This window comes from Frigoribacterium sp. 9N, assembly GCF_902506305.1.
Classification (GTDB): Bacteria; Actinomycetota; Actinomycetes; order Actinomycetales; family Microbacteriaceae; genus Frigoribacterium.
The window spans coordinates 2,196,133-2,251,376 of sequence record NZ_LR733392.1; the positions used below are offsets into that span (position 1 = coordinate 2,196,133).

Annotated in this window: 54 protein-coding genes and 3 pseudogenes (1 of these 57 running past the window's edge); 22 read left to right on the plus strand and 35 right to left on the minus strand. The window is 73.6% G+C overall.

Going from position 1 to position 55,244, the window contains the following annotated elements; all coding sequences use genetic code 11:
• Positions 1–93 precede the first annotated feature (93 nt).
• Complete coding sequence (locus ARTHRO9V_RS13335; RefSeq protein ID WP_159827836.1) at positions 94–1,065, plus strand: hypothetical protein; 972 nt, start codon at positions 94–96, stop codon at positions 1,063–1,065.
• Between the two features lie 19 nt (positions 1,066–1,084).
• On the opposite strand, the gene ARTHRO9V_RS13340 is transcribed toward ARTHRO9V_RS13335, so the two are convergent.
• Positions 1,085–1,777, minus strand: coding sequence for an NTP transferase domain-containing protein (locus tag ARTHRO9V_RS13340; protein WP_159827838.1), 693 nt, complete (start codon positions 1,775–1,777; stop codon positions 1,085–1,087).
• 147 nt (positions 1,778–1,924) lie between these two features.
• On the opposite strand from ARTHRO9V_RS13340, the gene ARTHRO9V_RS13345 reads away from it, so the two are divergent.
• Positions 1,925–2,899, plus strand: coding sequence for an XdhC family protein (locus ARTHRO9V_RS13345; RefSeq protein WP_159827840.1), 975 nt, complete (start codon positions 1,925–1,927; stop codon positions 2,897–2,899).
• 75 nt (positions 2,900–2,974) lie between these two features.
• Here ARTHRO9V_RS13345 and ARTHRO9V_RS13350 read toward each other — a convergent pair whose 3' ends face one another.
• The 10 genes from ARTHRO9V_RS13350 to ARTHRO9V_RS13395 form a co-directional block, all read right to left on the minus strand.
• Entirely contained in the window at positions 2,975–3,220 is a 246-nt protein-coding gene (locus ARTHRO9V_RS13350; protein ID WP_159827843.1) for a hypothetical protein, read from the minus strand.
• Positions 3,221–3,260: 40 nt separating this feature from the next.
• The gene (locus ARTHRO9V_RS13355) at positions 3,261–3,560 is read right to left on the minus strand and encodes a DUF86 domain-containing protein (protein WP_236557050.1); all 300 of its coding nucleotides are present in this window, start codon (positions 3,558–3,560) and stop codon (positions 3,261–3,263) included.
• Between the two features lie 20 nt (positions 3,561–3,580).
• Positions 3,581–4,111, minus strand: coding sequence for a helix-turn-helix transcriptional regulator (locus ARTHRO9V_RS13360; RefSeq protein WP_159827849.1), 531 nt, complete (start codon positions 4,109–4,111; stop codon positions 3,581–3,583).
• A 111-nt stretch (positions 4,112–4,222) separates the two neighbouring features.
• A complete protein-coding gene (locus ARTHRO9V_RS13365; protein WP_159827852.1) occupies positions 4,223–6,319 on the minus strand; it encodes a hypothetical protein in 2,097 nt (698 codons plus the stop codon).
• 74 nt (positions 6,320–6,393) lie between these two features.
• On the minus strand, positions 6,394–7,449 hold the full coding sequence (locus ARTHRO9V_RS13370) for a glycosidase (RefSeq protein ID WP_159827855.1): 1,056 nt from the start codon (positions 7,447–7,449) through the stop codon (positions 6,394–6,396).
• Between the two features lie 188 nt (positions 7,450–7,637).
• Positions 7,638–8,393, minus strand: coding sequence for a carbohydrate ABC transporter permease (locus ARTHRO9V_RS13375; RefSeq protein WP_218141852.1), 756 nt, complete (start codon positions 8,391–8,393; stop codon positions 7,638–7,640).
• 136 nt (positions 8,394–8,529) lie between these two features.
• Complete coding sequence (locus ARTHRO9V_RS13380; protein ID WP_056044485.1) at positions 8,530–9,540, minus strand: carbohydrate ABC transporter permease; 1,011 nt, start codon at positions 9,538–9,540, stop codon at positions 8,530–8,532.
• Positions 9,541–9,551: 11 nt separating this feature from the next.
• Positions 9,552–10,856, minus strand: coding sequence for a sugar ABC transporter substrate-binding protein (locus tag ARTHRO9V_RS13385; protein WP_370516203.1), 1,305 nt, complete (start codon positions 10,854–10,856; stop codon positions 9,552–9,554).
• 36 nt (positions 10,857–10,892) lie between these two features.
• Positions 10,893–12,206 (minus strand): hypothetical protein, encoded by a 1,314-nt coding sequence (locus ARTHRO9V_RS13390; RefSeq protein ID WP_159827858.1) that lies wholly within the window; start codon positions 12,204–12,206, stop codon positions 10,893–10,895.
• A gap of 285 nt (positions 12,207–12,491) precedes the next feature.
• Positions 12,492–13,520, minus strand: a complete 1,029-nt coding sequence (locus ARTHRO9V_RS13395) for a LacI family DNA-binding transcriptional regulator (RefSeq protein ID WP_159827861.1) — start codon at positions 13,518–13,520, stop codon at positions 12,492–12,494.
• A 120-nt stretch (positions 13,521–13,640) separates the two neighbouring features.
• Here ARTHRO9V_RS13395 and ARTHRO9V_RS13400 point away from each other — a divergent pair, with 120 nt between their 5' ends.
• The 4 genes from ARTHRO9V_RS13400 to ARTHRO9V_RS13415 all read left to right on the plus strand — a co-directional run bounded on the left by ARTHRO9V_RS13400 (position 13,641) and on the right by ARTHRO9V_RS13415 (position 16,599).
• Positions 13,641–14,057, plus strand: a complete 417-nt coding sequence (locus tag ARTHRO9V_RS13400; RefSeq protein WP_159827864.1) for a DUF1304 domain-containing protein — start codon at positions 13,641–13,643, stop codon at positions 14,055–14,057.
• A 133-nt stretch (positions 14,058–14,190) separates the two neighbouring features.
• On the plus strand, positions 14,191–15,021 hold the full coding sequence (purU, locus tag ARTHRO9V_RS13405) for a formyltetrahydrofolate deformylase (RefSeq protein WP_056044492.1): 831 nt from the start codon (positions 14,191–14,193) through the stop codon (positions 15,019–15,021).
• Positions 15,022–15,055: 34 nt separating this feature from the next.
• Entirely contained in the window at positions 15,056–15,232 is a 177-nt protein-coding gene (locus ARTHRO9V_RS13410) for a hypothetical protein (RefSeq protein WP_159827867.1), read from the plus strand.
• On the plus strand, positions 15,229–16,599 hold the full coding sequence (locus ARTHRO9V_RS13415; RefSeq protein ID WP_236557051.1) for an N-acetylglucosamine-6-phosphate deacetylase: 1,371 nt from the start codon (positions 15,229–15,231) through the stop codon (positions 16,597–16,599). The genes ARTHRO9V_RS13410 and ARTHRO9V_RS13415 overlap by 4 nt, the downstream gene beginning before the upstream one ends.
• 154 nt (positions 16,600–16,753) lie before the next feature.
• On the opposite strand, the gene ARTHRO9V_RS13420 is transcribed toward ARTHRO9V_RS13415, so the two are convergent.
• Positions 16,754–18,499: an AMP-binding protein gene (locus tag ARTHRO9V_RS13420; protein ID WP_159827870.1), complete on the minus strand. Its 1,746-nt coding sequence runs from the start codon at positions 18,497–18,499 to the stop codon at positions 16,754–16,756.
• 72 nt (positions 18,500–18,571) lie between these two features.
• Here ARTHRO9V_RS13420 and ARTHRO9V_RS13425 point away from each other — a divergent pair, with 72 nt between their 5' ends.
• Together ARTHRO9V_RS13425 and ARTHRO9V_RS13430 are read left to right on the plus strand one after the other, a co-directional pair.
• Positions 18,572–19,537 carry a copper homeostasis protein CutC gene (locus tag ARTHRO9V_RS13425; protein WP_236557052.1) on the plus strand — a complete coding sequence of 322 codons (966 nt, stop codon included), beginning with the start codon at positions 18,572–18,574 and terminating at the stop codon, positions 19,535–19,537.
• Between the two features lie 142 nt (positions 19,538–19,679).
• Positions 19,680–20,660, plus strand: a complete 981-nt coding sequence (locus tag ARTHRO9V_RS13430; protein WP_056043339.1) for an NAD-dependent epimerase/dehydratase family protein — start codon at positions 19,680–19,682, stop codon at positions 20,658–20,660.
• Between the two features lie 180 nt (positions 20,661–20,840).
• Here the strand turns inward: ARTHRO9V_RS13430 and ARTHRO9V_RS13435 are convergent, their stop codons facing one another.
• Together ARTHRO9V_RS13435 and ARTHRO9V_RS13440 are read right to left on the minus strand one after the other, a co-directional pair.
• A complete protein-coding gene (locus ARTHRO9V_RS13435) occupies positions 20,841–22,550 on the minus strand; it encodes a HAMP domain-containing sensor histidine kinase (protein WP_236557053.1) in 1,710 nt (569 codons plus the stop codon).
• Positions 22,547–23,215: a response regulator transcription factor gene (locus tag ARTHRO9V_RS13440; protein ID WP_123571233.1), complete on the minus strand. Its 669-nt coding sequence runs from the start codon at positions 23,213–23,215 to the stop codon at positions 22,547–22,549. Before ARTHRO9V_RS13440 ends, ARTHRO9V_RS13435 begins: the two co-directional genes overlap by 4 nt.
• 131 nt (positions 23,216–23,346) lie before the next feature.
• On the opposite strand from ARTHRO9V_RS13440, the gene ARTHRO9V_RS13445 reads away from it, so the two are divergent.
• Entirely contained in the window at positions 23,347–24,288 is a 942-nt protein-coding gene (locus tag ARTHRO9V_RS13445; RefSeq protein ID WP_159827873.1) for a hypothetical protein, read from the plus strand.
• A gap of 69 nt (positions 24,289–24,357) precedes the next feature.
• Here ARTHRO9V_RS13445 and ARTHRO9V_RS13450 read toward each other — a convergent pair whose 3' ends face one another.
• Positions 24,358–24,888, minus strand: coding sequence for an SRPBCC family protein (locus ARTHRO9V_RS13450; RefSeq protein ID WP_159827876.1), 531 nt, complete (start codon positions 24,886–24,888; stop codon positions 24,358–24,360).
• A 105-nt stretch (positions 24,889–24,993) separates the two neighbouring features.
• Here ARTHRO9V_RS13450 and ARTHRO9V_RS15905 point away from each other — a divergent pair.
• Positions 24,994–25,074: pseudogene (locus tag ARTHRO9V_RS15905) on the plus strand (DivIVA domain-containing protein); the annotation flags it as partial.
• Positions 25,075–25,119: 45 nt separating this feature from the next.
• Positions 25,120–25,230: pseudogene (locus tag ARTHRO9V_RS15840) on the plus strand (DivIVA domain-containing protein); the annotation flags it as partial.
• 45 nt (positions 25,231–25,275) lie between these two features.
• Here ARTHRO9V_RS15840 and ARTHRO9V_RS13460 read toward each other — a convergent pair.
• On the minus strand, positions 25,276–25,524 hold the full coding sequence (locus ARTHRO9V_RS13460; RefSeq protein ID WP_159827878.1) for a DUF4287 domain-containing protein: 249 nt from the start codon (positions 25,522–25,524) through the stop codon (positions 25,276–25,278).
• Between the two features lie 1,092 nt (positions 25,525–26,616).
• Between ARTHRO9V_RS13460 and ARTHRO9V_RS13465 the strand changes: the two genes are divergently transcribed.
• From ARTHRO9V_RS13465 to ARTHRO9V_RS13475, 3 genes are all read left to right on the plus strand, one after another.
• Positions 26,617–27,240 carry a YitT family protein gene (locus ARTHRO9V_RS13465; RefSeq protein WP_370516210.1) on the plus strand — a complete coding sequence of 208 codons (624 nt, stop codon included), beginning with the start codon at positions 26,617–26,619 and terminating at the stop codon, positions 27,238–27,240.
• A 113-nt stretch (positions 27,241–27,353) separates the two neighbouring features.
• Entirely contained in the window at positions 27,354–27,623 is a 270-nt protein-coding gene (locus ARTHRO9V_RS13470) for a DUF4190 domain-containing protein (RefSeq protein ID WP_054146307.1), read from the plus strand.
• A 459-nt stretch (positions 27,624–28,082) separates the two neighbouring features.
• Complete coding sequence (locus tag ARTHRO9V_RS13475; RefSeq protein ID WP_201298946.1) at positions 28,083–29,453, plus strand: reverse transcriptase family protein; 1,371 nt, start codon at positions 28,083–28,085, stop codon at positions 29,451–29,453.
• A 142-nt stretch (positions 29,454–29,595) separates the two neighbouring features.
• Here ARTHRO9V_RS13475 and ARTHRO9V_RS13480 read toward each other — a convergent pair whose 3' ends face one another.
• The 12 genes from ARTHRO9V_RS13480 to ARTHRO9V_RS13535 form a co-directional block, all read right to left on the minus strand.
• Entirely contained in the window at positions 29,596–30,765 is a 1,170-nt protein-coding gene (locus ARTHRO9V_RS13480; RefSeq protein WP_056043669.1) for a flagellar hook protein FlgE, read from the minus strand.
• A 167-nt stretch (positions 30,766–30,932) separates the two neighbouring features.
• On the minus strand, positions 30,933–31,379 hold the full coding sequence (locus tag ARTHRO9V_RS13485) for a flagellar hook assembly protein FlgD (protein ID WP_052505459.1): 447 nt from the start codon (positions 31,377–31,379) through the stop codon (positions 30,933–30,935).
• Between the two features lie 12 nt (positions 31,380–31,391).
• Positions 31,392–33,158: a flagellar hook-length control protein FliK gene (locus tag ARTHRO9V_RS13490; RefSeq protein ID WP_159827880.1), complete on the minus strand. Its 1,767-nt coding sequence runs from the start codon at positions 33,156–33,158 to the stop codon at positions 31,392–31,394.
• Positions 33,155–33,934 (minus strand): C40 family peptidase, encoded by a 780-nt coding sequence (locus ARTHRO9V_RS13495; RefSeq protein WP_236557054.1) that lies wholly within the window; start codon positions 33,932–33,934, stop codon positions 33,155–33,157. Before ARTHRO9V_RS13495 ends, ARTHRO9V_RS13490 begins: the two co-directional genes overlap by 4 nt.
• A complete protein-coding gene (locus ARTHRO9V_RS13500; protein ID WP_201298947.1) occupies positions 33,931–34,389 on the minus strand; it encodes a hypothetical protein in 459 nt (152 codons plus the stop codon). Before ARTHRO9V_RS13500 ends, ARTHRO9V_RS13495 begins: the two co-directional genes overlap by 4 nt.
• On the minus strand, positions 34,389–35,747 hold the full coding sequence (locus ARTHRO9V_RS13505; RefSeq protein ID WP_123571488.1) for a FliI/YscN family ATPase: 1,359 nt from the start codon (positions 35,745–35,747) through the stop codon (positions 34,389–34,391). The genes ARTHRO9V_RS13500 and ARTHRO9V_RS13505 overlap by 1 nt, the downstream gene beginning before the upstream one ends.
• A gap of 62 nt (positions 35,748–35,809) precedes the next feature.
• Positions 35,810–36,559, minus strand: coding sequence for a FliH/SctL family protein (locus ARTHRO9V_RS13510; RefSeq protein ID WP_159827882.1), 750 nt, complete (start codon positions 36,557–36,559; stop codon positions 35,810–35,812).
• Positions 36,560–36,687: 128 nt separating this feature from the next.
• Positions 36,688–37,743, minus strand: coding sequence for a flagellar motor switch protein FliG (fliG, locus tag ARTHRO9V_RS13515; protein ID WP_159827884.1), 1,056 nt, complete (start codon positions 37,741–37,743; stop codon positions 36,688–36,690).
• The gene (fliF, locus tag ARTHRO9V_RS13520) at positions 37,740–39,431 is read right to left on the minus strand and encodes a flagellar basal-body MS-ring/collar protein FliF (RefSeq protein ID WP_159827886.1); all 1,692 of its coding nucleotides are present in this window, start codon (positions 39,429–39,431) and stop codon (positions 37,740–37,742) included. Before fliF ends, fliG begins: the two co-directional genes overlap by 4 nt.
• Positions 39,431–39,787 carry a flagellar hook-basal body complex protein FliE gene (gene fliE / locus ARTHRO9V_RS13525; RefSeq protein ID WP_123571316.1) on the minus strand — a complete coding sequence of 119 codons (357 nt, stop codon included), beginning with the start codon at positions 39,785–39,787 and terminating at the stop codon, positions 39,431–39,433. Before fliE ends, fliF begins: the two co-directional genes overlap by 1 nt.
• Entirely contained in the window at positions 39,787–40,182 is a 396-nt protein-coding gene (locus ARTHRO9V_RS13530) for a flagellar basal body rod protein FlgC (protein ID WP_043596823.1), read from the minus strand. Before ARTHRO9V_RS13530 ends, fliE begins: the two co-directional genes overlap by 1 nt.
• Positions 40,179–40,526: a flagellar basal body protein gene (locus ARTHRO9V_RS13535; RefSeq protein ID WP_055975153.1), complete on the minus strand. Its 348-nt coding sequence runs from the start codon at positions 40,524–40,526 to the stop codon at positions 40,179–40,181. The genes ARTHRO9V_RS13530 and ARTHRO9V_RS13535 overlap by 4 nt, the downstream gene beginning before the upstream one ends.
• Positions 40,527–40,718: 192 nt before the next feature.
• Here ARTHRO9V_RS13535 and ARTHRO9V_RS13540 point away from each other — a divergent pair, with 192 nt between their 5' ends.
• Together ARTHRO9V_RS13540 and ARTHRO9V_RS13545 are read left to right on the plus strand one after the other, a co-directional pair.
• A complete protein-coding gene (locus ARTHRO9V_RS13540) occupies positions 40,719–41,003 on the plus strand; it encodes a hypothetical protein (RefSeq protein WP_123571317.1) in 285 nt (94 codons plus the stop codon).
• On the plus strand, positions 40,996–41,961 hold the full coding sequence (locus ARTHRO9V_RS13545) for a hypothetical protein (protein WP_159827888.1): 966 nt from the start codon (positions 40,996–40,998) through the stop codon (positions 41,959–41,961). The genes ARTHRO9V_RS13540 and ARTHRO9V_RS13545 overlap by 8 nt, the downstream gene beginning before the upstream one ends.
• 188 nt (positions 41,962–42,149) lie before the next feature.
• On the opposite strand, the gene ARTHRO9V_RS13550 is transcribed toward ARTHRO9V_RS13545, so the two are convergent.
• Both ARTHRO9V_RS13550 and ARTHRO9V_RS13555 read right to left on the minus strand, forming a co-directional pair.
• Positions 42,150–42,758, minus strand: coding sequence for a response regulator (locus ARTHRO9V_RS13550; protein WP_159827890.1), 609 nt, complete (start codon positions 42,756–42,758; stop codon positions 42,150–42,152).
• A gap of 227 nt (positions 42,759–42,985) precedes the next feature.
• A pseudogene (locus ARTHRO9V_RS13555) lies at positions 42,986–44,818 on the minus strand (Spo0B domain-containing protein); the annotation flags it as partial.
• A gap of 201 nt (positions 44,819–45,019) precedes the next feature.
• Here ARTHRO9V_RS13555 and ARTHRO9V_RS13560 point away from each other — a divergent pair.
• Positions 45,020–46,549, plus strand: a complete 1,530-nt coding sequence (locus ARTHRO9V_RS13560; protein ID WP_056043702.1) for a CitMHS family transporter — start codon at positions 45,020–45,022, stop codon at positions 46,547–46,549.
• Between the two features lie 30 nt (positions 46,550–46,579).
• Here ARTHRO9V_RS13560 and ARTHRO9V_RS13565 read toward each other — a convergent pair whose 3' ends face one another.
• The 5 genes from ARTHRO9V_RS13565 to ARTHRO9V_RS13585 form a co-directional block, all read right to left on the minus strand.
• Complete coding sequence (locus tag ARTHRO9V_RS13565; RefSeq protein WP_159827892.1) at positions 46,580–46,915, minus strand: hypothetical protein; 336 nt, start codon at positions 46,913–46,915, stop codon at positions 46,580–46,582.
• Complete coding sequence (fliS, locus tag ARTHRO9V_RS13570; protein ID WP_123571322.1) at positions 46,905–47,381, minus strand: flagellar export chaperone FliS; 477 nt, start codon at positions 47,379–47,381, stop codon at positions 46,905–46,907. Before fliS ends, ARTHRO9V_RS13565 begins: the two co-directional genes overlap by 11 nt.
• Positions 47,381–48,769 (minus strand): flagellar filament capping protein FliD, encoded by a 1,389-nt coding sequence (fliD, locus tag ARTHRO9V_RS13575; RefSeq protein WP_159827894.1) that lies wholly within the window; start codon positions 48,767–48,769, stop codon positions 47,381–47,383. The genes fliS and fliD overlap by 1 nt, the downstream gene beginning before the upstream one ends.
• A gap of 186 nt (positions 48,770–48,955) precedes the next feature.
• A complete protein-coding gene (locus ARTHRO9V_RS13580) occupies positions 48,956–49,813 on the minus strand; it encodes a flagellin (RefSeq protein ID WP_055975183.1) in 858 nt (285 codons plus the stop codon).
• Positions 49,814–49,929: 116 nt separating this feature from the next.
• Positions 49,930–50,751, minus strand: a complete 822-nt coding sequence (locus ARTHRO9V_RS13585; RefSeq protein ID WP_056043710.1) for a sigma-70 family RNA polymerase sigma factor — start codon at positions 50,749–50,751, stop codon at positions 49,930–49,932.
• Between the two features lie 468 nt (positions 50,752–51,219).
• Here ARTHRO9V_RS13585 and ARTHRO9V_RS13590 point away from each other — a divergent pair, with 468 nt between their 5' ends.
• From ARTHRO9V_RS13590 to ARTHRO9V_RS13610, 5 genes are all read left to right on the plus strand, one after another.
• The gene (locus ARTHRO9V_RS13590) at positions 51,220–51,723 is read left to right on the plus strand and encodes a flagellar protein FlgN (protein ID WP_056043714.1); all 504 of its coding nucleotides are present in this window, start codon (positions 51,220–51,222) and stop codon (positions 51,721–51,723) included.
• Between the two features lies 1 nt (position 51,724).
• The gene (flgK, locus tag ARTHRO9V_RS13595; RefSeq protein ID WP_370516206.1) at positions 51,725–53,149 is read left to right on the plus strand and encodes a flagellar hook-associated protein FlgK; all 1,425 of its coding nucleotides are present in this window, start codon (positions 51,725–51,727) and stop codon (positions 53,147–53,149) included.
• Between the two features lie 3 nt (positions 53,150–53,152).
• Positions 53,153–54,037, plus strand: coding sequence for a flagellar hook-associated protein FlgL (gene flgL, locus ARTHRO9V_RS13600; RefSeq protein WP_056043718.1), 885 nt, complete (start codon positions 53,153–53,155; stop codon positions 54,035–54,037).
• A complete protein-coding gene (locus ARTHRO9V_RS13605) occupies positions 54,034–54,438 on the plus strand; it encodes a flagellar assembly protein FliW (RefSeq protein WP_056043721.1) in 405 nt (134 codons plus the stop codon). The genes flgL and ARTHRO9V_RS13605 overlap by 4 nt, the downstream gene beginning before the upstream one ends.
• Before the next feature lie 198 nt (positions 54,439–54,636).
• Positions 54,637–55,244, plus strand: partial view of a sorbosone dehydrogenase family protein gene (locus tag ARTHRO9V_RS13610; protein WP_159827896.1) — the 5' portion only. It continues 601 nt past the right edge of the window; 608 of the gene's 1,209 nt are visible here — the first part of the coding sequence; the start codon lies at positions 54,637–54,639; its stop codon lies beyond the right edge, outside the window.

A 55,244-nucleotide genomic window follows, 5' to 3' on the forward strand; every position in this document is an offset into this window, starting at 1 on the left:
CGGCGGGACAGGGGCTCGGGCGATCCGTACCGCCCGGCCGACATCCGCCTCCGGGATGACGTCGGCCCCGCGACCCGCCGCTACCGTCGACCCATGACGAACACTCAGCACGAGGGCCGACTCGCGGGGGCGGCGGCGAGCCTGCGACGGCGGGTCGACCGCCGCGAGGTGGCGTGGGTCGTCGGCACCACCGCGGCCCTGTTCGTCGCGGGCGCGGCGCTCGTCGGCCTGACGGCCTCGGCCGGCCGGGTGGTCGCGTCGCTGCTCGAGTTGCCGGGCGCGCTCGCGCAGGCCGCACTCGTGCCGTTCGTGGTGTGGGCCGTCCTCGTCGTCCTCGTCGCGTGGCGGTGGTCCGAGGCGCCGGCGTCACGCCGGGCCTGGCTCTACGTCGCCGCGGCGGCCGTGGCCCGGGCCGGCGTCGAGCTCACCGTCGGGTCGGGCGTCACGTCGGGCCTCCGGGCGGGCTTCTCCCTCTACACGGTGCCCACTGTCGTCTTCGTCAGCCTGCCGTTCGTCGCGACCGTCGGCCTGGCGTCGTTCGTCGTCCTCGCCGCGCGGTCGGGTCGGGGCGGCCGCGACGCCTCGGCGCACGACGGAGCACGTCCGGCCGAGCACGCACCCGTCAACGTCCCCGTCGACGCCCCCGCGGCCCGGGCGGACCGGGCGCCCCGCCCGCCCCGTCACCTCGTGCACCGCGTCGCCGTGATCGTCGAGGCGCTCGCCCTCGCGGCGGGCGTCCTGCTCACGCTCTCGCTGGCCGGGCAGTGGTTCTCGGCCGAGTTCAGCCTCTTCGGCACCCCCGTGACCGTCAGCCAGGAGGCCGCGGACAGCTGGCTCCGGACCCTCGTCGCCTGCCTCGCGTGCCTCGTCGTGACGCTGTTCGCCGCGATCACCGCCGGGCATCGAGGTGTCGTCGTGGCGGCCGTCGTCGTCGCCGGGCTGGTCGTGATCGGTGCCGTCGGCGCACCCGTCCCCGGGGACCGGTGGGAGTCCCCCACCCCCCGTCAGGAACCCCTGCCCGCGAACTACACCCCGTGCTTCAGCGGCAGCGGGAAATGCAACTGACCCTCGGGGACGCCGAAGGTCAGGCGGGCGCGTCGACGTCGGCGCCGTCCCAGAGGTCGGAGCAGTCGACCGGCTCGGCGGCGTGCGCCCTGAGATAGGGGCCCGCCCCGCGATCCCCGGTGAGGGACGCCGCGAGGGCCGACCAGTGGGACCGACCGACCACGACGGGGTGACCCGGGCGTCCGTGGAAGACGGACTGCCGCAGCGCAGCCGGGCCCAGGGGCACGTCGGCGGCCGGGGACGACAGCAGCCGCGCCACCGCGGACGGCGGCAGCCCCGGGTAGTCCACCAGCGTGATCAGGGCGAGCCGCGCCTCCTCGGGGTCGGAGGCGGCGAGCGCCGCCAGCCCGACGCGCAACGACGCGGCGAGGCCGTCTGCCCAGTCGTCCGCGACGACGACCGCCACCCTCGCGCGACCGTCGACCGGCGGGAGGCACGGGTCGGCGTGCGGCGCGTCCGTCGCCCCGCCCGGCACCGGTGTCTCGACCGTCAGGAGGCGCGGGTCGGCCGCCAGCAGCGCTCGCGCCTCGGTCGCGCCCGCCCCGAGCACGACGACGACGCGGTCACAGCCCCCGTCGAGCAGCGTCGTCACGGCGCGGGTCAGCCACGGCCCGCGCTCGTCGACCACGAGCGCCTTGGGACGGCCCATGCGCGTCCCGGCGCCGGCCGCGAGCAGCAGGCCGACGGACGTCGAGGAGTCGTCACCGGGCATGGTGTCAGGCTAGCCAGCCCCGGAGAGCACCTCGCGCCGGCCGGCGACGTCCGACGTCGCGGTAGGTCGCGGGGCCGAGGCCGTGACACCATCGAGACCTGGCACCACCAGAGACCACCCGCTCGCCCGTCGCACCCGAGGAGCCCCGTGTTCGAGATCGCCGACCGCCTGCTGGCGCGACTCGACGCCGGCGAGCGCCTCGCCGTCGCGACGGCCGTGTCGGTCGTGGGCAGTGCACCCCGGACGGTCGGCACGTCGATGGCCGTCACCGTCGACGGCACCGTGATCGGCAGCATCTCGGGCGGCTGCGTCGAGGGCGCGGTCTACGAGATCTGCACGCAGGTGCTCGACGACGGCACGCCGCAGCTCGAGACGTTCGGGTTCAGCGACGAGACGGCGTTCGAGGTCGGGCTCAGCTGCGGCGGGCGCATCGAGGTGTTCGCCCGGCTCGTCACCCCGGACGACGCCGAGACGATCGCCGCCCTCCGCGATGCCGCCGCCGGGCGTGAGGCGTCGGCGCATGTCGTGCTCGGCCCGGTCCGCACCGGCGAGGTCGTGCCGAGCGTCGACGACTGCGAGGGTCTGCGGGTCTTCAGCGAGCGCTCGGTGCCGCCGCCGCGCCTCCTCGTCTTCGGGGCGGTCGAGTTCGCCGTCGCCCTGTGCAACGCCGGGGCGGTGCTGGGCTACCGCGTGACGGTGTGCGACCCGCGTCCGGTCTTCCTGACCCGCGAGCGTTTCCCGTCGGCCGACGAGGTCGTCGTCGAGTGGCCGCCGAACTACTTGGCGCGCACCGGGGTCGACGAGCGCACCGTGATCGCGGTGCTGTCGCACGACGAGCGGTTCGACGCCGACCTGGTCGAGGCGGCGCTGGCGTCCCCGGCGGCGTACGTCGGGGCCATGGGATCACGGGTCACGCACGACCGACGCGTCTCCGCCCTGGCCGATCGCGGAGTCGGGCCGGCGGCGCTCGGCCGACTGCACTCCCCCATCGGGCTCGACCTCGGGGCGAGCACGCCCGAGGAGACGGCCGTGTCGATCCTGGCCGAGGTGCTCGCCGTGCGGTCGGGCGCCTCGCGGGCCCCGCTGCGCGACCGTGACGGCAGCATCCACCTGATCAGCTGAGGCGCGGACCCCCAGGGTTCCGCCGAAGCGCCCGCGCGCGCAGGTGGGTCTCGGCGAGCCCCTGGTGCGTCGGCGTCAGCCGGCCCCGCCCGGGCGGACCTTCGCGGTGTCGGCGACGTCGATGCGGGTGACCCCGTCGCCGCGGTCCTCGGTCGTGATGCGCGGGGCGGCGTCCGACTCGTCCGACTTCGGGGCACGGGTCAGCTGGTCGTGCCGCTTCTCGTCGTCGGTCATGCCGGTCGGGTCGTGGTCGACCTCGTGCCCCGGGCTGGTGTCGCGGCCGGCGTCGTCGGGACCGGGGGCCTGCGTGTCGTCGCTCATGCGGTCGACCGTACCCGCGCCTCCTCGTCCGCGGAGCGCGTCAGCCGCGACGCAGCCGCTCGACTGCCGATGACAGCACCGGCAGGTCGTGGTCGACGGTGTGCGCCACGACGGAATGCGAGGTGTCGAAGTACCGGTGGGCGAGGAAGTCGCGCATGCGGGCGACGTCGGCCCACGGGATCTCGGGCGCGGCACTCGTCGTCTCGGACGAGAGCCCCTTCACCGCTTCGCCGATCTCGATGAGGCGGACGCGCACGGCGTCGAAGACCAGCCCGTCCGTCAGTTCTCCCCGTCGCCGATGGGCGTCGATGGCGCCCAGAGCCGCTGCGATGTCGTCCAACCGCGCCCGATCGTGACGACTCACAGGGCGACCCCGTCCCGCGAGACCGCCTCGGCGACCTCGGGGGTCAGGCCGTCGCGGGGCACGACGTCGACCACGACCCCGGCGATGTCGCTCGCCCGACGCGCAGCCGCCGCCAGCCCGAACAACCCGAGACCGTCGGGCAGGTCGACGACGACGTCGAGGTCGCTGTCGACGCGGTCGTCACCTCGGCTGACGCTGCCGAAGACCTGGGGGTGACCGAACCCTTCGCGCGCGAAGAACGACCGCAGTTCGGCACGGCGAGGATGCACGATGCGCCCCACCGGCCCGCCGAACGGAGACGCGGTCGCGGTCGCACGAGATCGTGACGGCGTGAGCGTGAGCGCCAGGTCGAGGCCCGTCGCCTCGAAGAGCCGCTCGAGGACGGGCAGGGACGGGATCTTCGAGCCGCCCTCGTAACGCGAGACGGCGCTCTGCGGCAGCCCTGCCCTCCGCCCCACCTCGCCCTGGGTGAGCCGCGCAGCGACCCTCGCCTCCCGCAGACGCGAGGCGACGTCCGTGGTGATCATGACCGGACTATATACGATCGGGCATGCGCCGCGCACGAGACCCCGGGAACCCGCCCAGACCCTCACGGGGGTTGCTGGGGTCCGAGCGGGTTCCTGGGCCTCGGCGCCGGGCTAGCGGGTGAGGACGGCGAAGCCGCCGGGCTTGACCAGCACGACGCTGCGGCCCTGCACGTCGCGCTGCTGCACGAGGCGGCCCTGCGCGTCGTACGACGACGCCGACGTCCGACTGCCCCGCACGCCGACCGGGGTCGGCAACGGCAGCCGCGAGGTCGACGACAGCAGCTCGGTCGTCGTCGGGCGACCGTCGGCCGCCGTCCCGGCGAGCACGAGCCGCTGGACGAGCGGCCGCACGATCAGGCCGTCGACCACGGTCGCGTCGCGGCCGGCGGTCACGGTGATCGCCGTCGCTCCGGCACCGATCGGCACCGGCAGCGTCTGGGGCAGCAGAGCCCCGGAGGCGGCGGTCACGCCCTGCGCCCCGGCCTGCGTCGTCAGCGTCCCCAGGGGCACGCGTCCCGCCTTCCAGACCGACGTCGACCGCACTCCCTCGGCGGCGAGCAGGACCGGCTCGACGTGCCGCAACCCGGAGCCCGCGGGCACCGTGATCGTCGCGCTCTGCCCGGGCTCGAGCCGCAGCGCCGAGCCTCCGCCGTACTGCGACTCGCCCGTCCACGCCGAGTCGGGGGTGACGACCGTGCCCGTCGTGGGCGACGCCGTCTCGGCCTCGACCACCGTGAGGCCGTCACGCGACGTGACGCTCGTCAGCCCTCGAGCCTCGGCCGAGACGTCGGGGGCGCCGTCGAGGGCGATCATCGACAACAGGCCGTGGATCGTGCTCTCGGCACCGCTGTTGCGGTTCACCGTGCCGTCGGCCTGCACGCCGTCGAAGGTCACCCCGGTGGCCGGGTCGTAGACGGGGGTGCCCGAGCGGTTCGTGCCGAAGTACCAGCTCGCAGCGACGGCCGCGATGCGCTTCAGACCCGGGGCCCCCGCGCCGGCGCCGGCCACGGCGAGCGCCGACTGCAGCCGCGAGTCGGCTCCGTAGGCGATCTGCGTCTGGTCGACGGGCGTCGGGTACCAGGCGTTGTCGGGCCCGCTCGCGGTGAGCAGCGTGGTCGTGAACGAGGTCTGGTCGAGCACGGCCGGCTTCAGCAGGTCGGGTCGGGCGAGCACGGTCGACGCCCGGGCCAGGGCGACGGGCATCTGCGACGACCAGGCGTGCCACATCGAGCGGGACTTCGCCCAGGGCAGCACGGCTCCGTACGGCCAGGTCTGCCCGTCGCCGGACGACATCGCCGCGACGCCCTCGGCGAGCTGCGTCAGCGCGGTGCGCGAGGCCGCGTCACCCGGCACGACGGCCGAGTAGGCGCTCAGCCCGAGGACGGCCTCGGCCGAGGCGTCGGCTCCGGAGCCGATCAGCCAGGCGGGCACCTTCGCCCCGTCGGCCACGTCGTACCGACCGTAGCGGGCGAGCGTCTCACGGTTCAGCGCTGTCACGCCGAGCTGCAGCCGCTGCTGCAGGAACGCGGCGAACTCCGGGTCGTCGTCCGCGAATGCGGCGTACCCCTCGCCGAACGCCCAGATGCTGCGGGCCAGCCAGTAGCTGTTGCCGCTGTCGGACGGGTCGGGCAGTTCGACCGGCACCGGGCTGCGGTTGAAGGTGCCGTCGGGCTGCATCCAGAGGACGACGTTGCCGGCGGCGTCACCGGTGGTCGTCTGGAAGTACGCGGTCGCCCGCAGCAGCTCGTAGGCCTTCTGCCGGCTCGACTCCGAGCCGGTCTGCTTCCAGTCGCGCAGGTACACGACGGCCGTCCGTGAGACATCGTCGCTGTTGTACGCGCCCTGCCCCCAGTACCCGGTCGCGGGGTCGAGCGGACCGCCGCCCACCCGGGCGAAGGTGCCGCCGTCGCGGGCGTCGGCGTAGGTCCACGGCAGGGTGAGCGTCGGCTCCGCGCTCTGCCGGTAGGTCGAGTGCCCGGCCTCGGGCACGGGCGTCGTCCGGTCGAGCAGGAAGTCCAGGTGCGCGAGGTTCGTCAACGGTGCCACGGCCGGTGCGGCCGCCGGGGTGGTCGGCGCGGCCGAGCCGGGCGGCGCGGCCGCCGGACCAGGAGGCGCGGCGGCAGCCGGCAGCGCCCCCGTCACCCCCAGCACGGTCGCCAGGGCCGCGGCCAGTGCCGCGCCCGTCCATCGTGAGTTGCGTGCGATCATCGTCGACCGCCTCCTTCTTGTCGGTGATCCGTGGGTGTCGTCGGGCCGTGGGTGTCGTCGGGCCGTGCGCGACCTCAGGCGCGGTCGAGGCGGGCGACGCCGATCTTCGAGTCGGCCATGCCGTAGAACACGAAGGGGACGCCGTCGACGTGTTCGATCGCGGTCGGGAACACGACGTTCGGCACGATGCCGTCGCGCTCGTCGGCGGTCTCGGCCTCGAGCAGCGGCACCTCCGACCGGGTGACCACGCGCGACGGGTCGTCGGCGTCGAGGATCATCCCGCCCGCCGCGTAGTTCACGTTCTGCTGCTGGGCGAAGGCGTCGTCGATCACGCCGGTGACGCCGTGGTGCAGCAGCAGCCAGCCCTCGTCGACGCGCAGCGGGGGCGGGCCGCCGCCGATCTTCAGCTCCTCGAACGGGAACTCGGGGCCGGCGACGAACCGGTGCTGCCCCCACCGCGCCAACGCCCGCGGGTCGGCGGCGACCGCGTCGACCGGCACGTAGCTGATCCAGATCGAGTGCCGCCCGTCGGTGACGCCGGCCGGCAGCGGACTGCCCTCGCCCGGCACCGTCGCACCGATGTGCCACATCGGTCGGTGCAGCACGGCGAAGCTGCGCACGCCGTCCGGCGCGGTGACCGGCGACGGGAAGAACACGGTGTCCTTGTTGTGGAACAGCCCGAGGTCGGTGTCGAGCTCGTCGACGTACTCGAAGGTCGCGGGCCCGAGTCGGCGCCAGTCGCGCAGGTCGTCGCTCACGGCGACGGCGGTGCGCGGCCCGAGCGGCCCGTAGGCGACGTAGGTCATCACGTGCAGCCCGAGCTCCTCGATCCACGTGACGCGCGGGTCCTCGACGCCGGCGTGGGTCGCGCCGCGTTCCCACCCGCGATCGGGCGCGAGCACGACGCCCTCGCGGGTCACGCCCACGGGCACGCCGTCCTCGACGACGACCCGGGCCAGCCCGACGCGCGACACGTTGCCCGTGGCGACGAGCCGCGGCAGCAGGTAGAGCTCGCCGTCGGGCCCGCGTCCCGAACCGGGGTTGAGCACCCCCTCGGCCTCGTCGGGCGAGTCGGGGTCGGGGGTCATCACGACGCCCAGGCGGGTCAGTCGGTACGGGAAGTCAGCCATGGGAGGCCCTTTCGAGAGGCGAGAGGCGGGAGGCGGGAGGCGACGGAGGCGCGATGCGAGGGGGGATCGCACCGCGCCTCCTGCGGTGGGGGCCGTCGGCACGACGACCCGGTCTGGGGGTGGGGAGCCGAGGAGGCGCGGGGCGCGCCGGTCGCGCAGCGCGCCTCCTCGGGTCGGGAGGCGGTCGGTCAGCCCTTCACGCTCGAGCCGACGTCGGTCGAGATGAAGTAGCGCTGGAACACGATGAACAGCAGCACGACCGGAGCGGCCAGCACGACGGCGCCCGCGAGGGTCGCGCCGAACGGGTTCGCCGCCGTCGCCGCCACGTTGCTGATGTAGTTCGCCAGCGACACGGCGAGCGGCTGCATCGACGCCTCCTTGGTGATGAGGAACGGCCAGAGGAACTCGTTCCACGGACCGATGAAGGTCAGCAGCAGGGCCGTGACCAGCGCCGGGCGCACGAGCGGCAACGCGATGTTCCACAGCAGCCGGAACTCGCCGGTGCCGTCGATGCGCGCGGCCTCGAAGAGCTCCTTCGGCAGCTGCAGGAAGTACTGCCGGAAGATGATCACCGCCGTCGAGTTGATGGCGAACGGCAGGATCATGCCCAGGTAGTTGTCGCTCAGCCCGTAGTTGCGCGCGATGAGCACGTACAGCGGGATGATCAGCAGCTGGAAGGGCACCACCTGCACGAGCAGCGCCAGCGCGAAGGTGACCCCGCGACCACGCCACTGCAGCACGGCCAGCGCGTAGCCGACCAGCACCCCGAACACGAGGGTGCAGGCGAGCACGCCCACCGTGAAGATGCCCGAGTTGAGCAGGCCGCTGAGCAGCCCGATGCGGCTGTCGATCGCGGCGTAGTTCTCGACCGTCAGGTTCGACGGGTGCGGGAACGCCCCGGCCACGGTCGGGTCGGGCTTGGTCTGCAGCGACCCGATCACCATGTAGTAGAACGGGAAGAGGAACGCCAGGGCGCCGATCGCCAGCACGACGCCGCGCAGCGTGGTCTGGGCCCGGGTCAGCGGCGGCTTCTTGCCGACCCGCAGGGGGCGGGCGGTGGTCTCGTCGGAGACGGTCATCTCAGTCCTCCTTTCCGCCGGCGAACCGGTTCTGCAGCAGGGCGATGACCAGCACGAGGATCACGAGCACGACGCCGATCGCGGCGGCCTGGTCGGGGTTCCCCTGCTCGATGCCCTTCTGGTACATCAGCAGCACGGGCGAGGTCGACGCGCCGTTCGGCCCGCCTCCCCCGGTCAGCAGGTACGGCTCGGTGAAGAGGTTCGCCCCGGTGACGGTCGAGACGAGCAGCACGAGCACGGTGGCCGGACGCACGCCCGGGACGGTGACGGTGAAGAACGACCGGATCGGGCCGGCACCGTCGCTCGAGGCCGCCTCGTACAGCTCCTTGGGCACGTTCTGCAGAGCCGCGAGGTACAGCAGGATGTAGAAGCCGAGCTGCTTCCAGGTGACGAACAACGCGATCGAGGGCATGGCCCAGGCCGAGTTGATCAGCCACGACGGGGTCGGGGCCAGCGGCCCGAGCACGTTGTTCACGAGACCGTCGCCGTTGAAGAGGAACAACCAGACCGCGACGACGGCGACGCTCGCCGTCAGGTACGGCACGTAGAACGCCACCCGCAGGAACCCCCGGAAGTGCGCGACCTTGTCGAGCGCCGTGGCGAGCACCATGCTCAGCACGACCGTCAGCGGCACGTTGATCACCAGGAAGACGCCGACGTTGCCGAACGAGCGGATGACCGCCGGGTCGGTGAACGCGGTGACGAAGTTGTCGAGGCCGACGAAGGGCCGCGCGACGACGGCACCGGGCGCCGTGAAGAAGTAGTCGTGGAACGCGATGTAGACCGCGTAGACCAACGGGTACGCGAACACCGCCAGCACGAACACCAGGTAGGGCGCGCTGAACAGCAGGCCGAGCGGGTGCTTGCCGAGGGGGCCGCCCCGCCGACGCCCGCGCGGGTCGCCGTCGCGGCGACGGCCCGCCCGGTGCCCGGAGCCGGGACCCCCCGAGGAGGCGCGGTGCGCCTCCTCGGCTCGTCCGGCGGTCGGCGACGCTGCCGCCGCCTCGTGCACGGTGGACACGATCAGCCCTGCGCCGCGAGCTCGTCGATCTTGTCCGCGGCGTCCTTCAGCGACGAGTCGACGTCACCCTTGCCGAAGATCACGCTGCTCGACCACGCGTCGCGGAAGGCCTGCAACTCGGCGACGGTGTTCGGGCCGGCCGGCACCTCGACCGTGCGGGCCGCCTGGTCGCCGAAGAGCGCGTACGAGGGGTTCGCGTCGAAGTAGTCGGAGTAGGTCGAGGCCAGGTCGGTGCGGATCGGCATCTGGCCCGTGGTCTCGAGCAGGGCGCGGTCCTGGTCGCTGCTGGTGGAGAACTTCAGGAAGTCCCACGCCGTGCCCTGGTTCTCGCAGGCCGTGTACATGCCGACGTTCTTTGCGTCGCTGAACGTGTAGGTCTCGTCGGCGCTCGTGCCGTCCTTGGTCGGGACGGGCACGGCACCCCAGTTGACGTCCTCGTAGACCGACACGGCCCACGGCCCGACGATCGACATCGCGGCCTCGCCGTCGGCGAACGAGTCGCCCGTGTACTGCTCCTGGCCGGCCAGCCCCTGCTCGTAGAGCGAGCGCCAGAAGGTCGCCACGTCCTCGCCGGCGGTGTCGGCGAAGGTCGCCTTGCCGTCCTCGACGAGGCCGGTGCCGCCGGTCTCGGCCGCGTAGAGCGGCATGAAGTCGAACTGCGACTGGAAGAACTCGCTCGTCGGCGCCGGGTGGATGGCGTACTTCGAGACGCCGGCGTCGACCAGGGTCTTCGACGTCGCGAGGAAGTCGTCGTAGGTGGAGAGGTCGGGGTTCTCGGCGTCGAGGCCGGCCTTCGTGAAGAGGTCCTTGTTGTAGAAGATCATCACCGGGTTCGACTTCCAGGGCAGCTGGTAGTACTTGCCGTCGGCGTCCTGGTACTGCTTCGCGAGGTCGCCACTGCGCTCCTCGATGTAGCTCGCGCCGTCGTCGAAGCTCGACAGGTCGACCAGGCCGCCCTGCTTCTGGAACTGCCCGACCGCGCTGGGGGCCGTGTTGTAGACGAGGCAGGGGGCGTTGCCGGCCGTGATGGCGGCGCCGATGACCTCTTCGCTCGACTTGCCGGCCGGGATCTCCTGCCCCTTGACCTGCTCGTCGGGGTGGTCGGCGTTCCAGGCCTCGACCATGGCCTTGCCCCAGGTCACCTCCTGCTCGTTGTTCGAGTACCAGATGGTGATGGGGCCCTTGGCGGTGAGGGCGTCGCTCGAGGCGCCGCCGCCGCCGCCGGAGCAGGCGGTCAGGCCGAGGGCGGCGACCAGGACGGTCGCGCCGAGGGTCGCGCGGCGGGTGAAGCGTGTGCGTCGTTGCACGGTGTTCTCCTTGGGTGGGTGGTGCTGCGGGTGTGGCTAGGGGGTGGTCTGAGGCACGGGGGCGTGCGGGTCGGTGCGGTAGAAGTACAGGTCGCGGTGGCCGGCGGGGGCGTCCCAGCCCTGGGCGAAGGTCCAGCGGCCGCCGATCTGCTGCAGGCCGCCCCAGCTGAGCGACCCGCCGGACGCGAGGGCGAGCTGGTCGACCGGACGCCCGACGTCGTAGAGCGCCTGGCTCGCCGCGAAGACCCCGTCGACGTCGTGGAAGACGTCCAGCACGAGTCGGCCGTCGCCCGTGACGATCGCGGCGGCGACCTCGTGCAGGTGGCCGCCGACGCCCGACAGGTCGAGGTACGGCACGGGCTCGAAGGTCCAGTGGCGCAGGTCGTCCGAGCGGCCGACGTGCAGCACGCCGTCGAAGCCCTCGCTGACGAACATGAGGTAGTCCCCGTCGTTGTGGCTGCCGCTGCCGCTGCCGTTGCCGCCGAGGCGGACCGCGTTCCCGTGCTCGTCGCGCGGGATCACGGCGCCCTTGGCCCAGAGCCGCGTCTGCTCGTGGTCGGCGATCGGGCCGAGCTTCTGCCAGGAGACGAGGTCGTCGCTGACGGCGACCAGCAGGTCGATGCCGACCGCCTGGACGGGGTAACCGGGGCTCGGGTGCGCGACCCGCGCCTCCTCGGTGATCGGGAAGACGCCGTTGTAGAACAGCCAGAAGCGACCCTCGGCGCGGTAGACCTTGGGGTCCTCGGTGCCGAACAGTTCGTCGTCGAGGGTGGGACGGACGACCGGGTTGGCTGGGTCGTCGACCCAGGCGGCGCCGGGTGCTGGTTCGCCGTCGGGGGTGAGGGCGAGGGTGGCGTGGCCGATGCGGCTGCCGAGGCTCTCCTTGCGGGGCGAGGCCCGGTAGAACAGGTGCAGCGTGCCGTCGTGCTCGATGAGGCTGGGGTTGTAGAGCGACTCGCTCGTCCAGCCGAGTCCGTCGGGGTCGGGCCACTGGCCGTCCAGCGTGAAGGTGAACGCCGGGTCGGCGGTGAAGGGGCCGACCGCCCAGTCGGGGCGGCCCGGCTCGTAGGCGGCGGGGCTCGAGAAGGTCAGCTGCGAGAGGGCGCCGGTGAGCTCGTTGCGGTGGACGAGGGCCTCGTCGAGGACCGTCCGGAGGCGCTCCCGGGTCAGCGGGACGAGGTACGGCTTCGAGGCGGCGCGGGCCGCGTCGGCGTCGGGCCCGGTGTCGGCGCGCGTCGTGTCGGGCCCGGTGTCGGCGCACGTCGTGTCGGGCCCGGTGTCGACGCGCGTCGTGTCGGGCCCGGTGTCGGCGCTCGCCTCGGTGCTCGTCGTGTCACTGGCGGTCGTCATCGGGGCACCCACTTCGTCGTGTGCGGTCTCACTCGTCTACCGAAACGTTTCGGTAGATCGAGAAGCTAGCACGTCCGCCGCCGCGCCGGAACCCCTCCCGGCGCGATCTCCCGACCCGCGCCTCCTGACCTGACGCCCGACGAGCACCCATCGGGCTCCCGCCGCAGGGCGCACCACGCTCGCGTCGTCGAACCACCTCGGAACGTGGTTCGACGACGCGAGCGTGGTGCGTCCTCGACGCCCGGGCGCCGAGCGATCTCTGAGGCAGCGCGGGGCGCCGCGGGGTCAGCGGGCGGCGGAGCCCGTCGACGCGCGGACCAGCAGCCGGGCGGGCTCGATCTCGGCGTCGGTGACGGCCTCGCCCTCGACGGCCGAGAGCAGGAGGCGCGCCGCCTCGGCCCCGATCAGCCGCGGAGCCGTCGTCAGCGTGGTCAGCCCGGGGCGCACGTACGACCCGAGCTCGATGCCGTCGAACCCGGCCACGCTGACGTCGTCGGGCACGCGGACCCCGAGCCGGTCGAGCTCGGTCATGAACCCGATGGCGGCCAGGTCGTTGGCGCAGAAGACGGCGGTGGGCCGGTCGTGGACCGGTGCGTCCGGCCCGAAGAGGCGAGCGGCGGCCCGGGCTCCCCCGTCGTAGGTGAAGTCGGCCTCGACGACCGCCCCGGGCTCGTGCCCGGCTCCGACGACGGCGTCCCGCCAGGCGGCCCCGCGACGCCGCGAGTGCACGAAGCGCCCGGGCCCGGCGACGTGGGCGAACCGCCGGTGACCGAGCGACACGAGGTGCTCGACGAGCTCGCCGATGCCGGCCGAGTCGTCCTGCCGCACGGCGGGCAGGGGGAAGTCCCCGGCCGGGTTGACCCCGACGGCGGGCAGGTCGAGCTCGCGGACCAGTTCGACGCGCGGGTCGTCCACCGTCAGCTCGTTCAGGACGACGCCGTCGACCCGACGTCCGGCCGCGAGCCGCCGGTAGCGGTCGAGCGGTTCGTCCGCCGCCGACCCCATCTGCAGGATGAGCGCGTACCCGCGCGGGTCGAGCACCGACTCGAGCCCGCCGATGAAGCTGCCGAAGAACGGGTCGGACTCGAGCACGAACGGGTCGCGGTGCACGACGAGCCCGACGGTGAAGGCCCGCTTGGCGCTCAGGCTGCGGCCCCGGACGCTCGGCACGAAGCCGAGGTCGTCGGCGGCCTGCCGGATGCGCGCGCGGGTCTGCTCCGAGACGCCGGGGCGACCGTTGAGGGCGCTGCTGACCGAACTGATCGCGACGCCGGCCCGGGCCGCGACCTCGACGATGGTGACCCGCTCTGCCACGCCGCGCCTCCTCGTCCTCGCCGGTGCCGATGCCCGTGTGCGCTCGCTGCGCCCCCACGATGCTACTGACCCGCCGCAGCCGCCACCCGTGCGTGGACCGCCCGGCCCTAGGGTCGGGGCATGCTCATCGTCTCGCTCGTCGCGGCCTCGCTCGCCGCCCTGCTGCACCTCTACATCTTCGTGATGGAGTCCTTCCTCTGGACCACCCCCCGCGTCCGCGCGACCTTCGGCATCACCGACGACGTCCAGGCCGAGCACACGAAGCCGCTCGCCTACAACCAGGGCTTCTACAACCTGTTCCTCGCGATCGTCACGATCGTGGGCGTCGTGCTGATCGCCGCCGGAGGGGCAGGAGGCGCGGGCAGCGCCTTCGAGGCATCCCCCTCGGGCAACGCCCTGCTCGTCGCGGGCACGGGGTCGATGCTCGCCGCCGCGCTCGTCCTGCTGCTCTCGGACCGCACGAAGACCCGCGCCGCGGTCACGCAGGGGTTCCTCCCGCTCGTCGCGCTCGTCACGCTGCTCATCGCCGCCGCGTGACCGGGTTCGGCCGCACTACCCTGGGCGGGTGACCGACGTGACCGACGCCACCCGCGCCTCCTCCGCCCCCGACGCCGCGACGGCCGACGCCGCTCGGGCCGCTGCCCCGGCCGCCCCGACGACGCACTGGACGCTGACGCTCGTCTGCCAGGACCGACCCGGCATCGTCCACGCGATCAGCGGTGCCGTCGTGCAGGCGGGCGGCAACATCACCGAGTCCGCGCAGTTCTCGAGCCACGACACCGGCACGTTCTTCATGCGCCTGCAGGTCGAGGCCCCCGGCGAGCGCGACGCGTTCGAGGCGGCGCTGGCGCCCGTGCTCGCGCACTACGACGCGCAGGCGAAGCTCGACGTCGTCGGTCGCCCGACCCGCACCCTCGTGCTCGCGAGCAAGGCGGCGCACTGCGTGAACGACCTGCTGTTCCGGCAGCGGGCGGGACAGCTGCCGATCGAGGTGCCGTTGATCCTGGCGAACCACGACGACCTGTCGGGGTTGGCCGAGTTCTACGGCAAGCGGTTCGAGCACCACCCGGTCACCGACCCCGAGTCGAAGGCGGCGTTCGAGGCGCGCGTGCTGCAGGTCGTCGACCGCTACGACGTCGAGCTGGTCGTGCTCGCCCGCTACATGCAGATCCTCAGCCCCGAACTCTGCGCCGCGCTCGAGGGGCGGGCGATCAACATCCACCACTCGTTCCTGCCCGGGTTCAAGGGCGCGAACCCCTACCGCCAGGCGCACGCCCGCGGCGTGAAGCTGATCGGCGCGACGGCGCACTTCGTCACGAGCGACCTCGACGAGGGGCCGATCATCGAGCAGAACGTGGTCCGCGTCGACCACACCCGCAGCGCCCCCGAGCTGATGGCGATCGGCCAGGACGAAGAGAGCCGCACCCTGACCCAGGCCGTCCGCTGGTTCGCCGAGGACCGCGTGCTGCTCGACGGCGCCCGCACCATCGTCTTCCGCTAGCCCCGCCCGGGCACACCGGCCGTACGCTGGACGCGTGACCCCGACCGACGCCGTCGGCAAGGCCCTGGTCGAGATCGCGATCATGGGTGCCGTGGTCGCCGCCTGGGCCATGCTCGGCTACCCGATCGTCGCCGTGGCGTTCGCCGTCCTGGCCGGCGTCACGGGCGTCCTGGCCTTCCGTCGCGAGAACGGCCGGGGGGCCCGCCGGTGACGACCACCCTGTTCTCCGACGCCCGCAAGGTCGACGCCGACGGCGTGGTCGAGGGCTTCTGGATGCTCGTCGACGGCGACGTGATCGTCGCCACCGGCGCCACGGTGCCGGGATCGCGCGCGGCGGCCGGGGCGAGGCGCGGGCTCGACGCGACCCGCGCCTCCTCGGCGACGTCGGGTGCACCCGACGACCCGACCGCAGGAGGCGCGGTGCCGCCCCCCGCGGACGTCACGGTCGACCTCGCGGGCGCCACGCTCACCCCGGGGCTGATCGACCTGCACACGCACGGAGGCGGCGGGCACGCCTTCGACGGCGGGCCGGACGACCTCGACGCGGGACTCGCGCTGCACCGCCGGCACGGCACGACGCGCTCGCTGGTCAGCCTCGTCGCCAACCCGGTGCCGGTGCTGTCCCGGTCGCTCGGGCTGGTCGGTGACCTGATGCGTCGTGATCCACTCGTGCTCGGGGCACACCTCGAAGGACCGTTCCTGGCGCCCGACCGGCGGGGAGCCCACGCCCCGCACTTCCTGCTCGAACCGGACGCCGCCACGGTCGAGAGCCTCCTCGAGGCCGGCGACGGCGTCGTCCGTCAGGTCACCCTCGCCCCCGAGCTGCCCGGTGGGCTCGACGCGATCGACCGGCTCGTCAGCTCGGGCGTGGTCGCCGCCGTCGGGCACACCGAGGCCGACTTCGACCTCGCCCGCGCGGCGTTCGACCGCGGCGCGAGCCTCGTGACCCACGCGTTCAACGCCATGGCCGGCATCCACCACCGCGACCCGGGGCCGCTCGTCGCGGCGGTCGGCGACGAACGCGTGACGATCGAGCTGATCCTCGACGGCGTGCACGTGCACCCGGCCGTGGCTGACCTCGTGCTGCGCTCGGCGCCCCGGCGGGTCGCCCTCATCACCGACGCGATGGCCGCGGCCGGAGCCGCCGACGGCGACTACCGCATCGGCGAACTCGGGGTGACGGTCGAGCACGGCGTCGCCGTGCTCACGGGCACGTCGACCATCGCGGGTTCGACCCTGACGCAGGACGCCGCCCTGCGCATCGCCGTCCTCCGGACCGGACTCTCGGCCGTCGACGCCGTCGCGGCGCTGACGCTCGTGCCGGCCCGCGTGCTCGGCCTCGACGCCGGGGGCAGGCGAGCGGACATGTCCGGAGCGCAGGCCGGCGTCGCGCGCACGGCGCAGGACCGTGCGCTGGGCGCTGGGCTGGGCATGGCGCCGCGCACGGCGCCGGCCGCCGGGGCCCGGCCGCCGCTCGGGCGTCTGGCCCCCGGTCACGTGGCCGACGCCGTCGCGTGGCACGACGACTGGACGGTCGCCCGGGTCTGGGCCGCCGGCCGCGAACTGCGCACCGGCTGATCCCCGGCAGCCGGCCCCGCCCCACCCCGCCTCGCCTCGCTCCGCCCGACACCGCACCGCGTTTCGTGCACGGCACCGCGACGAGTTGCGGTGCCGTGCACGAAACGCGGTGCAGTGAGTCGGAGCCGTGGGGCGTCGGGCTCGCCGACCGGCCCTACCCCTTCAGGTCGGGGAAGTCCGCGTCGCGCCACTCGGCCGCGGCCCGCTCGCCCGACCGGGCCAGCGCCTCCTCGCGGTCACGCAGCTCGACGCGTCGGATCTTGCCCGAGATCGTCTTCGGCAGCTCGGCGAACTCGACCCGCCGGACCCGCTCGTAGGCGGGCAACGACACCCGGGCGTGAGCCAGGACGGCCCGAGCGGTCTCGGCGTCGGGCGCCCACCCCTCGGCCAGGGTCACGTACGCCTTGACGATGTTCAGCCGGGTGTCGTCGGGTGCCGGCACGACCGCGGACTCGGCGACGGCCGGGTGCTCGATCAGCATGCTCTCGACCTCGAACGGCGAGACCTTGTAGTCCGACGACTTGAAGACGTCGTCGGTGCGGCCGACGAAGGTGATCATGCCGTCGGCGTCGCGCACCGCCACGTCGCCGGTGTGGAACAGCCCGTCGCGCATTGACGACTCGGTGCGGGCGGCGTCGCCGAGGTAGCCGGTCATCAGGTTGACGGGCCGCGTGGTGAGGTCGAGGCAGACCTCGCCCTCGTCACCGACGACACCCGTGACGGGGTCGACCAGCACGACCTCGACGCCGGGCAGGGCGCGCCCCATCGAGCCGGCCTTGATCGTGCCGCCGGGCGCGTTCGCGACGATGGCGGTCGTCTCGGTCTGCCCGTACCCGTCGCGGATGTCCAGGCCCCAGCCCTGCTGCACGCGCCCGATCACCTCGGGGTTGAGCGGTTCGCCGGCCGAGAGCGCCTCGCGCAGGGCGCTCGGTCGCGAACCCAGGGACGACTGGATCAGCATCCGCCACACGGTCGGCGGCGCACAGAACGAGGTCACCCGGGCGCGCTCGAGCTGGTCGCGGAGCTCGGCCGGGCGGAAGCGCCCGTAGTTGTAGACGAACACGGTGGCCTCGGCGGTCCACGGCGCGAAGAAGCAGCTCCAGGCGTGCTTGCCCCAGCCCGGCGACGAGATCGTCATGTGCACGTCGCCCGGCTGCACGCCCAGCCAGTACGTCGTGGTCAGGTGCCCGACGGGGTACGAGGCGTGCGAGTGCACGACCATCTTCGGCTTGCTCGTCGTGCCCGACGTGAAGTAGACGAGGCAGGCGTCCTCCGTCGCGGTGGCGACGTCGGGGCGGTCCCAGGAGGCGCGGTGCGAGTCCCCGAAGGACGTCCAGCCCGCGGGGGTCGCGTCGCCCTCGGGGACGACCGCGATCCGCGTGACGGCCTCGACCCCGTCGACCCCCGCGAACGCCGGGGCGTCGGCCGCGTTGGCGATCACGTGCCGGACGAGCCCGCGGTCGATGCGGTCGGCGAGGTCGGCGCTGCCGAGCACGGTCGACGTCGGCAGGATGACCGCGCCCACCTTCATCACCGCGAGCATGGCCTCCCACAGCTCGACCTGGTTGCCGAGCATGAGCATGACGTGGTCGCCCTTGGCGACGCCGAGGTCGTGCAGCCACGCGGCGACCTGGTCGCTGCGCCGACGCATGGCGTCGAACGACACCCGCTGCTCGGAGCCGTCCTCCTCGACGATCCAGAGCGCCGTGCGGTCGTTGCCGTCGGCGACCACGTCGAACCAGTCGGTCGCCCAGTTGAAGCGGTCGCCGACGTCCGGCCAGCGGAACTCGTCGCTCGCCCGGTCGAGGTCGTGCCCGAGCCCCAGCAGGTGGTCGCGGGCCGCCCGGTAGGCGGCGGTGGCCGGGGCCTCGGCGGGTGCGGATGCGGGTGCGTCGGACATCCCGCCATCATGCACCCCGCCCCATGCCCGGCCCGGCATGGGCCCGTCGAGCCGCTCGCCTAGGGTCGTGACATGACGAACGACGCGACCCGCGCCTCCTCATCCGCCGACACGTCCGCCCGCCGGCGGCCCGCGCTCGAGATCGCGGTGACGAGCGCCGCCGGGGCCGTCACGGCCCGCGACGGCGGAGCCGACCGGGTCGAACTCTGCAGCGCCCTCGAGCTCGGCGGCGTCACCCCGTCGCAGGGCCTCGTCGAGGCGGCCGTCGCGACGGGCGTTCCCGTGCACGCGCTGGTGCGGTGCCGGCCCGGCGGGTTCGCGTACGACGCGGACGAGCTCGACGTGATGGTGCGCGAGATCCGGGCGCTGGTGCGCTCGGGCGTGGCCGGCGTCGTCGTGGGCGCGCTGCGCGAGGACGGCTCGCTGGACGTCGACGCCCTCCGCTGGTTCGTCGAAGCCGCGCTCGACGCCGCCGCATCTCGGCACCGGGTCGCCGGACCGCAGGACGTCGCCGAGGTCCCTCCGCGCGGCGTGGGGTCTGCGCGGGTTCCCGGGGTCTCACCACTCGAGCGGCGCACGCTGGAGTCGCTCCCGCTCGAGCCGCGCACGCTCGAGCCGCGCACGCTGGAGCCGCGCCCACTGGAGATCACCGTCCACCGGGTCGTGGACCGTGCGGCGGACCCCGTCGCGGCGGTGACGGCCCTGGCGGGGCTGGGCGTCACGCGCGTGCTGACGTCGGGCGGCTCCTCCACGGTCGGGGCGGGTCTGGCGTCGGGGGTGCTGCCGCGCCTCGTCGAGGTCGCGGGCGACGTGCAGGTGATGGCCGGGGGCGGCGTTCAGCTCGGCGACGTCCCGGCGCTCGTGGCCGCGGGGGTCGACGCCGTCCACCTCTCGGCGAAGCGGGCGCGGGCCGTGCGCGCCTCCTCGTCCCGGTCGGGGACGACCGTGTCGCTCGGCACCGAGGCGTCGACCGACTCGTGGTTCGAGACCGACCACGACCTGGTCCGCGCCGCCCGTCACGCCCTCGACCAGGCCTGATCCGGCGGCCGCCGCGACGCCGACGGGGCCCGTCCCGGGATCCCGACCCGCGCCTCCTCCCCAGGGTCCCGACCCGCGCCTCCTGCCCGACTCCTGCCCACCTCGGCGACCGCCCCCGGTCGCGGGGGTGCACAGTGGAGCGATGACATCGACGTCCCTCCTCGTGATCGGCGGCACCGGGCAGATCAGCGCCTCGGTGGTGCGGCAGGCCCTGCGCGACGGCCTGGCCGTGACCGTGCTCAACCGCGGCAGCACCACGATCCGGCCCGTGCCCGCGGGCGTCGAGCAGCTCGTCGCCGACGTCCGGGACGAGGAGGCGCTGGTCGCCGCCCTGGACGGGCGTCGCTTCGACTCGGTGGCCGACTTCCTCACCTTCACGCCCGACCAGCTCGCCTCGATGCTGCGCGTGGTGGCCCCGCTCACCGACCAGTACGTCTTCATCGGTTCGGCGTCGGCCTACCAGAAGCCCCCGGTGACGCTGCCGATCACCGAGGCGACGCCGCTCTTCAACCCGTGGTGGTCGTACTCGCGCGACAAGATCGCCTGCGAGCGCCTGTTGCGCGACGAGCACCTCGCGGGGCGGGTGCAGGCGACCGTGGTCCGTCCGTCGCACACCTACGACGAGACGCACGTGCCGTTGCTCGGCGGCTGGACCCCGATCGAGCGCATGCGCCGCGGGGACGCGGTCGTGCTGCACGGCGACGGCACCTCGCTCTGGGCGCTGACCCACTCGAGCGACTTCGCCCGCGCGTTCGTCGGATTGCTCGGGCACCCCGGCGCCCTGGGCGAGGCGTTCCACATCATGTCGCCCGAGCTGCTCACCTGGAACATGATCGCGCGCGACCTCGCCGACGCCGCGGGGGCGTCGCTGCACGTCGTCCACCGCACGACGCAGGTCCTGACCGACGAGGTGCCCGAGTGGACGGCCGACCTCTGCGGCGACCGCAGCCACCCCGCCGTGTTCGACACGTCGAAGATCCGCGCGTTGGTGCCCGGGTGGGAGGCGCGGGTCCCCTTCGCCGAGGGAGCCCGCCAGATCGTCGCGTGGCACGACGCCGACGCCTCCCGGCGCACGGTCGACCCCTGGGTCGACGACGCCTACGAGCGGCTCGTCGCGCTCTAGCCCGGACTCGGGTCCCGACCCCCGGCCCGGCCCGGGGCCGGGCCACCGGGCCACCGGGCCGGGCCACCGGGCCGGGCCAGCGGGCCGGGCCACCGGGCCACCGGGCCACCGGGCCGGGCCACCGGCCCCCCTAGGCACCGCCGGCTGAACGTCACACCGCCGATGTGGGCGGTGCGACGGTCAGTGGACGGTGCGACGCAGCGCGGGCGCGGCCGCGGCCGTCGGGGCACCAGCCGCAGCCGCCTCCGATCCGGCCCGGACCGCACGCACGGCGACGGGCAGCGTCAGCCGGAACACCGCGCCGGGCCGGCCGACCCCGGGAGGCTCGCAGACCAGATCGCCGCCGTGGGCGCGGGCCAGACCGCGGGCGATGGGCAGCCCCAGGCCCGCGCCTCCGTCCCCGGACCGTCGGGCCTCGTCCAGCCGCACCAGCCGGTCGAACACCCGCTCGCGGTCGCGCGTGGGCACGCCCGGGCCGTCGTCGGACACGAGCACCGCGACCTCGTCGGTACGCGATGCGTCGAGCCAGAGCGTCACCCGCCCCGTGCCCCCCGTCGCCCGGGCGGCGTTGTCGACCAGGTTGCCGACGATCTGCGAGACCCGACCCGCGTCGGCCGCCACCACGACCGGGCCGTCGGGCAGCAGGACGCGCAGGTCGAGCGACGGCCGTCGCAGCCGCTGACGCTCGACGTCGGCGAGCAGCGACGCCCCGAGGTCGACGGGTGCGACGTCCAGCGAGATGCCCTGGTCGACGCGGGCCATCAGCAGCATGTCGTCGATCAACCGGGAGGCGCGCTCGGCCTCGCGCACCACGTGCGTCGCCAGCCGCTCGCGTTCGTCGGCCGTGCCGGGCGACCGCACGAGGGTGTCGGCCGCGGCGCGCATCCCGGCGACGGGGGTGCGCAGCTCGTGGGCGGCGTCCGACACGAACGCGCGCACCCGCGTCTCGGCGTCGAGCGCGGCCCGCTCGGCCCCTTCGACGCCGTCGAGCATCTCGTCGAAGGCGACGGCGACCCGGCCGATCTCGGTGTCGCGTCGGGCCGGCCGCAGGCGTCGTCCCCGGTCGCCGTGTGCGATCGACCGGGCGACGCCGGTCATCCGGTCGAGCGGCCGCAGGGTGGCCCGCACGACGAGGGCGAGGCCGACCGCCGCGATCAGCAGGAACGCCGCGGAGGCGCCGATCATCACCCAGCGCAGCTGCACCAGGGTCTCGCCCACCGACCGCGAGTCCGTGGTCAGGGTGATCGTCGACCCGTCGCTGAGCTGCGAGACGAGCGTGGTCACCTCGTCGTCGCTCCGCACCTCGGACGAAGTGACCGTGACCGCGTGGGACGAGGAGGTGCCGGTCGCGTCCCCGGTGTCGGTGCCGCTCGGGGAGTCGGTGCCGGCCTCATCGGTACCGGTGCCGGTGCCGGTGCCGTCCGGGCTGCCGGCGCCCGCGCCTCCTGGTCCGTCGTCGAGCCCCGAGGCCGGGCCGCCGCGTCCGGGGCCGTCGCCGAGCGAGGGCGGGCCCTCGCGCAGCTGGTCGGGGCTCGGGCCGGCGACGATGGCGTCGCCGTCGGCGTCACGGATGACGACCGAGAGCCCCTGGGCCGAGAGCCGGTCGGCGAGCTCGTCGCCGTCGACCGTGCCGACCAGGGCGGCGGCGGCCGCGGCGCGGTCCGACAGCCGGTCGACGACCTGGGCGCGGAGCCTCTGGCCGAGCGTGAGCTCGACCGTCACGGCGAGCGCCGCCAGCAGGACGGCCAGCAGCAGCAGCACGGCGACGACCGTGCGGACGCGCAACGAGCCGGTACGCAGCCCGGGGGTGGCGGTCTCGGGGGCCGGCACCGCGCCTCCTCGTGGGTGGTGTCCCGTCGAGAGCGCCGCGGGACGGCGGGGGCGCCTCACGCGCTCATCCGGTAGCCGAGGCCACGGACGGTGTGGATCAGGCGGGGGCCCCGGGTCTCCATCTTGCGGCGCAGGGCGCTGAGGTGCACCTCGACGAGGTTGGGGTCGTAGTCGTCGTAGCCCCAGACCTGGGTGAGGATCTGGGTCTTCGAGACGGTGCGTCCGCGGCTCTCGGCGAGGAAGCCGAGCAGGCGGAACTCGGTCGCGGTGAGGTCGAGCGGTTCGCCGCCCCGCGTGATGCGGGCCGCCTCGGGGTCGACGACGAGGTCGCCGATCTCGATCACCGACGGGATGCGGCCGCGGCGGCGGAGGACGGCCGTGACGCGCGCGATCAGTTCGGCGACGGCGAAGGGCTTGACCACGTAGTCGTCGACGCCCTCGGAGAAGCCGCGCAGCCGGTCGTCGACCTCGTCGCGGGCGGTCAGCATGACGACCGCCGCGTCGGACGAGGTGCGGATCGTGCCCGCGAGCCGGATGCCGCTCGCCCCGGGGAGCATCCAGTCGAGCACGACGAGGTCGGGCACGAACGCCTTCAGCTGTTCGGACAGGTCGGAGCCGTCCGCGAGACCGTGCACGGCGAAGCCCTCGGCGCCCAGTGCGGTGACGACGGCGGTGCGGATGGTCTCGTCGTCGTCGATCACGAGGACACGGGCGGGGCTGAGCATCCTCGGAACGGTAGGGCCGGTCGGTGGGCGGAGGCTATGGACGGGCTGGGGGTGCGGTGTGGGTCGCGTGGTCGCGGACTGCCACCAGGGGTGGACCGCAGACGGGCTCGGCCTGCCGCTAGGGTCGGCGCATGGGGAGACAGCGCCGACGACGGCAACTCGTCGCGGGCGGCGTGCTGCTGGGGCTGTCGCTGCTCGCGTTCTGGCTCGGAGGGCCGATCTCGGCCCGGTGGCCGTCGGCCTACCTGACCGTGGGGTTGGCGGCGTTCGGGCTCTTCCTGGTCGCCCTGTGGTTGTTCCTCCTCGTCATCGCCGAGCGTGAGGGGCCGCCCTCTGGTGCCCCGACCCTCCCGACCGGTCCGAGTTCCCCGGGCTGGTGGCCGTTCCAGCGGCGGCAGCCTCCGATCCCTCCACGCGAGACCGTCGCAAGCGACACGGACTGGCTCCCCCTCATCTGGCGGCCGCGCAGCATCCCCGTACTGCGACGCGTCGATGCCGACGGCGCCCTCGAACTCCTGCTCGCCGACGATCGAGGCGAAGGTCCGATCGGCGGGTCGAGGGAGATCGTCATCGCCCTCTCGACCCAGGACCTGCTGATGATGTCGGCTGCCCTGAACACCGCCGCCGACTACGCCCTCGCCTCACCGTGGGACTCCGGCTTCTCGCACGACGAGGCCCTCGCGTGGTCGCGTCGCGCAGCCCGCGCCGCTCGCGATGCGCCGGGTCCGCGGTTCGACCCGGTTCGGGCCTCTGGTGTCGGAGCACGCCGGATCGGCTGGACGGCCTGGGCCCTCGGGCAGGACGCCCAGGTCGGTGCCCGACGCGATCCGTGGTTCGTCGTGCCCTTCGACCAGCTCCAGGCCGTGACCAACTCGCTCCAGGAAGTGGTCGAGGGGCTCATCGACCTCGACCTCGCCGCCGTCCACCGACTCGGCGGCAGCGGCGAGGGTGGCGGTGAAGACGGGCGCGAGGCGCGCCTCGCGGGCGGCGAGCTGACGCGACGCCTTCGCGACGTCCTGCGGCACGCGCACGAGCCCGACCCGGCACCGGCATTCGGTCCCACCGACACCTGACTCGTCCGTGCCGAGCCACCGAGACGGATCGATGCGGGGAGGCGCCGCTGGACCGTCGGTGAGCGGGTTCTACGGAAGGGCCGGAGGCGCGGTGCGGGCCGGGTCACCGGCGCCGCCGAGGTCGGGGTCGAGGTGGGCGAGGACGAACGGATCGACGCAGCCCCGGGCGAAACCGCGGATGCGTCGGTCGATGTCGCGCTGCAGGAGGACGGCGCCGATGCGCTCGGCCACGGGCGCCAGCCACGCCGGCTTGCACGAGAAGTTGTAGCGCCAGACGGCCTCGGTCGAGCTCGGGTCGCCGTCGACCTCGCTGAACCGCCATCCCCCGCCCATGCGCGCGAAGAACCACGACCCTTTCGTCATCTTCATGCCGACGTTCGTCGGTGGGTTGTACGAGACGTACTCGCTCTCCATCCGGAACCCGAAACGCTGCACGGTGAACGTCCGGACCCCCTTGGCGGCCCGGGTCGCTCCGCCGACGAGGTACTGCCCACGGATGAAGGGGTCCCACCGCTTGCGCGCCTCCCCCTGGGTCTGCGACACCGCGAAGGCGACGCGCACGTCGACGGGAACGACACACCGGGACTCGACGACGGGCATGGGCTCATCGTCGCACCTCCGGACGTCCGGGCGACCACCGGCGTGGAAAGATCAGGACAGACCTGTCGACACCCGACCCCGAGGAGCGACGTGCTCGCACGAGACGTGACCGAGAAGAGATTCACCCCGACCCGCTTCCGCGACGGCTACGCGATGGAGGACGTTGACCCGTTCCTCGAGCGCATCCGGGCCACCCTCGCGGCCTACGAGCAGGGGACCACCGTCGGCCTCCTGGCGGACGTGGACGTCGTGGCCGCCAGGTTCCGACCGACGAGGTTCAGGGAAGGCTACGACCAGGATGAGGTCGACGACTTCCTGGACCAGGTCGTCGTCGAGCTCAGGGGACGACAGTCCGCCGGGGGTCGCTGACCGCGTCCCGACGACGCGTCAGCCGCGGGCGTGGCGCACGTACGCGACGATCGCGTTGGCGTGCCCGTGGCCCAGGCCGTGTTCGGATTTGAGCCACGACACCACCTGCATGTGCGCGTGCTCGTCGAGACGCTCGTCGACCAGGTCGAGCCACGCCTGGACCGGCCGCCCGTAGGTGCGCTCGATGCTCGGGAAGTACGACGCCGGCCCTTTGACGGTCTGGCCGTCGGCGGGCGGTTCGGGTGCCAGGACGCGTCGCTCGGACATGCCGTGACGGTAGCAGTCGGTGTCGACGCGACTTAAGCCCCGCTTCAGATTCGGTTCCGAGAGTGGTGTCTGCCGGAGGGAACGCCCCGACCGCCAGCCGCACCGCGGCTCGCCCGGCACCCGACATCTGGAGACACCATGGCGAAGGACATCACCCCCGACGGTCGCGACGACGACCGTCGCGACGAGAACACCCCCGCGCAGGACGATGCGTGGGCCGAGCGACTGCGTCGTGAGGACGAGGACCAGGACGCCCGTGCGACGACCGAGCTGCCGGCCCGGCCGTCGGGCCAGCCCACGGCCCCGACCACCCCGATCGTCGCCGACGACCAGCGCACCCGCGAACTGCCCACGGACGGCAGCGCGTTCCGAGCCGGGTCGACCCCGCGACGGCGCCCGAGGAAGGGCCTGCTCGTCGGCATCGGCATCGCGGCGGCCGGCCTCGCCCTGGTCGGGACCAGCACCGCCGTCGCGGTGTCGAACGCCGGGAGCTCGACCAGCGCCTCCTCGAGCGCGACGCCGGGCCGGGACGACGCGGCGGACCAGGCCGACGGCTCACGCCAGGGGCCGGGAGGACGAGGCTCCGACGACGCCACCGGTGCACCCACCGACGCGCCGACTCCGCCTGCTGCGGGCGGCGACTCGGACGAGAGCACTCCGGCCGAGGGCACCGGGCCCGACGGCGAAGCCCTGCCGACCCCGGGCGTCGGCCCCGACGGCGAAGCGCTGCCGACCCCCGGCACCGGGCCCGACGGGAAGGCCATGCCGACCCCCGGCACCGGCCCCGACGGGAAGGCCCTGCCCGAGGCACCGGAGGGCGGCCCCGCCGCCGGCGGCCCGATGGCTGGCGGACCGAAGGGTGGCCCGGGCCACGGCCCCGGCGAGAAGGGCGGCCCGAAGACGGACTCCGGCGACACCGAGGACGGCTCCGACCGCCCCACCCCGCCGACCGACGCGCCCGCCGCGAGCTCCGAGCGGAACGCCGTCGGCAGCGACGACGGGCCCGCCCCCGAGTCCTCCCCGGCAGGCCTGCCGGACGCCGCGACCCCGGACGCCGCAGCCCCCGCCCGGCACGGCATCGACGACCCCGCCCTGACCGGCTCGATCGAGACCATCGACGTCAACAAACACACGCTCGCCGAGAACGTGATGGGCGTCGTGACCGGTGTCTTCCTCGCCTCGTTCGGACTCTTCCTGCTCAAGACCAGCGGGGCCGTGTCGGGCGGCACGGCCGGTCTCGCCCTGCTGACGAGCTACGCCACGGGCTGGACCTTCGGCGTGCTGTTCGTCCTCGTCAACGTGCCGTTCTTCGCGCTCGCCGTGTGGAAGAAGGGCTGGCCGTTCACCCTGCGCACGGTGTTGACCGTCGTCATGCTGTCCGCCTTCTCGTACCTGCACCCGCTGATGTTCGACATCGACGGGATCAACCCGATCTACGGCACCCTCGCCGGCAACCTGCTCGTCGGCGTCGGCCTGCTCATCCTGTTCCGGCACGGGGCCAGCCTCGGCGGGATCAACATCCTCGCCCTGGTACTGCAGGAACGCGCCGGGCTGCGCGCCGGTTACGTCCAGATGGGCTTCGACGTGGTCATCGTGCTGACCTCGTTGACCGTCGTCTCGCCGTGGATCGTGCTGCTCTCGGCCCTCGGCGCCGTCGTGTTGAACCTCGTGCTGGCGATGAACCACAAGGCCGGCCGGTACGTCGGACACACGTGATCACACCTTTCTGCCAGACTTCCGTGCACGACCGGTCTGTTTGAGGCATTCTCGTCTCGAAGCGGTCACTTTCTTCTTGCACGTCCCCGGACGTCACACCACCTAGGAGTCCCATGTCCAACAACACCGCCATGCCCCAGTCCGCCGGCACCGCCGCGGGCTACAACGTCCTCGCGATCGTCGGGTTCATCCTGGCCTTCGTCTTCAGCCTCGCCGGCCTCATCGTCAGCCTGATCGCCCTGTCGCAGATCAAGAAGACCGGCGAGCGCGGCCACGGCCTCGCCCTGGCCGGCGTGATCCTCAGCGCCGTCTTCCTCGTCGGCGGCATCATCATCGGCATCTCGGCGTTCAGCGCCGGCATGGCACAGGTCCAGACCTACTAGGTCTATCGGCCCGGCGCACGAGCCGGGGAGCACAGGAGGCGCGGTGTCTGCAGAGCAGGCACCGCGCCTCCTTCGCGTCGCGGGCCCGTGGGCCCGACCACGCACGGGGCTCAGCCCAGCGGGGGGCTCAGCCCTGCGGGGGATCGCGGTCGTCGGGGGTCGCCGTTAGCGTGTGGGCATGCGACGGTGTCTCGGCGAGGTGGAGGGCACACGCGCTGTGCCGTCCTCTCCGGGGCCACCCCGGGGCACGCAGATCGACCACGGCACCGCTCCGCAGGCCGGTGACCGCGCTCCGCGCGGCTCGCGGCCCGCACCGATGCACGAGTCGCCGAGGCACCGCCGCAGCCACCCCACCGCACCCGCCGCGGACGCAGGCGGGTCACCCCCGACACGGACTCCGCACCCGCCCCGGCGGCACCCGACCGCGACCCGCGCGGCCGGCGGTCGGACGACAACCGGGTGACCGCCCACTCCCCCGCGTCCGCCGTGGGCGCCCACGAGCCCGACCCGGCCCCCGATGCCGTCGCGACCGCCCTCGCCGACGCCCTGCTCGCGGCCGAGTGGACCGTGGGTGCACTGGCCGCCGCCGCAGGCGAGGCCGTCGACGGGCCGGCCAGGTTCTGGCGTCCGCTCGCCCGCGACCTCGTCCGCGCCCTGCCCCGGGCACCGCACGACGACCCCCGCACGCTCACCGCCCTCATCCGCCGCGATCCGGCCTTCACCGAGGCGGTGACCGAGGCCAGGAGGCGCGGCCGGCCCCTGCGCATCGTCCACCACGTGCCCGTGACGCAGGAGGCGCGCTCGGCCGACCCGCGCCTCCTGCGCCTGGGCACCGTGGCCGACGTCGCCCGACTGCTGCACCTGACCGTGGGCGAGCTCGACTGGTTCGCCGACCCCGGCCGGTGGAACCGCCGGATCGAGCGAGGTCCGCTGCAGCACCACCGGTACGAGTGGCGAGCACGACCCGGACGCACGCCGCGGCTGCTCGAGGTGCCCGGGTTCCGCCTGCGCGACCTGCACCGCGTCGTGCTCGACGAGGTGCTGGCGGCGGTGCCGCTGCACGACGCGGCGCACGGCTTCGTCCCGGGGCGCAGCGCCGTCACCGGCGCCCGACGACACGTCGGCCGGGAGGTCGTCATCGCCCTCGACCTGACCTCGTTCTTCGCCCGGGTCACCGCCGGGCAGGTGTTCGGTGCCCTGCGCCGCGAGGGCCTGCCGGACGCCGTCGCCCACGTGCTCACCGGGCTCTGCACGACCTCCGTGCCGCCGGGCGTGCTGTCGCGCATGCCGCCGGGCGGCAGCCCCGAGCAGCGGTTCGCCCTGCGGCACGCGCTCTCGGCCGCCCACCTCGCCCAGGGAGCCCCGACCTCGCCGACCCTCGCGAACGTCGCGGTCCGGAGGCTCGACTCGCGGCTCGCCGGCTACGCCCGGGCCGCGGGAGCGACCTACACGCGGTACGCCGACGACCTGGCGTTCAGCGGCGACGGCACGCTGGCGGGGCGGGCCGACGCGTTCGTGCGGGGCGTCGGACGCATCGTCGGCGACGAGGGACACCTGCTGAACCCGACGAAGACCCGGGTGCGCGGAGCGGCCACGCGACAGGTCGTCACCGGCGTGGTGGTCAACGCGGGCACGAACACGGTGCGCTCCGAGTACGACCGGCTGCGGGCCGTGCTGCACAACGCCGCCACCACCGGGCTCGAGGCGCAGAACCGGGCCGGGCACCCGGACTTCGCCGCTCAGCTCTGGGGGCGCATCGGCTGGGTCGAGCAGCTGAACCCCGGGCGCGGGGCCCGGCTGCGCGCCGCCTTCGCGCGCGTCCCCCGGTGACCGGCGCCGCGCCTCCTGACCGGCGCCGCGCCTCCTGGCGACGAACGCACCGCGTTCCGTGCACCGCACCGCGACGAGATCGGGTGTGGTGCACGGAACGCGGTGCAGAGGGTGCGGCGGGCTGCCGTGGGCAGCCGGCCGACTAGCGCTTAAGGTTGGTGAGCTCCTGCAGCACCTCGTCCGAGGTGGTGATGATGCGGGCGTTGGCCTGGAAGCCGCGCTGGGCGACGATCAGGTTGGTGAACTCCTGCGACAGGTCGACGTTCGACATCTCGAGCGAGCCGCTGGAGAGCGAGCCGATGCCGGGCGAGCCGGGGGCGCCGACGGTCGCGGCACCCGAGTTGGCGGTGGCGCGGTAGCCCGAGTTGCCCTCCTTCTCGAGGCCGCCGGGGTTCGTGAAGGTCGCGAGGACGACGCGGCCGAGGCCGACCGTCGAACCGTTGCTGAACTGGCCCATCAGGGTGCCGTCCTTCGACAGCGAGAAGCCCTGCAACGTGCCGGCCGCACGGCCGTTCTGCTCGGTGATCGACGTCGTGTTCAGCGCCGCGAACCCGGTGATGCCGGACAGGTCGACGGTGACGCCGTTGAGTCGCAGCGACGCCGCGCCCGCCTGCTTGCCGTCGGCGAAGGCCAGCGAGGCCGTGGCGCCTCCGTTGCCGTCGGTCGCGGAGGCGTCCCAGCCGGCCGTCGTGCGGGTGAAGGTGAGCGTCAGGGTGCGCTCGAGGCCGTTGGCGTCGAACACCTTGGTGTCGCGGACGATCTTGTCGCCGACCGCCGACTCGCTCGGCAGGTTGCCGCCGACCGTGGCGCTCGAGGTCGCCGTCGCGGGGGCCGCCGCGTTCAGGGGCAGCGTGATGTCGCCGAGCGCGCCTCCGTCGTTGATGACGCCGTTCGTGGCCGAGTAGCCCTGCACGATCTTGCCGTCGGACGACACGAGACGGCCGTCGGCGTCGAAGTCGAAGGCGCCCGAGCGGGTGTAGACGGTGTCGTTGCCGAGGCGGGTGACGAAGAAGCCGTCGCCCGAGATCATCAGGTCGGTCGCCTTGCCCGTGGCCTGAGCCGACCCCTGGGCGAAGTTCGTCGAGATGCCGGCGACCTGCACGCCGAGGCCGATCTGGGCGGGGTTCGTGCCGCCGATGCCGGTCTGCGGGCCGCCGGCGCCCTGCGTGATCTGCGACAGCGTGTCCTGGAACTGGGTGGTCGACGACTTGAAGCCGGCGGTGTTGACGTTGGCGATGTTGTTGCCGGTGACGTCGAGCATCGTCTGGTGCGAGCGGAGGCCCGAGATGCCGGAGTAGAGGGAGCGGAGCATGGGTGCTGCCTTTCAGCTGGGGAGAGATCTGGAGGCGCGTCCTGCGCGGGTGGTGCCGGTCGCGTCCTGCTCCCGGTGTGGTTCGAGGGGTGGTGCGGGTCGTGCGGGTGGTGCGGGTCGTGCGGGTGGTGCCGGTGGTACTGCGGGGTGCGCGTCGGGGACGCGTGTCACGCCTTCGTGGTGGCGATGCCCGAGATGAGATCCAACGCGACCTCCTTCCCGCCGACCGAGACCTTCGGGACGGCCTCGGCGAACGACACGCTCGTCGCGGTGCCCTTCACCTCGACGCCGTCGGGTCCCGTGTAGCTGACCTCGCGGCCGACCAGGTTCGACGCGGCGATGCGCATCTGCAGCGAGAAGTTCTCGTTGGCCGTCGTCGTCTGCGCGGTGACCTGCTCCATCATCGCCAGCTGGGTGGTCTGCGACATCATGGCGTTGGTGTCCATCGGGGTCGACGGGTCCTGGTTCTTCAGCTGCGTGACGAGCAGCTTCATGAACATCTCGCTGTCCATCGTGTTCGCCGTCGCACGGCTCGAGCCGCTCTTCGCGGCGTTGGCGGCGGCGATCTGGGTCGCGACGTCGACGGTTCCCGATATCTGGTCGATCGAGGGCATGGGGTCTCCGGTTCAGGCCAGGACGTCGAGGGACGTCGAGAGGGACGAGGAGGCGCGGGCACGGTCGACCGCGCCCGTCGCGTCGAGGGGGTCGGTTCCGTCGCGCGGCGTGCGGCCGGTGGCGCCGCGCGCCTCGGCGGCGTCACGGGCCCGTCGCCCGGCGCCTCCGTCGGCACCGGCCTGCGCCCCGGGCGAGCCGAGCTGACCGGAGCGGTCACCCCGGCCGTCGGACGGCTGGTCCTGGGACGAGAGGTCGACGCTGGTCTGGTGACCCGCGCCTCCCGCGGTCGTGGAGGCGGCCGTCGCGAGGTCGCGGCGCAGGTCGCCGAGGATCGCCCGCACGGCGTCACGGCCGGCGTCCGACGCGGCGAACATCTCGACGTGCGTGCCGTGCGCCGAGACGTGGGCCCGGACGGTGACCGGGCCGAGCGCCTCGGGGGCGACGTCGACCGTGACGACGTGCACCCCGGGGCCCGCCGCGGCGAGCGTGAACAGGGGCCGGGAGAGCTGCGAGGTCAACGGGGCCGGCGGGGTGGCGACCGGCGACGGGGTCGCGGACGAGGAGGCGGCGGTCGCGGCGACGGGGAACGTCGCGCCGACCGCGGGGGCGGCGAACACCATCGGGTCGGTGGTCGTGGGTGCTGGGGTGGGTGCGGAGGTGGACGCCGCGGGCGTCGCCGTGGAGGCTGCAGCCGTCGCCGTGGAGGCCGCGGGGGCGGAGGCTCCGGCCGGGGAGGCCGCGGCGGGCGTCGCTGACGGTGCACCGGTCGTCGCGCTCGACGGACCGGGCGTGCCGGGCAGCACGAGGGCGGCCGGCGCGAGGGCGCGGTCGACCACTGCCGGGACGGTAGTGGGAGCGGGTGCCCGCATCGGCGAACCGTTCCGGGACGAGTCGCCGACGGCGGCGGCCGTGTCGGGACCGGCGGCCGACTCGGCGCGGACCGCACCACCGGGAGCGGACGGCGTCGGCTCGCCGGGCGCGACGGGCACACCCGCGCCGGCGGCCGCGGGGCTCGCCGCGACCGCGGATGTGCCGACGGGCTCCGGGGCAGGAGCGGACGCGGGCTGCACGGTCGCGGCGGGGGCTGCGGCGGGGGCGGCCGCGGCGGGAGCTGCGGTTGCCTGCACCGCCGGTGCCGCCGGCACAGCCGGTGCCGTCGGAGCGAGAGCGGCGGCGGACGAATCGGGCGCCGATCCGTCGCGCGCGGGGTCGAGCGGCTCGGCCCCGGCGCCACCGGCGGCCGGCGACGCGACGCGCACCGGAGCGGTGAGGGCGGAGGGGCGCAGCAGAGCGGCGAGGGCGGCGGCGACCGTCTCGGCCGACGTCGCGACCTCGACCGACACGGAGCCCCCGGCCACCGACGCGTCGCCCACCGCGTCACGCGGCACGGCGGGGGTGCCGTCGGTCGTCGAGGCGGCCTCGGTCGTGGTGGACGCGGTGCCGGGCTCGTCGACCGGGGCGGTCGGTGCCGAGGTCGCCTCGGCGAGGGGCCAGCGCCACGGGGCGACGGACGGGGCGTCGAGCGACGACGACCCGGTCACGGCCGAGGCGGACGCCGGAGCCGGGGTGGGGGCAGGAGGAGACGCGACGGAGGCGTTTCGGTCGGTGTCTCGCGTCGAGGAGCCCTCGTCGCGCATGGCGGCACCGAAGCCGGTGGCCGCGCGGTCGGCGTCACGGGCGGTGCCGGCCCCCGGGCCCCGCGACCCCGCGGAAGGGCGGAGCGACGACGCATCGGACAGGGCAGGAGGCGCGAACGGCAGGGTGCGGGACAGGGTCACGAGGCCACCCCCGCGCTCATCAGCTTCTGCAGGGCCGCGGTCATCAGGTCGGTCCCCGACGAGGACGCGCCCGACGCACCGGCGGCACCGGAGAGACCCGACAAGCCCGACAGGCCCGAGAGGCCGGACAGGCTCGACAACGCGGACGAGGCGGACGAGGCGGACGACGCCGAGGCGGCACCCGTCGCGCCCTCGGCCGGGACGATGCGCCGGATCGTGCTGAGGTCGGAGTCCTTGTACCAGTTGTCGACGATCTGGACGTCCTTGCCCGGGCGGGGTGCGTGCAGCACCTTGCCGTCGCCGAGGTAGATCACGATGTGGCCCTCGCCCTTCGGCACGAGCAGGTCGCCGGGCTTCGCCTCGGCGAGCGAGGGCACCTCGGCGCCCATCTTCGCCTGGTCGGGCACGACCCGCGGCATGCTGACGCCGAGGTCCCCGAACACGGTCTGCACGAGGCCCGAGCAGTCCATGCCGGTCCGGTCCTCGCCGCCGAACACGTACGGCACGCCGAGGTACTTCTTCGCGGCCTCGACCACGTCCGAGCCGTCGGCTCCGCTGCCGCTCGCGACCGACCCGGCCACGGCGTCCACGGAGGCGCTGGTCGCCGTCGCCCCCGTGCCGGACGTGCCGGCGAGCGCGTCGGCGAAGGCCGTGGCCGACGTCGCGGACGCCGCGGTGGCCGTCGCGGACGTCGCACCGGTGGTGCCGGCGCGCAGCTGGGCGATGGTCGCCTGGATGTCCTGGATGCGGGACAGGACCTCGGTCACGGGACTCACGCCGCGCCTCCTGGGTTCTCGGGGTCGGTGCCGGACGACGAGCCGTCGGCGCGGGGGCGCGAGGCGATCTCGTCGAGGGCGATCTGCTCGTCGCGCAGGTCGGCGGCCGCCTCGGCCACCGCGTGCTTGTGCTCGAGCTTCTCGAGGCCGATCGCCGCGCGACGGGCCTCGTTGAAGGCGGCCTGGGCGGCGTCGGCGTCGGCCTGACGGCGCTGGGTGACGGCGTCGAGCTCGGCGAGCATGCCGCGCGACGAGGCCCGCGAGGCCGCCAGCGCGCTCAGCATGGCCGCGTCGGTGACCTCGGACGGCTCGTCGGCCAGGGTGCGCTTGGCGCGCACGCGCTCGTCGGCGGCCTCGCGCAGACGGTCGTTGGCCTCGGCGAGGACGGCACCGGCCTGGTCCTGCTGGGCGTGACGCAGCCGCAGCAGGCCGAGCAGCGAGAACGGGCGCGCCATCAGATCGCTCCGAACCGCGAGGTCAGCGAGGCCAGGGCGTTCCACGAGTCGGCCGAGGCCGCCCGGTCGTCCATGCCCTGCTGCAGGAACGCGTCGATGGCGCCCTGGTGGTCGACCGCCGCGTCGACGAGCGGGTTCGTGCCGCGCTGGTAGGCACCGACGTCGAGCAGGTCCTGCGCGGCCCGGCGGGCGGCCATGACCTTGCGCAGCGTCGTCGCGGCGGCGCGCTGCGGCGGGCTGGTCACCTTCGAGGCGACGCGCGAGACCGAGCCGAGCGCGTCGACCGACGGGAAGTGCCCGGTCACGGCGAGCTTGCGGTCGAGCACGACGTGCCCGTCGAGGATGCTGCGGGCCGCGTCGGCGATGGGCTCGTTGTGGTCGTCGCCGTCGACCAGCACCGTGTAGAGCCCGGTGACCGAGCCGATGCGGTCGGTCCCCGCTCGTTCGAGCAGACCGGCCAGCACCGAGAACGTCGACGGCGGGTAGCCGCGGGTCGCGGGCGGTTCGCCGACCGACAGGCCGATCTCGCGTTGGGCCATCGCCACGCGGGTGAGCGAGTCCATCATCAGCACGACGTCGGCGCCCTGGTCGCGGAACGACTCGGCGATGCGGGTCGCGACGAAGGCGGCCCGGAGGCGCATCAGGGCGGGCTCGTCGCTGGTCGAGACGACGACGATCGAGCGGGCGAGGCCCTCGGGCCCGAGGTCGTCCTCGAGGAACTCCCGCACCTCGCGGCCGCGCTCGCCGACCAGGGCGATCACGCTGACCTGGGCGTCCGAACCGCGGGCGATCATCGACAGCAGCGACGACTTGCCGACGCCCGAGCCGGCGAACAGGCCGACGCGCTGCCCCTTGCCGACCGTGGTCAGGGTGTCGAGCACGCGCACGCCGAGCTGCAGGGGCGTGTCGATGCGCGCGCGGTGCATGGCGGACGGGGTCTCGTGGTCGAGCGGCACGAGGTCGACGCGACCCCCGTCGGCACCGACGAGCGGGCCCTTGCCGTCGATCGGTCGGCCGAGGCCGTCGAGCACGCGGCCGAACAGGCCCGTGCCGGTGGGGACGAGCAGCGGACGGCCGGTCGACCGGACGGGCGTGCCGGTCGTGATGCCGGTCAGCCGGCCGAGCGGCATGCAGCGCACGCCGTCGGGCGTGGTCGCGACGACCTCGGCGAGGTCCGAACCGGCGGTGGTGCCACCGGACGTCGCGGTCGCGTCGCCGACGGCGACGATCTCGCCGACGGCCGCGTCGAGGCCCTGCACGGTGAGGCCGAGGCCTACGGCCGAGCTGACCCGGCCCACGCGCTGCGGACGGGCCGCGACGCGGGCGGCGGCGAGACGGGGCGCGAGGACGGCCGGCACGCGCGGACGCCCGCCGTCGACGACGGCACCCGTCGCTACGAGGGCAGGAGGCGCGGTGAGGGTCACGAGGCCCCCCCGTCCGACGCCGGGTCGCCGAGCAGGGCCGTCCGCGCCCGGTCGAGCGCGGTGCCGAGGCGGGCGTCGACCTGGCCGATGCGACGCTCGGCCTCGGCGTCGCCGCGGGCCAGGGTCGCGTCGGCGACGAAGGCCACCTCGGCGGCCACGGAGTCGCGGGTCGCCGCGTCGAGCTGGGCGAGGTCGGCGGGGTGGAGGCGGACCGTCACGACGTCGCCGGGGTCGGTCACGGCGAGGGCGCGGGCGACGGCCGCACGGGCGGTCCGTCCTTCGCGGGGGTCGACCGTGTCGGCGGCGCCCCGGGCGGTGGCGTCGGCCCCGTACGAGCCGCCGTCGACGGATTCGGAGGCGCGCAGTTCGTAGCCGAGGACCGCCTCGGCGAGCTCGAAGGCGGTCGCGACCAGCGCCTCCTCGGCGTCGTCCAGGACGGGCGCGACGCGGGCGTCGAGCGCTCGCGCCGACGAGGCGAGGGCCTCGACGGCCGAGACGGTCGCGGCCTGGAGGCGGTGCAGCAGGTCGGAGTGCTCGGCCTCGAGGACGGCCTGGCGGGCGGCGAGTTCGAGCTCGGCCGCGCGGAGGCCGGCGGCGTACCCGGCGGCGTGCCCCCGGGCCTCGGCCCGGGCGTCGTGCGCCCGTCGCGTGGTGGCGGCGTCGGACCCCGGCAGCGTGACGGACGGGTAGCTGACGCGCGCGAAGGCCGGGGCGGCGCCCTCGGGGGTCATCACGGAATCGAGCATCACAGGGCCGTTCGGCGTTGGGGGTGACGGCCGATCCGTGGCCTGGGGTGGGTGAGCGATCCGTGCTCACCGGCGACTCTCGGCCTCGGCCGGGACGGCGTTAGCCCTTGCCCCGAAGGGGGGCCGGGCTACTCGACGAGGGCGTCGTCGTCCGAGCGGTGCATGGTGATCGCGCCCATCGCCTCGAGTTCGCGGATGGCGCGCACGACCGACGCCCGCGCCTCCTCGATCTGCGACTTGCGGACCGGACCCATCGACTGCAGCTCGTCGTCCAGCAGTTCGCGGTTGCGCTCGGAGACGTTGCCGCGGATGACCTCGGTGACTGCCGCCGGCGCGCCCTTCATCGCCGTGGCGAGGATCGCCGCGTCGATGCCGCGCAGCACCTGCTGGATGTCGCGCGACTCGAGCTTGACGATGTCCTCGAAGGTGAGCATGCGCGAGCGCACCTCCTCGGCCAGCTCGGGGTCGCGTTCGTCGAGGCCCTCGAGCAGCGCCTTCTCGGTCGCCACGTCGCTGCGGTTGAGGATCTCGATCAGCGGCTGGATGCCCCCGACGACCTCGACCTGGTCCCGCGGGGCGACGACGGCGCCGGCCCGCACCTTGAGGGTGGCCGCGACGATGCCGACCGACTCGGGGGTGGCCGTGCCCATCGTCGCGATGGCCTGGGCCACGTCGGCGCGCAGCTCGACGTCGAGGCCCGACATCACGGCGGAACCCTGCTGTGGCCTGAGGTGCGCGAGCACCAGGGCGATGGTCTGCGGCAGCTCGCCGTCGAGGAGCGCCACGACCTGACCGGCCTCGGCCTCGTCGAGGAACTCGAACGACTTGCCGGCCATGTTGGAGGCCATGCGCTCCATGACGCCGGCGGCACGCTCGGAACCGAACGACGCCTCGAGCAGACCGACGGCGACGTCGTGCCCGCCGCGGCGCTGGTAGCGGCCGCTGACGCTGAGGTCGTGGAACTCGGCCACGGTGGCCTCGGCGAGCACGGGGTCGACGCGACGCAGGCGCACGATCTCGGCCGCGATCTCCTCGGCCTCGACCTCGCTGAACTCCTTCATGACCGCGGCCGCGCGGGCCTGGTCCATCTGCATGAGGATGACCGCGACCTTCTGGGCGCCGGTCAACGGCTTGCCGACCCCGGGGACCGCGGGGGCGCCGAAGGTGGTGGGGACGAGGCTCATGCGGGCTGCCGGTCGTCCATCAGGCCGCGGAGCAGCTCGGCGGTCTTGCCCGGGTCGCGCTCGGCCATCGCGTCGATCTCGGCCCGGCGGCGCTCGGCCGAGACGAACTCGGGCGACGGCGTCGGGGCGTCGACCTCGAGCAGCTCGGTCTTCGGCTCGCCCATGCCGGGCAGGGTCAGGCGCGAGGTGGCGACGGCGTCGTCGAGCGACAGCGGCATCGTGGCGTCCCAGGTCTGGGCGCCGTTCTGCGGGGAGAGCTCGCCGAGGTCGACGTCCTCGCGGTCCTGGCGACGGCTGCGACGGGCGAAGACGATGAGCCCCACGATGGCGGCGATCGCGATGGCCGCGACGATGCCGACCGTGCGGATGGTGCCCCACATCGCCTCGCTGGCACTCGCCGCGTCGGCGGCCTTGAGCGCCTCGGCGGCGGCGTCCGCGGCCGAGGTGTCGAAGTCGACCTGCGCGACCTGGACGGTGTCGCCGCGGGCGGCGTCGATGCCGGCGGCGGCACCGACGAGGTCGCGGACGCTCTGCATGTTGACCCCGTTGGCCGCGGCCGAGTTCAGCGCGACCGACACCGTCTGGCGGCTGACCTCGCCGGCCGGGACGTTGAGGCTCTCGGTGACCTTGTCGACGGCGTTGTTCTTGGTGGTCGACTCGTTGGTGTAGCCCCCGTCGGCGCCGGTGCCCGCGGTGGTCGTGCCGTCGGCCGCCGTGCCGTTGGGCACCGCGATGTTGTCGGGGCCGAGCACGCCGGTCGCACCGGTGCCGTTCGCCCCGTTCGCCCCGGAGCCGTACTGCTCGGTGGTGCCCGACTCGTTCAGGGCGATCGGCCCCGAGGTCGGCTGCGAGAACGACTCGGTCACCTTGGTGCCCGAGCTCTGGTCGAGGTCGGCGGCCACCACGACGGACGAGTTGCCGGGGCCGATCATCTTGTCGAGCATGGCCTGGACCGAGGCCTGGACCTTGGACTCGTAGTCGCTCGCGTCGCCGTCCGCGCCTCCGACCGCTCCGCTGCCGACGGCCGAGAGCACCGTGCCCGAGGCGTCGGTGACGGCGACGTCGGTCGCCTTCATGCCGTCGACGGAGGCGCTGGTCAGGTTGACGATGGCCTGCACCTGCTTGGAGTCCAGCGTCGCACCGGCCTGGGTCTCGACGAACACCGAGGCGGTCGGGTCGCGCTGCTCGGCGACGAACACCGACTCCTCGGGGATCGCGAGCTGCACGCTGGCGTTCTTGACGCCGTCCATCGCCTTGATCGTGTTGGCGAGCTCGCCCTCGATCGCACGCTTGTAGGTGACGTTCTGCTGGAACTCGGACGAGGTGACGCCCATGGTGTCGAGCAGCGAGTAGCCGCCGCCCGAGCTCGCGGCGGGCAGCCCCGCGGCCGCGGCCTTGAGGCGCTCGTCGTAGACGACGTTCTCGGGCACGAGGATCGTGCCGCCGCCCGCGGTCAGCTCGTACGGCACGCCGTCGGTCTGCAGCAGTTCGACGATGGCGCTCGCGTCGGTCGGGTCGATGCCGCTGAACAGAGGCGTGTAGGTGGGCTTGCCCAGCCAGCTGACGAGCGCGACGACGCCGAGCACGAGGGCGGCGACCAGGATGACGGCGATCGTGCGCTGCGCGACCGTGAAGCTCTGGAGGGCGGCACCGAGCTTGGCGAGCTGGCCCTTGACGGCGTTCGGCATCAGGCCTGCATCCTCATGATCTCGTTGAAGGCGTCGACGCCCTTGTTGCGGACGGCGCTGACCAGCTCGAGCGTGACCTGGGCACGCGTCGCCGCGATGGTCGCGTCGTGGATGTCGGTCAGGTCACCGGTGACGGCCTTGACCGCAAGGGTCTTCGCCTCGGACTGCAGCTGCTGCAGCCCCTCGACGGCTCCGGTCATGGTCGCGCCGAAGGTCGCGCCCGAGGCCGAGGAGGCGCCGGTCGCGCCGGCCACGCCCGTCACGTCGGACGCACCGCCGGCCCCCATGAGCGAGCCCACGTCGGCGAAGCCGGTCTGTTGCACGGCCCCGAGGGCCTGGATTCCTGCGATGGGCATCAGCCACGTCCGATCTGGAGTGCGGCCTCGTAGGCCGTCTTGGCACGGTCGACCACGGCGGCGTTGGCCTGGTAGCCACGCTGCGCCATGATCAGGTCGCCCATCTGGGCGCCGAGGTCGATGTCGGGCATGCGCACGTACCCCTCGGCGTCGGCCAGCGGGTGGTCGGGGAGGTACGTGACGCGGCCGGCCTCGCTGCCGTAGCGGTCGGCCTTGACGAAGACGCCGGACGTGCCGGCGCCCTCCTGCACCTCGACGTAGCGGGCCTGGAAGGCGGTGTCGTCCATCGACTTGACGGTGTTGACGTTGGCGATGTTGTCCGACACGGCGTCGAGCCACTTGCGGTGCACGGTCAGGCCGGTGCTCGCGATGCCGATCGCGTCGAAGGCGGTCACGAGTTCGTCCGGAACGCGGCGCGCACGGCCGTCAGCTCGGAGTTCATGGCCTGCGTGGCGAACTGGTACCGCAGCACGGTGTCGACGTTCGACAGGGTCTCGGTGTCGAGGTTCACGTTGTTGCCGTCGAGACGCGTCGGCTCGAGGCTGCGCGACGTGGACGCCTGGACCGCTCCGCTGCCGGACGCGACCGACCGGCCCAGCGCCTCCTCGAACTGCACCCGCTTGGCGGTGTAGTTCGGGGTGTTGACGTTCGCGATGTTCGCGGCGATCGTCTTCTGACGCAGCGAGAGACCGTCGAGGGCGCTCTGCAGCGCCGCTTGCGTCACGGATTCGAGTGGCATGCCTGTCCCGGTGGGGTCGATGGAGTGCGAGGGGCCGATCCGTGGCCGGTGTACGAGCGATCCGTGCTCACGGCGCTCTATCGGCGGGGCGCGGGGCGACGTAAGCGGTGCGCAGGCGGCTGCCCCGTACTGGGGGCGGGCGGCCCCTGCTGCTAGCGTCGCGCCCAGGACCGGGGGGACGGAGGCGCGCGCATGGACGAGGACGGTCGACGTCTGCTGGGCCTCGGGGACGAGCACGCTGCCGACCCGGACGAGGAGATCGTCGTGGACGACGACGAGGCGGCCGCGGACGCCGCTCTGGGTCGCCGGTCGGTCGGTGCCGCGGTCGGACTCGTGTTCCTCGGCCTCGTGGTCGCAGTGGTCGCGGTCGGGGTCGTGCTGCCCCTGCTCCTGTGGCCGGTCGGTCTGTGGATCGGCCTCCAGCGGCAGCCCGCCGAGATCGCGTCGCTCTGGTGGTTCGTGGGTCTCCATGGGTGATCGACGAGCGCTCTGCCTCGCGGCGCTGGGCATCGCCCTCCTCACCGCGTGCAGCACCGGCACGACGGGCCCTCGCGATGTGGACGACGGAAGGACCCTCGAGGAGACCGGCACGATCGCCACGGAACTGATCGACGGCCTCCAGGCCCAGGTCGACCCGACGCTCGTGGCGAGCGTCGAGGCCCAGGAGGACGGCGCGGCGTCGATCGGCGGCTCCGCGGACGACGCCGACGGCAGCATCCAGGAGTGGCGGGTGCTGCGGTACGTGAACCTCGTGCCGGACGCACCTCAGCTCGACGTCGCCGAGTCCGTGATCGATGCCCGCGTCGCGGACGGCTGGACGGTGGGTCTCGACCGGGAGACGTCGAACGCGGGAGGTCGCTGGGTCACGTTGACTTCGGACGAGGACCGCTACGACGGCTTCGAGCTGACCGTGCAGGCCGGTGACAACGGGGCGTCGCCCGGGCAGAACTACGTCCTCCTCGGCGTGGTCGGACCGACCGTCGACGAGACCCCCACGGGGAAGTCGACCCCCTCCCTCGAAGAGACCGGCCGACGTGCCGACGACCTCGTCGACCGGGTGGTCGCGCTCGTCGACCCGGCCGTCGTCGAGAGCGTCGAGGTGTTCGAGGACGGCGACGCCGGTGTGGCCGGCACGCCGAACGACCCGGACAGCAGCATCCGACAGTGGACCGTCGCGCATTCCGTCGTGCTCGTTCCGGGCGCCTCACGGGACGCGACGACGGCAGCGCTGGTCGACGCTCTCGTCGCCGAAGGCTTCACCGTCATCGAAGACGAGACCACGCCGAGCGGCTCACGGCGGATCGTCACCGGACCCGGTGAGGGTGCGGACGAGCCCTACACCGTGACCCTCCAGGGAGGACCCGACAGCTCGATCAGCCGCTTGATCGACGTGCAGGTGGACGGCCCGGTCGTCGAGACCGTACCGGCGGACTGAGCCGGCCCGCGCCTCCTCGGCGGCCCACCCCGACGAGCGGGTGGGCTTCGCACCGCCGACTGGACGTCGCACCGCCGACGTGGGCGGTGCGGTGTTCAGTGGGCGGTGCGACGAGGCGACGAGCGGGAGAGCGGGAGAGCGAGCAGGCGGACGAGCGAGCGGGCGACGGGCAGGAGGCGCGGGTCGGGTCAGGGGCGCGAGTAGCGGTGCTCGGGGCGGCCGGTGGTGCCGTAGCTGAGCTTCATCGTGACGAGACCGTCGGCGGCGAGCGCCGCGAGGTAGCGCTGCGCCGTGGCCCGCGAGACCCCGACCCGGGCGGCGACGTCGGCCGCCGACAGTTCGAGCGGCCCGACGCCGGCCCCGGCCCCGGCCCCGGCCCCGACCTCGGTGTCGGCGTCCGCGGCGTCCGCATCCGCCTCGGCTCCGAACTGCTCGAGCACCGCCTGCTCGGTGGCCGACCGCGACGGCGAGGCCGCCTTCGCCGCGTCGCCGGAATGGAGGATGCGCAGGGCCCGTTCGAGCGCCTCCTGGTCGACGGCCGTCCGCTCGTCGAGCACGTTGCGGTACCGCTGGTAGGCGCGCAGCCGGTCGACCAGCGTGCCCGACGCGAACGGTTTGATCAGGTAGCCCAGCGCCCCGCGCCGCAGGGCCCGCCGCACGGTCGTGGCGTCCGACGCGGCGCTGAGCACGAACGCGTCGACGTCGACCTCGCGCAGCAGGTCGAGCCCGCTGCCGTCGGGCAGGTGGACGTCGAGCAGCAACAGGTCGACGTGCCGTTCGGCGAGGACGCGGCGCACCTCGGCGACCGTGCCGACGGCCTGCGGGCGCTGCCGGCGGGCGTACCGACGCCGGGCGGTCGCGGGTCGTCGCCGGCCGGGGACGAGGAGGCGCGGGCCGGCCCGGACGCGCCCGCCACCACCGCCTCGCCCGTCGCCACCGCCTCGCGCGAGACCGCGCCCACGAGCCTCGCGCAGAACACGGCGCCGTGCCCGTCGCCGCCCGGCGAGCCGAGCCAGACGTCGCCGCCGCGGCGTCGGGCGATGTCCCGGGAGAGCGGCAGCCCGAACCCCAGACCGTGCACGCGTGCGGGGTCGGGCTCGTCGTCGGCACGGTGCGGCCCACGGTCGAACAGCTGGTCCACGTCGGCGACGCCGTCGCCCGAGTCCATCACCGACAGGTGCAGGTCGGTGCCGTCGTCGAGCACCTCGACCTCGATCCAGGCGGGCGTGACCCGTCCGGCGACGGCCGCCCGGACCGCGTTGTCGACCAGGTTGCCGAGGACGGTCGTCACGTCGCCGGGCTCGACGACCGACCCCGTCACGAGCGTCTCGGGCCCGAGCTTCAGCAGGACGCCCCGCTCGGCCGCCTCGACGCCCTTCGCCCCGAGGAACGCCTGCAGGTACGGCTCGGTCAGCCGGTCGGCGTGGGCGACCGGGTAGCGCAACGGCCCGTGGTCGAGGACGTCGGCGAGGTAGGCGCGGGCCTGCTCGGCGCGACCGAGCTCGAGCATCCCCGACAGGGCGTGCAGCCGGTTGGCGAACTCGTGTCGCTGCGCGCGGAGGGCCGTGGTCATCGCGCCGACGGCGTCGAGCCGGCGGGTCAGGGCCTCGACGGCCGTGCGGTCGCGCACCACCGCGACCCGGCCGAGGTCGACCCCGTCGCGCGACACCGGACGCACGTCGACGAGCAGCACGTGGTGGCCGACCACGAGCGTGGTGTCGGCCGGGGTGCCCGCCGAGGTGCCGGCCGACGCCTGGTCGACGGCGTCGCGCGGCCCTCTCGGCCCGCTCGGACCGAGCAGCGCGACGAGCCCCTCGGGCAGGCCGAGCCCGGCGAGCGGCCTCCCCACGGCGGTCGAGGCGTCGACCGCCAGCAGTCGCGCGGCCTGGTCGTTGCACACCGTCACGACGCCGTCGCCGGACACCGCCAGCACCCCCTCGCCGACCCCGCCGAGCACGGCCTGCTGGTTCTGGACGAGGCTCGACAGCTCCTCGGGCTGCAGCCCGAGGGTCGCGCGGTCGAGCCGCCGACGGATCAGCACCGACGCGACGACGCCGAGCACGAGGGCGAGCACGGCCACCCCGACGACGGGCAGGGCGTCCTGCACGAGGGTGTCGTAGACCCGGGTCGGCGCGTACCCGACGCTGACCTCGCCGACGACGTCCGCCGCCGAGCCGGGGGCCACCGACGCCGCGCCGACCGAGACGCCCGGAGCGTAGATCGGCACCTTCGCGCGGGCCGAGTCGCCGAGCGTGCCGCGCTCCCAGGCGACGACCTCCTCCCCTCGCAGGGCGGCGTCGGGGCTGGTGCTCACCCGCTCGCCGATGCGGGAGGGGTCCGGGTGCGCCAGCCGCACCCCGCGATCGTCGGTCACGACGACGAAGAGCGCCCCGGTGCGCTGCTGGGCCGCGACCGCGGTGCGCTGCAGGGCTCCCCGGGCCAGCGCCTCCTGGTCGATCTCGGTGCCGTCGACGCTCAGCAGGGCGACCTGCTCCCGGACGTCGGTGTCGCTCGCGACGCTCTGCGCCACGGCGAGCGCGGTCGACTCGGCCTCGCGCGCCAGGCGCTGGACGGCGATGGTCGCGAAGACGGCACTGGTCAACAGCACGATGGCGGTGACGACGGCGAGCTGGAGCAACAGCACCTCGGTCGCGAAACGTCGCTTCCGGAGGCGCGGCGCCGCCCCCTGCCCCGACCCGCCTCGCGCACCCGCCCGACGGCTCGCCGGCGTGCGGCGTCCCCGTGGTGAGCTGTCGTCGGTCACGCCCGCCAGGGTACCCGGCGCGGCCGACGCGACCCGCGCCTCCTCGCGGCCCCGCCCAGCCCTCGCGCACGCGCCGCACCGCGTCCCGTGCATCGCACCTCGTCTAGGCACGGTGTGGTGCACGAAACTTGGTGCCAAGCCGGGGTGGGGTCGGGGTCGGGGGGCAGGCCGGGCGTGAGCAGAACGCGCAGAACGGTGCCAACGCGCGATAGTCGGCCAATGCGCACAAGCGCGACGCGGCTCGGGAGGCGCGGCTAGCGTGCCCGGACACACGAACCGGACGAAGGAGTCCTGATGCTCGTCATCCTCGGTTATCTGATGATCGCCACCTTCATGGTGCTGATCATGACCAAGCGGCTCTCGCCGATGCTCGCCCTGATCATGGTGCCGACCATCTTCGGCCTGTTCGCGGGGGCCGGCCTCGGCATCGGCGACATGGTGATCGAGGCGATCGGCGACCTGGCCCCGACCGCGGCGTTGCTGATGTTCGCGATCATGTACTTCGGGCTGATGATCGACGTCGGGCTGTTCGACCCGCTCGTGCGCTTCATCCTCCGCGTCACCGGCAACGACCCCGCGAAGATCGTGCTCGGCACGGCCCTGCTGGCCGGGGCCGTCTCTCTCGACGGCGACGGGTCGACGACCTTCATCGTGACGACCGCCGCCATGCTGCCGATCTACCTCAAGCTCGGCATGAGCCCGGTCGTGCTGACCTGCGTCGCCGGCCTCGCCAACGGCACCCTCAACATCGTCCCGTGGGGCGGGCCGACCGTGCGGGCCGCCGCGGCGCTCAACGTCGCGCCGTCCGACATCTTCGTGCCCCTCGTGCCGTCGCTGATCACGGGCCTCGTCATCGTGTTCGTGTTCGCCTGGCTGATGGGCCTGCGCGAGCGCCGCCGCCTCGGCACGGTCGAGCTCGGCGGGTCGGTGCTGGCCGCCGCGGCCGAGAAGATGTCGCCCCTGTCGCGCGAGCTGGCCACGGCCGCCCGCGGTGGCGGACCGGGCAAGGCGGGCGTCGGCGTCTCGATGTTCACCAGCCCCACGGTCGCCCTGGGCCTGCGCGGCGGTCGCGCCGACGGCAGCCGCGCAGACGCCCCCGGCGAGCGCGCGGTCGACAACCCCGGCGGCAGCGGCGCCAGCGAGAACGGCACGCCCCTGACCGGCACGATGGCCGACACCATGCTCGACCCCACCCGCGAGACCCTGCGCCCCGGGCTGATCTGGTTCAACTTCGCGCTGACCGTCGTGGTGATGGTGCTGCTCGTGCTCGACCTCTTCCCCCTGGCCTACGTGTTCATGGTGGGCGTCGCGGTCGCGCTGCTGATCAACTTCCCGAAGGTCAAGCAGCAGTCGGCCGAGATCGTCGCCCACGCGCCGAGCATCGTCGGCGTCGTCTCGATGGTCTTCGCCGCCGGCGTGCTGATCGGCGTGCTCAACGGCACGGGCATGGTCGACGCGATGGCGCAGTGGCTCGTGCAGGTGATCCCGAACGAACTGGGTCCGTACCTGGCCGTCATCACGGGACTGCTCAGCCTGCCGCTCACCTTCTTCATGAGCAACGACGCCTTCTACTTCGGCATCCTGCCCGTGCTCGCCCAGAGCGCCGCGGCGTTCGGCATCGAACCGGTCGAGATGGCGCGCGCCTCGGTGATCGGCCAGCCCGTGCACCTGCAGAGCCCGCTCGTGCCGGCGATCCTGCTACTGGTCAGCCTGGCCAACGTCAACCTCGGCGACCACCACAAGAAGGTGCTCTGGCGGGCGGCCGTCGTCTCGGTCGTCATGCTCGTGGTCGCCGTCGTCGTCGGGGTCATCCCCTTCGGCTGAGGCCACCCGGGCGGGGTCAGCCGGGCGGGGTCAGCCGGTGGCGTCGAGGTAGACCGGGCGCGACGGCTCGTGCGACGCCTCGACGGTGCGGACGGCTCCGAGGTGCTGCAGCACGGCGACCCGGGCGGCCTCGAGGCGGCCGAGGACGTCGCGCTGGCGCTCGGCCAACGAGGAGGCGCGGGTCGCCAACTCCTGCGGCAGCGGACCCAGCCCGGTGGGCGGCGTCCACCGACGGGCCGGCGTGGGCAGCGCGGTGGGGTCGCCGTCACCCGTGGGAAGCGAGGCGTCGGCCTCGGCGACCAGCGCCTCCAGCTCGTCCAGGGCCGCGCGCCAGGCGGCGTGCGTCCGTTCGGTCCTAGGCGACACCGACGCCTCCGGCCAGGCCGGGGACCGACGAGGCGGCGCCGGCCTGCAGCGAGGCCGCGGCCTCGTGCCACGCCTGACGCAGGGGCTCGAGCAGCCCGGCGACCTCGCGGGTCTGCGCGACGTCACGATGCACGTTGGCGTTGACCAGGGCGGTCGACGTGTAGGTGTACAGGGCGAGCAGGCCTTCGCCGCCGTCCCAGACGTCGATCTTGAGCGACGACGACAGCTCGGCGATGATCGCCTGGGCGTGCAGCAACTGCTCGGAGGCGGCGGCCCAGTTCGCGGCGACCTGCGCGGCCTCGGCGCGCGACAGGTCGAGCATGAGGCGGTCGTAGAGCATCGTGACGAGCTGGACGGGCGTCGCCGACAGCACGGCGTCGCTCGTGTACTGGGCGCGCTGCTTCTGCACGACGGCCGAGGGGCCGGCCGAGGCCGCGGCGAAGGCGGCGAACGAGGTGGCGTCCATCAGCTGCTGCTCGTCGAGAGGGTGGCGAGCTGGCTCGAGATGTACTTCTGCTGCGCGGTCAGGGCGCTGAGCGAGGTCTCGAGGGCCGAGTAGGTCTTCTGCAGACCCGCACGACGGGCCGCCAGGCGGTCGTCCCACTCGCTGACGCGGTTGGTGAGGTCCTTCACGACCGACTGCTGCCCGGTGATGGTCTTCGTCAGCGTCCCGTCGAACCTGTCCGAGACCGACGTCGAGGTCGATGCGACCCGCGCGGCGATGGCACTCATCGTGGCCTGCACCTTCGCGGGGTCGGCGGCGAGGGCTGCGGCGAACTTCGTGGCGTCGACGGCGAACTGGCCGGTCTTGGCGTCGATCGAGATGCCGATGGTGCTCGGCGACTGCCCGTCGACCGGGCTGAGCACAGCGTCGGTCAGGCGCTGCGTGATGCCTCGGGTCGTCGAGTTGCCACCGAAGACGCCCGCGGTGACCGTCGTCGTCCCCGTGGAGCTGGTCGACGTCGTCGCGGCACTCCTACTGCTGATCAGGCTCAAGGCCCCGTTGACACCCGCGATCAGGTCGGTCGCGACCTTCGTCGCGGCCGTCGCGTCCCGGGCGATCGCGAGGTGCACGGGCTCGGTCGTCGTGGCCGAGACGGTGACCGAGACGCCGGGCAGGACGTCGGTGAACGTGTTGCTGCTGCTCCTGACGACCTGCTCGGCCGCCGTGCCCGCCCAGAGGGTGATCGAGGCGTCGCGCGCCTGCGAGATCACGGCGGCGCCGGGCTGGGCGATCAGGTCGGGGGCGGTCCCGGCGGCCACGTCGGCGGCGGTGCCGCGGAAGACGTCGAAGCCACCCTCGGCGCCGCTCTTCTGGCTCGACAGCTGGAGGCGGTACTGGACCGCACCGGAGGCGTCCTTGCCCGAGGCGACCTTGACGGCGGAGACACCGGCGCCCGAGGAGTTGACGGCCTTGACGACGTCGTCGAGCGACGAGGAGGCGGCGGTCACCTCGGTCCTCGTGCCCGCGGCCGAGACGAAGGTGAGCGTCGCGGGCGAGTCGGGCCACGCCGTCATCGCCGCGGTCACCGCGGTCTTGGACGAGGCGGTCGCCCCGACGACGAGGTCGACCGAGCCGGAGACGGCCCCGGCCGCGGTGGTGGCCGTCACCGCCGTCGAGCTGCTGGTCGGGGTGAAGAGGGAGAGCGAGCCGGCCTTGGCGGTCGAGGTCGCGAGCGTCGCCAGGTCGGCGATCTTGGTGTTGAGCCCCTGAAGGGCCGTGACGAGCGTCTGCCCGGCCGTGGCCTTGTTCTTCAGGATGGTCTGGGGCACGGCCTCGGACTGCATCAAGGTGTTGATGAGCGTGGTCGTGTCGAGCCCGCTGACGAGGCCGTCGATGCCGAGCGAGGCCATCAGGTGCTCCTGTCGAGGTGGGGTGTCCGGGTCGGACCGTGGGGCAGATCGAAGTGGGGGGAGTGCTGAGACCGGGTGGCCCGGCGGAGCAGGATCAGCTGCGCCGTCGAGGCCACCCGGTCTCGAACCGCGGTGAGGTGGTGGGTCAGGCCCGGGCTGGGAGCACGGGACCCTCCTCGGCTACGACTAGCGGAGGAGCGACAGCACGCCCTGGGTGCTCTGGTTCGCCTGGGCCAGCATCGCGGTGCCGGCCTGGCTGAGCACGTTGGAGCGGGTGTACTTGACCATCTCTTCGGCCATGTCCACGTCGCGGATGCGCGACTGAGCCGCCGTGAGGTTCTCCTTCGCGACGTTGGTCGACGCGATGGAGTGCTCGAAGCGGTTCTGGACGGCACCCAGCTCGGAACGGGTGGTCGAGACGGCCTTGATGGCCGTGTCGATTGCCGCGATCGAGGTGAGGGCCTCCGCCGAGGTCGTGAACTTCAAGGCGGCGACATCGGTGGCGATGGTACCGACGTTGGACTTCGACAGGTCGATCTCGATCTGGTCGTTGCCCGCGTCGCTACCGGCACCGACCTGGAAGGTCAGCTTGCCGGTACCCGCGGCAGCGCCGGTCGCGGCCTCACCGTCGAGCAGTTTGATGCCGTTGAAGTTGGTCGAGCCCGAGATGCGCGTGAGCTCCTTCGACAGCGCCGTGACCTCGGTCTGGATCGCCGTGCGGGCGTCTTCGTTGTTCGAGTCGTTGCCGGCCTGAACAGCGAGGTCGCGGACGCGCTGGAGGATCGAGTGCACCTCGGTGAGGCCACCTTCAGCGGTCTGGACGACCGAGATGCCGTCCTGGGCGTTGCGTGCGGCGACGGTCAGTCCGCCGACCTGCGAACGCAGGCCCTCGGAGATCGCGAGGCCGGCCGCGTCGTCAGCGGCACGGTTGATGCGGAGGCCCGACGAGAGCTTCTCGAGGCTCTTCGACAGGTCGTTCTGCGTGGCGTTCAGGTTGCGGTACGTGTTGTTGGCCGCGAGGTTGGTGTTGATCTGCATACCCATGGTGTTCTCCTCCGTGACTGGGTGGTGTTCGTCGGCCCATCCGTGGGCTGACACCGGCTACTGTCGGCCGGTCGACCGCGGCTGTAAGTCAGCCGCAGAAGTTTTTTCAGGCGATCTCAGACCGCCGTGCTGATGCCGGCGGCGTCGGGCTCGCGCATGGCGCGGGCGATGCCGACGGCGGCGTTCGTCGCGACGCGCGACAGGTACGCGCTGCGGCGGGCCGGCGCGGTCTTCGAGACCGGCGTGAACTCGGCGTCGGGGTCGTCGGCGTAGTGCGACTCGAGGGCGTCGCGCAGCAGGCGGACCGCCTCGGTGCGCTGCTGCGAGACGGCGCTGTGGGTGATGCCGAGCTCGTCGGCGATCTCGGTGACCGTGCGGTCACCGAAGTAGACGCCCTCGACGATCAGGCGCATGCGCTCGGGCAGGGCCTCGACCGCGGCGGCGACGTAGCGGCTGCGCTCCGAGACGAGCAGGTTCTCCTCGGGCAGCGGCAGGTCGGCCGCGAGGTGGTCGGCGACGGTGTCGTCGAGGGCCGAGACGGTCCGGGCCGCGTCGGTCAGGGCACCGGCCGCCGTCTGGCGGTCGACGCCGAGGGCACCGGCGATCTCGTCGACGCTCGGGGCGCGTCCCAGGGTCGCGGTGAGCGCCTCCTGGACGGCCAGGGTCTCCTTGATGCGCTTGCGGGTGCCGCGGCTGGCCCAGTCCCCCGAGCGCATGTCGTCGGCGAACGCGCCGACGATGCGGGTGCGGGCGTAGGCGCCGAACGGGATGCCGAGCGTGGGGTCGAAGGCGTCGGCGGCCTGGACGAGGGCGACGGCCCCGACCGAGGCGAGGTCGTCACGCGACAGGTGGGTGGCGCGGGCGCACACCTCCGAGACGAGGTAGCCGACCAGTGGCAGGTTCTCCACCACCATGGCGTTCCGTTCGGTGCGGTTCATCGCGACTCCCAGTGCGATAGGGGACCTCGTGGTCCGGTGATCGTGACTCCGGGCGCGACGAACGGCCCTCTGATCAGGGCACGTCGAAAGGGTTCGCCGAGGAGGCGCGGTGCACCGGACGAGACGTCGTCCGGACCGCAGATGATGCGTGGCGACCGACCCGTCGGGGGCCCGTCGCTGCTCTGCAACGCTACCGAGCCGGAGGGGGGCGGCGGCAGGCCGGGACTGCCCCCAGTGCGGGGGAACGACCGTCATCTCTTCGGGGGACACACCTCGTGCCCTCACCCCCGTACTGGGTCGGAACGCCCCTTCCTCCGAGCGGTGCTTTAAGGCTAGGTGCAGGGTTCGGGCCGATGACTAACGGGCCCCGCGCCTCCGCCGATAGTCACCGGTGCAGAGGACGCCGGGCACTCCTCGCCGACGGACGACGAACCCGACACCCCGATGCGACCGACCGAGGAGGCCCCCATGGGCGCGAACGAACTCTCCGCGCTGCTCTGGCGAGAGCGCGAGCTGCTCGAGCTGCTGACCTTCAAGCTCGAGGAGGAGCAACTGCTGCTCACCGCGGGCCGCAGCCGCTGGGTCGACCACGCCACGCGCGAGGTCGAGCAGGTGCTCGGTCGCCTCCGTTCCGCGGGGCTCGAGCGCAGCGTCGAGGTGTCGGCCGTCGCCCGCGAGTGGGGAACCGACGAGGAGGCCCCCCTGCGCGAGATCATCTCCGCGGCACCGTCCGGCCCGTGGGGCGAGATCTTCACCGCCCACCTCCGCGCCATGACCGAGCTGACCGGGCGCATCGCCCAGCTGCGCGACGAGAACGAACGCTTCCTGCGGGCCGCCGCCCGCGCCACGCAGGAGACCCTGGCCACCGCGTCCACGGGCCCCGCGACCGCGACGTACGACGCGACGGGCCAGACCGGTCACGCGAGCTCGGCCAGCGCCTCCGGCGGTCACCTCTTCGACGGGCGGCTCTGACGTGGTGAGCACCTTCGGCAGCCTGGCCACCGCCTACCGCGGGCTGACCGCGGCCCGCACCGGGCTCGACGTCGTCGGCCAGAACATCGCCAACGTCAACACCGAGGGCTACACGCGGCAACGGGTCACGCAGTCCTCGATCGAGGCGGCCGCCCGCGTGGGCGTGTTCTCGAACGGCGTCCAGCCCGGACAGGGCGTGTCGGTCGACGGCATCGCCCGCATCGGCGACCGGTTCGCCGACGCCCAGGTCCGCGGCGCCGCCGGGGCAGCCGGCTACCAGGGCGTGCGGGCGTCGGTCACGGCCGCCCTGGAGTCGTCCCTGAACGAGCCCAGCACGACCGGCATCGCCTCGCAGCTGACGAAGTTCTGGTCCGCCTGGCAGGACGTGTCGAACGACCCCTCGGCTGCGGCCCCTGCGGCCGTCCTGCTCGGCCAGGCGAACACGATCGCCCAGACCCTCTCGACCGGCTACAAGGCCGTCGACGACCAGTGGACCTCGCAGCGTCAGCAGCTCGACGGCCTCGCCTCGCAGCTCAACTCGGCCGCGACCCAGGTGGCCGACCTCAACGTGCGCATCCGCACCGCGACCCAGCAGGGCGTCAGCACCAACGAACTGGTGGACGCCCGCTCGGCACTGACCGAGAAGATCGCGACGCTCGCCGGAGGCACGGTGCGCGACAACGCGGACGGCACGGTCGACGTCCTGGTCGGCGGCAACGCCCTCGTGTCGGGCGACTCGGCCCGCCAGGTGAAGGTGACCGGCGACTACACGCTGGCCACCGCCTCCTCGGGGGTCTCGCTCGAGTGGACCCACCGCGCCGGCGACCCGATCTCGCTCGACGGCGGCAGCATCGCCGGTTCGCTGTCGGTGCTCGCCCCGGCCGCGCCCGGCGGCACCGGCGGGGTGCTGGCCGAGGCCGCCGCGAGCTACGACGCCCTCGCGACCCAGCTCGCCAGCCAGGTGAACGCCGTGCACGCGACCGGCACGACCGCCGACGGCACCACGGGCCACGACTTCTTCGCCCTCACCGCCGGGGTGCCCGCCGCGCGCGGCCTCATCGTGCTGCCGACCGGCGCCTCGACCATCGCGTCGGGCAACGGCACGGGAGGCGCCCTCGACGGGTCGATCGCCCGCGCCGTCGGCCGGATCGGACTCTCGTCCGGATCGCCCGACCGCGCCTGGGGCTCGATCGTCAGCACGATCGGGGCCACGGCGCGCACCGAGGCCGACCGCTCGACCCTCACCGACCTCGCGGCGACGTCCGCCAAGGGGCGCCAGCTCTCGACCGCCGGGGTCAGCCTCGACGAGGAGAACGTCAACCTGCTCACCTATCAGCACGCCTACCAGGGCGCGGCCCGCGTCATGACCGCGATCGACGAGATGCTCGACACGTTGATCAACGGCATGGGACGGGTCGGGAGGTAACCGATGATCACCCGCACCACGAACCAGATGGCGATGCTCACCGCGCAGCGCAACCTGCAGACCAGCTCGTACCGGGTCGACCAGGCCCAGCAGCGGGCCGCGAGCCTCGACCGCATCTCGAAGCCGTCGGACGATCCGGCCGGCACGGCGGACGCCCTGCGGGTCAAGGCCGAGCAGGCGGCCAACGTGCAGTTCTCCCGCAACGTCGGCGACGGCAACGGGTGGCTCTCGCTGGCCGACTCGGCGCTGTCGTCCACCGACGACGTGCTCAAGAAGGTGCGCGACCTCACGGTGCAGGGCGCCAACACCGGTGCGTTGTCGCAACCCGCCCTCGACGCCATCGCGACCGAGATCGACGGCCTCAAGGCCGACCTGCTCGCCGTGGCGAACACCTCGTACAACGGCCGCAGCGTCTTCGCCGGCACGTCGGACGCGGGCGTCGCCTTCCGCCCCGACTTCAGCTACACCGGCACCCCGGGCTCGTCGGTCACCCGCCAGATCGGCGTCGAGACCGACGTGCGCGTCGACGCCGACGGAGCCGCCGCCTTCGGCACCGGCGCCGACTCGGTCTTCAGCATGCTCGACCGCATCGCCACCGACCTGCGGGCCGGCGTCAACGTCGGCACGCGGCTCACCGAGGTCGACGCCCGGTTGACGGCCGTGCGCGGCGTACAGTCCGACATCGGGGCACGACAGTCCCAGATCCTGAGAGCCGAGGACACCCTCTTGGACACCAAGACCACGCTGGAGGCGCAGCGCGCCGGCATCATGGACCTCGATCTCGGCGAGGCCGTGCTCGACCTGCAGATGCAGAACACCTCGTACCAGGCGGCCCTCGCGGTCACCGCCAAGGTGCTGCAGCCCACGCTGATGGACTTCCTCCGATGAGCGCGAACGCCGCCCGCGAGGTCGCGGGCTCCGTCGTGACGTTCGTCGCGCCTCCGTTCGGTCTCGAGCCGCTCACCGACTTCTCGCTCGAGCGCATCGACGGCGCCCACGGGCTCTTCGCCCTGCGGGCGAACGGGTCCGAGGTGCGACTGTTCGTGCTCGACGCGTCGGTGCACCTGCCCGACTACTCGCCCGTCGTGTCGGACGACCAGTCCGCCACCCTCGACCTGCAGGACGCCGCCGACGCCCTGCTGCTCGTCGTCGCGACACCCGCGTCGACCGGCATGACCGTCAACCTGCTCGCGCCGATCGTGGTCAACGTGCGCACCGGAGCGGGCGCCCAGTTGATCCTCGAAGGCCAGGACTGGCCGCTGCGCGCCGAGCTGAGCCCCCGCGCGTAGCCACCTGCCGGCGGTCGGGCACCGGGTCGCCCGTCGGCTGGGTACGGGTTCGCCCCTCGGCTGGGCACCGGCTCGCCCCTCGGCTGGGCACGGGTTCGCCCCTCGGCTGGGCACGGGCTGCGAAGGCGGTCACGGTGTGGTGACGACCGATGCGGCCGTCGCGCCCATCGGCTTGCCTGGGACGCAGGAGGCGCGATCATGATCACGACACCCCGCACCACACGGCACCGGTTCGCCGTCGGCACGATGGCGGCGGTCACCGCCGTCCTGCTCGTCGGCTGCTCCACCGGGGACGACGCCCCGGGTTCGGGCGGTCCGGCCGCCACGCGTCCGGCGTCCGAGACCCCGACCGACCCGACGGCCGCCGCCGGACCCGGTCCGGTCGCGCCGACCGCCGACGCGACCGCCGTCACCGTCGCGGCCGACGCCGTGACGACCGACGTCGCCACGGACCTGGCCGCCCCCTGGTCGGTCGTGCGACTCGACACCGGGTCGTCGTTCGTCAGCCTGCGCGACACCGGCACCGTGCTCGAACTGCTCGCCGACGGCAGCACGCGCGAGGCCGGCACCATCGGCGGGGTCGTGCACGAGGGCGAGGGCGGGTTGCTCGGCCTGGCCGTGCTCGCGGGGTCGCCGTCGTACCTCTACGCCTACGCCACCACCGCCGACGACAACCGCGTCGTGCGCGCGCCGATCACGGGTGAGGTCGGCTCGTACGGCCTGGGCGAGCAGGAGACGGTGATCACGGGCATCCCCAGGGCGAGCAACCACGACGGCGGCCGCATCGCGTTCGGCCCGGACGGGGC

Coding starts and splice junctions, on each gene's coding strand:
- ARTHRO9V_RS13335 (WP_159827836.1), top strand. CDS start 94: ATGACGAACACTCAGCACGAGGGCCGACTCGCGGGGGCGGCGGCGAGC.
- ARTHRO9V_RS13340 (WP_159827838.1), bottom strand. CDS start 1,777: ATGCCCGGTGACGACTCCTCGACGTCCGTCGGCCTGCTGCTCGCGGCC.
- ARTHRO9V_RS13350 (WP_159827843.1), bottom strand. CDS start 3,220: ATGAGCGACGACACGCAGGCCCCCGGTCCCGACGACGCCGGCCGCGAC.
- ARTHRO9V_RS13360 (WP_159827849.1), bottom strand. CDS start 4,111: ATGATCACCACGGACGTCGCCTCGCGTCTGCGGGAGGCGAGGGTCGCT.
- ARTHRO9V_RS13365 (WP_159827852.1), bottom strand. CDS start 6,319: ATGATCGCACGCAACTCACGATGGACGGGCGCGGCACTGGCCGCGGCC.
- ARTHRO9V_RS13370 (WP_159827855.1), bottom strand. CDS start 7,449: ATGGCTGACTTCCCGTACCGACTGACCCGCCTGGGCGTCGTGATGACC.
- ARTHRO9V_RS13375 (WP_218141852.1), bottom strand. CDS start 8,393: ATGGTGATCGGGTCGCTGCAGACCAAGCCCGACCCGACCGTGGCCGGG.
- ARTHRO9V_RS13390 (WP_159827858.1), bottom strand. CDS start 12,206: ATGACGACCGCCAGTGACACGACGAGCACCGAGGCGAGCGCCGACACC.
- ARTHRO9V_RS13400 (WP_159827864.1), top strand. CDS start 13,641: ATGCTCATCGTCTCGCTCGTCGCGGCCTCGCTCGCCGCCCTGCTGCAC.
- ARTHRO9V_RS13420 (WP_159827870.1), bottom strand. CDS start 18,499: ATGTCCGACGCACCCGCATCCGCACCCGCCGAGGCCCCGGCCACCGCC.
- ARTHRO9V_RS13425 (WP_236557052.1), top strand. CDS start 18,572: ATGACGAACGACGCGACCCGCGCCTCCTCATCCGCCGACACGTCCGCC.
- ARTHRO9V_RS13430 (WP_056043339.1), top strand. CDS start 19,680: ATGACATCGACGTCCCTCCTCGTGATCGGCGGCACCGGGCAGATCAGC.
- ARTHRO9V_RS13440 (WP_123571233.1), bottom strand. CDS start 23,215: ATGCTCAGCCCCGCCCGTGTCCTCGTGATCGACGACGACGAGACCATC.
- ARTHRO9V_RS13445 (WP_159827873.1), top strand. CDS start 23,347: ATGGGGAGACAGCGCCGACGACGGCAACTCGTCGCGGGCGGCGTGCTG.
- ARTHRO9V_RS13450 (WP_159827876.1), bottom strand. CDS start 24,888: ATGCCCGTCGTCGAGTCCCGGTGTGTCGTTCCCGTCGACGTGCGCGTC.
- ARTHRO9V_RS13460 (WP_159827878.1), bottom strand. CDS start 25,524: ATGTCCGAGCGACGCGTCCTGGCACCCGAACCGCCCGCCGACGGCCAG.
- ARTHRO9V_RS13470 (WP_054146307.1), top strand. CDS start 27,354: ATGTCCAACAACACCGCCATGCCCCAGTCCGCCGGCACCGCCGCGGGC.
- ARTHRO9V_RS13480 (WP_056043669.1), bottom strand. CDS start 30,765: ATGCTCCGCTCCCTCTACTCCGGCATCTCGGGCCTCCGCTCGCACCAG.
- ARTHRO9V_RS13485 (WP_052505459.1), bottom strand. CDS start 31,379: ATGCCCTCGATCGACCAGATATCGGGAACCGTCGACGTCGCGACCCAG.
- ARTHRO9V_RS13500 (WP_201298947.1), bottom strand. CDS start 34,389: ATGGCGCGCCCGTTCTCGCTGCTCGGCCTGCTGCGGCTGCGTCACGCC.
- ARTHRO9V_RS13510 (WP_159827882.1), bottom strand. CDS start 36,559: ATGCTCGATTCCGTGATGACCCCCGAGGGCGCCGCCCCGGCCTTCGCG.
- fliG (WP_159827884.1), bottom strand. CDS start 37,743: ATGAGCCTCGTCCCCACCACCTTCGGCGCCCCCGCGGTCCCCGGGGTC.
- fliF (WP_159827886.1), bottom strand. CDS start 39,431: ATGCCGAACGCCGTCAAGGGCCAGCTCGCCAAGCTCGGTGCCGCCCTC.
- fliE (WP_123571316.1), bottom strand. CDS start 39,787: ATGCCCATCGCAGGAATCCAGGCCCTCGGGGCCGTGCAACAGACCGGC.
- ARTHRO9V_RS13535 (WP_055975153.1), bottom strand. CDS start 40,526: ATGCCACTCGAATCCGTGACGCAAGCGGCGCTGCAGAGCGCCCTCGAC.
- ARTHRO9V_RS13540 (WP_123571317.1), top strand. CDS start 40,719: ATGGACGAGGACGGTCGACGTCTGCTGGGCCTCGGGGACGAGCACGCT.
- ARTHRO9V_RS13545 (WP_159827888.1), top strand. CDS start 40,996: ATGGGTGATCGACGAGCGCTCTGCCTCGCGGCGCTGGGCATCGCCCTC.
- ARTHRO9V_RS13560 (WP_056043702.1), top strand. CDS start 45,020: ATGCTCGTCATCCTCGGTTATCTGATGATCGCCACCTTCATGGTGCTG.
- fliS (WP_123571322.1), bottom strand. CDS start 47,381: ATGGACGCCACCTCGTTCGCCGCCTTCGCCGCGGCCTCGGCCGGCCCC.
- fliD (WP_159827894.1), bottom strand. CDS start 48,769: ATGGCCTCGCTCGGCATCGACGGCCTCGTCAGCGGGCTCGACACGACC.
- ARTHRO9V_RS13580 (WP_055975183.1), bottom strand. CDS start 49,813: ATGGGTATGCAGATCAACACCAACCTCGCGGCCAACAACACGTACCGC.
- ARTHRO9V_RS13585 (WP_056043710.1), bottom strand. CDS start 50,751: ATGAACCGCACCGAACGGAACGCCATGGTGGTGGAGAACCTGCCACTG.
- ARTHRO9V_RS13590 (WP_056043714.1), top strand. CDS start 51,220: ATGGGCGCGAACGAACTCTCCGCGCTGCTCTGGCGAGAGCGCGAGCTG.
- flgL (WP_056043718.1), top strand. CDS start 53,153: ATGATCACCCGCACCACGAACCAGATGGCGATGCTCACCGCGCAGCGC.
- ARTHRO9V_RS13605 (WP_056043721.1), top strand. CDS start 54,034: ATGAGCGCGAACGCCGCCCGCGAGGTCGCGGGCTCCGTCGTGACGTTC.